The following is a 57,671-nucleotide window of genomic DNA, read 5'->3' on the forward strand; positions in this document are numbered from 1 at the left end:
AAAGCAGGGGTCCCCGAAAGCTGAAGGATGTGGGGAGCAGAGTCTCGGAGACGGTCCCGAAGTACTGCTCATAAGCGGCATCCAAGTTGGGAAGCTTGTATCGTTCGCGCAAGTCATCGAGACTCATAACTTCCGGTATCCGGCGAAGAAGCGCGTAGAGAAAATGCGACCCCCCGAGGTCGTCTAGTTGCGAAGGCGAAAGGCTGGCGAGTGTGGAGAGCCGCTCAGCGCGCGCCGGCGGCACTCCTGCCCTTTCGCACTCTTGACGTGCGATTTCCATGGCCATCGAGTAGGCAAACCGGTTGCGGGTGTAGTCGACCAATTGCATGCCGCTGATGGACCGCTTGGTGAAGGAGTTGATAACAAGGATGCGGACGTCATCTCCCAGCTTCGTGTAACTCGCGCGTCGAATTACCTCCGAAAACGGCGTCAATACAACATTGACCACGGAGTCTCTTTTGCCCAAGACTTCGGCGGCCTGATCGCTGCGCCCACATCGGGAGCCTGTGTACCATTCCGCGTCTTGCGCCATGACTATCAAGTCCTCAGCGGATACGCGTCTCCCGATATGGGACAGCGTCGCGGAGATGAGGGCCAGACATAATGCCGCAGACGAGCTCAGCGCGGCTCCGCTAGGAATGTCGCTTCCGACGACACCGTGGAATCCTTCGATGGACTCGCGCGGAAATTGGAGCGCCACTCGGAGCACAGCGCCCCGCACGTAGTTCGACCAATCGCCTCTACGAGTGGCCACCCGGTTCTCAACACCGGAAGAAGTGATGTAATCAAGCCACGTGGCATGCCCGGAGAACGAGGCATTCTCATCGTGGAGAGGAAAGACCGTATCCGCGAAGTCGGAGTCGATATTTGAGAATGTGACGCAGCCGTCTTGCGATGACGCTACCGTGACAACCACTTCACGATGGTGTGTCATGAGGTTTAGATAACCGCCGTGCGTGTCGACGTGCATACCGCGAAGGTTGATGCGGCCAGGGCTGCGGAATAGGCGCACGGGTTCATCGCCAAAGCGCTCGATGTGTGTCTGGAGCACGCGCCGCACCAATTTCATGCGTTCCGCGCATAGCGATTCGTCAGACCCATAGACTTCAGTAAGCGCTCTGAGAACCGCGGGAGCAGGCTCGGTAAGTGCCGCTAGAAGGAAACTCGCGCGCGTTGGACCCGGGCCGGAGCCGTCGTCAGTCATAGCTCGTGCGGATATTGTACTGCTTGGCGAGACTACGCAGTTCGGCAAGGAGTTCAGGCGTTTCACCCACGCGTGTCATCTCGCCGATAAGCCAATACACGCGTTGGAATGCCCAATTGCGGGCAATTTCTTGATCGCCACGCTTGGCCTCCGTCAGATCGGCTTGAAACACGACCTCCTTTTCGTCGGAGCCGGCTGTTCCCGTGAGACGCATGGCAAATAAGCGGTTGTTCGACGGATCGAAGCGGCCATAGATGGTAACGGCCTGTCCTTTGTAGAAGTCAGGGATCTGTTTGGGGAAGATGTTGTTACCGTCCAGCCCGCCGAAGTCCGCAACACAATTCACAAGGATGGGATCACTCAGTCGGCTGAAGAATCTCGGAAGCTCGCTGCCAATGGATTCGATTTGCGGTACAACCGAGGCTTCGCCTTTGTTTCGGTAGGCCAGAAGGTCCAGCAGTTTCTGGTCCACGGTCTTCCCGCCGCCAAATGCGAAGATGGTCTGGCGAAGCGCATTCTCGTCGGTGAGCGAATTAATGATGGTACGGCTGTCCTTGATTCCGGAAGTTGGCCGGCCGTCACTCATCACGAGGACAATCCCAGGCACACCTGGACGAGGCTGCTCTGTCACAACGGGAAGGATACCCTGGTAGACGTCGGTTTCGCCTTTCGACACGACACCGGTCAGGAACTGAGCGGCAGCTTTCTTCGTCTCATCCGAGGCAGGCACCAGACGCGCCTGAAACAAGGTCGGGGTATCGCGGAAGATGACGACATTGAAGCGGTCATCGGGACGCAGGTCCGCGACCATCTTCCGGACACCTTTGACAGTTTCATCCAGTTTGCGTTGTGTGATGCTATTCGAAGCATCAATGATGAAGGTGACATCCTTCGCGAGCGGGGCGATGTTTTGGCCGTCTTTGGGCGCAATTTGCAGGCGGAAGAAGCCTTCGCGCTCTCCCGGAGGAACAAAGGTCTGCAAATCCAGATTAACGACGTCATCCAGAGGCTTTCGCGTGTTCTTCTTCTGAATATCCGACACGACCGGCGCGCGCGCGATGACACGTTCAACCGGCAATTCGGGCAATGTTCTTTCTGCCGGACGGTGGGCCACATCCGCCATCACGCCTGGTTCACGCGCGGGAGCCTCTACGGGTAATGCGGCTCCGGCACCTTGCGACGGAGCGCCCGATGCAACCGCTCCACCGGCGCCGAGAGCACCTGTTCCTTGATCGGGATTAAAGACAATGACTTCGTCGGCAATGGCGGCGGTACTGCTACGCAGCGTGGGCAACTCGTCTTTTTCAAGAATGCGATCGGGACTCGGCGCAACTAGCCTGCGTTCAATCTGGATCTCGCGACGAGCGATGTCTTGCGAGATTTCCAAGATCTTGGCGTCCATCTGCTGCATTACCGCGTCAGCGGACTGCTGCTCTGACAAAGGCTGCATGGGCTCGCGGGCAAGGCGGTTGGCGAGATCGGGCACCTCGACGGGGGCGCTCTCTCCGCTATTCCCCGGCGAGAGACGCTCTGTCATGCGGTTCAACAACTCATCGATAGAGCCTGGCTCCGATCCAAGCGCGCCCGATCCATTTTCCAAGCGCGTGTCGGGACGTCGCGTGTCCGCATCCTGGACTAGGCGAACGCGAAATGGCTTCAGCACTGTCTCCGGGGGCAGGGCGCTAGCCATGATATGCAGATTCGGCGAAGCAGCAAGGAGAATTCCGTGGGCAACGAGCGATGCACTGGCGCTAATTGCCAAGATTGATCGCTTGCTTATCATTTCAGGAAGCCGCCTTACCGAGTTCTGCGAGCCGCGCTTTCGCTTTCGCCGCTTGCTCGCTGTCAGGATATTCCTTGATCACATCCTCAAACGCGCGTACCGCTTGGTCGGGGCTATTCATTTTCTCAAAACACTGCCCGGCGCGCCACAACGATTCCGGAGAGAGTTCCGCGTGCAAGAAGAGTATCGCCACGAGCATATAGCTCTTGGCGGCGGCTTCGTATTCCTTCTTCCCCTCCAAGAGTTCCGCAAGCCTGAAGCGGGCTCGAGCCGCGGTGTCGCCGGTATTTGTGTTTGCCGCTTCTTCGTACAATGCGAAGGCCTTGTCGCCTTGTTTCTTGGCCTCGTACAATTCTGCCATTCGGAACTTGGCGTCAATAGCGGTGCCGCTCAACGGAGCGGCCTTCACGACTTCATCGTACAGCTTGATTGCAGCGTCCTGATTGTTTGCCCGTTCGCTGCACTCTGCGATCTTGAAGCGGATACGTTCGGGGTTCGGATACTCGGGAATTGCCTTGAGCATGGCCTCAAACGCAGCCGCGGACTCCGCCCATTTCTCCTTATCGAAGAGATACTGCCCGACCCACGCATAGCTCATTTCACTCAAACGGACGTTGGGGAATTCACCGATAATTCGCGTGAAGACCTCGGCCGCCCCATCGAGGTCGTTGGTTGTATAGCGCGCAAGCGCAAGCCCTTCCAACGCACGGCCGGCGTACACGCCTTTGGGGTCGGCGTCATATGCGGCCTGGTAATTCTCAATCGCCTTTACGGGGTCCTTGGATTCACGCAGATAATTGTCCGCAATTCGGAGAAAAGCTTCAGGACGGTGCGCGCTCTGCGCAAACGTATCGACAATCTGCTTAAAGGTGTCGGCGCTTGCCTGATAATCCTGCATGTTGTGATAGGTGATCGCGAGGCGATACAGCGTGTTCTCTTGCGTGACGGGATCGGGATTGGTTTCAAGAATTCGCTTGTACTCGTCTACCGCATCCTTAAAGGCCGCGGTGAAGAATTTGGCATCGCCCACGCGGAGGATTGCCTCCTGCACGAGAGGGCTGGTCGGGTACTTTGCGGCGAATGCTTTAAAGACCGTGGCAGCTTCGTCATTTCTGCCAAGCTTGGCCAGCGTCTCTCCCATCTTGAACAGGGCTTCGGCGCTGAACTCGCTCGTCGTGTACTTCTCCGCGACCAGCCTGAACTCCTGGTACGCGTCGTTGTAGTTGCCTTCGCCGAACAAGATACAGCCTCTCAGAAATGCGGAATCGCCCTGAATGGCCGGGTCAACATCTTCACCCTGGAAGGCCGCAAGCTCTTGCTTGGCTTCTTCGGGTTTCCCTGCGAGATACAGCGTCCATGCGATCTTGTATTGTGCGCGTGCGGCAAACGGCGAGTCTGCATAGTCTTTGAGGATCTGACGGTATGCCGCAACCGCGTTGTCGTACTCTTTTCGCTGCTGCGTAATATTGGCCAGCAGGTACTTCATCGCCGCTGCGCCGGGAGCGCTGGGGTTCTTGTCCAGAAGGGCGCGCGCCGCGGCCTCGGCGTCATCCAGCTTGCCCGCATGGTACAGAGCCCATGTCTGGCCGTATGCGGCGCGTTCGGAATACTCGGAATCGGGGAATTCCTTCTGAAGATCCGAGTAAGCTTTCTCGGCAGCTTCGTACCAGCCTATCTGATCATAGGCCTCGGCAGCGCGGAAACGGCTTTCCAAACGATACTTTTCTTCCGCGGAACTGGATGCAACTCCCGAGAATTCTGTTGCGGCACCTTCGATGTTCCCTTGAGCGAGGTAGACCAGGGCCAACTGATACCGCGCGTACGGCGACAGGGGCGAATCGGGAATCTGCTCAATGATGGTCCGAAATGCGTTTGCGGCGGCTTCGTTGTTCTTGCGGTCGTATTCGAGCCTTCCCAGATTATACAGCGCGTCTGCGCGCACTTCGGCAGGCGCGTCGGGAACTGCCAAGGAGCCGAAGATGGATGCGGCCTCATCCACCTTCTTTTGCCGGTAGAGGATTTCGCCTTTGTGATTTAGCGCACGTTGACGGCGAACGCCTTCTTTTGTTGTATCTATGTACTTGTTAAAAGCGTCGAGTGCTTGATCGAACCGATTGAGGCTATATTCGGATTCGCCAAGCATGTACAAGGCATCCGCGGCGTTTGGGCTGCCGGGAAATTTCTCGATGTATTCACGATAGGATTGCGCGGCCATTTCGAAATAGCCGCGCGCGAACAATCCATTGGCCAACTCGAACTCGGCTTGTCCGGGTTCGTCAGCCGAGCTGACAAACGCCACACACACCGAAGCGAGCAGCACGGCAAGTTTCTTACAGCGAGACATAACGGTAACGGTTCGCGGCATTTCAGGGCGCTCCTCGACGGTCCTCCTTGATCGCGGCAAAGGAAACGTTCTGTATGTCCGCGTTGCGGCAACAATTCAGAATTGCAATGGACTGCCCCAACGCGGAATTCCCGTCACCGCGAATAATCACGGCGCCGCCGGGAAAGTTCTCGGCCACTTGATACAACACGTCTTGAAGTTCGGGGATGGTGAGGGTGCGGTTGTTCAGCACAATGGCGCCATCCGCCTTCACGTTGATAATGATCTCTCCACGCGTCCGCTCGATGGGCGAAGCGCTGTTAGCAGTCGGCAGCGAGACGTCGATTTCGCTTTCCAGCGCTCCATAGACGGTGGTCGTCATGAAGAAGACCAATGTCAGGAATACGATGTCGATCAGCGGCGCGAGTTGAATGCTCTCCGTTTGTTCCTCGAAACGCCTTGAGATTCTCATGATTCTCTGCTCCGCGTAAGCAGTTCGATAAACTCTGTCGCTTGCGCCTCAACCTCGGAGACAATGCGAATGACCCTACCTCTGAGGTAGTAGTAGATGAAAAGCGCGGGAATCGCGAGGAGCAGACCGGCCAGGGTTGTGATCATGGCTTTGGATACGTTGGTGGCCATGGCAATACTGCGTGCCTGGGAGTCCGCCATCGCGATGGTTCCGAAAGCTCCGATCATGCCCCAAACGGTACCCAGCAGACCAAGAAGCGGTGCGAGCGATCCGATGTTGTTTAAATAGGATATTCGCTGCCAGAGTGCGCTGGCGCCGCGCTCCCCTTCGCTCTCCATTGCCTCCTGGATAACGTACCGGTCGTGACCGTGCATCTTCAGACCCGCCCGCAACACGTTTGCGATGATCTCGTCGCGTTCTTCGCACATCTGGTACGCGCCACGGAGGTCACCGGCTTTCAATTGCGAATGCGCGCGCTTTACGAAAGTTGGCGGGACTTCGCGCCGGGGCGTAACGGTCGCAAGCAGGTAGATGGCCAGGAAGAGGGTAATGACACTCAGTATCATAATCACCCAGAGAATGGCGCCACCCCACTTAATCATGTTCCAGAGGGTAATCTGAGTCAGCTCGTCACTGGCCGATGCGCTATGAGCTACGTCTGCCCCGGGGTCTTGGGAGGCTGAGGTACCGGCAGCAGCCGGCTCAATCTGGATAGGGGCGGGAGTGGTGGCGGCTGGCGCGTCTGCGGGCGCAGCTTGGGGGGCTGGCTCCTGTCCATTGCTCGCAAATGTCAAAAGAAGGACTGCCACGATCAGGCATAACCCTGCCTGCCTCAATGACTTCATAAGGGTATCTCCTCCGTTGCTATCACGGCTGGCCGGAATGCGCTTACGACTCGGATTTGAGACTTGGGTTGCGAGAAAAGGGCAAAACCTGTCTCGACACCAACTGACCATGAGTATTATGCCCTTACAGTGCAGAAGGTTGCAACGAAAGACCCCTATAAGGAATACACCGACGACAGCGCAGACTACTAAATCAAAAGTCTCAAGTTTGAGACTCGGCGCTCGGTGCTGAGGTTATTTGTCGGCCTCGCCGAGGATTCCACCGCGCATCTGCCCGAGCTTGATGCCTTGGAGCATGAGATTGAGCTCAGCAGAGTTGTCCGAGACCTCCATGGCCGTTTCCAGGGTGATAAGCTTCCCTTTTATGAGCGAATAGAGGCTGTCATTGAATGACTGCATGCCGTCTTCGCGGCCTTGCTGAATGGCCATGGGGATCTTGTTGACTCGGTTTTCCTTGATCAGCTTCTGCACGGCGGGCGTATTGAACATGACCTCGCAAGCGGGGACGCGACCCACGCCGCTGGCTCGCGGCAGCAGCCGCTGGCACATGATGGCCTTGAGGTTTAGAGACAATTGCGAGCGAACCTGGTCCTGCTGATTTGAAGGGAAGAGGTCGACAATGCGGTCAATGGTCTGCATAACGTCGGCGGTATGCAGGGTGCTGAACACGAGGTGACCCGTTTCCGAGGCGCTGATAGCCGCCTGAAAGGTATCCAGGTCGCGCATTTCGCCCACGAGGATCACATCCGGGTCTTGGCGCATGGCCGCGCGCAGCGCTGTCGAGAAGCTCTCGGTATCGATACGGATTTCGCGCTGGTTCACCAAGGACATTTTGTCCTTGTGCGTGTATTCGATAGGGTCTTCGACCGTAACGATGTGACACTTGCGCGTTTCGTTGATGTGGTCGATTACGGCCGCAAGTGTGGTCGATTTTCCGCTGCCGGTCGTGCCCGTAATCAGGATAAGGCCGCGCGCAACACGCGCAAACCGCTCCACGGCGCTAGGCAAGTGGAGTTCTTCGAAGTTCGGAATTTCGCTCTTGATTCGCCGCATGACCACGGAAATCGTGCCACGTTGACGGAAGGCATTGACGCGAAAGCGCCCGAATTCCGGATCCTGGTGGGCAAGGTCGACTTCTCCACGCCTGCGCAGGGTGGCCTTCTGCGAATCGCTCAATATCTCCGAGAGTACGGCATCGACATCTTCGGAGGTCATGGTGCGTTTGCGAGGCACCATTTCCCCGTCAATGCGGAAACACGGAGGTCTGCCGGTCTTGATATGAATATCGGAGGCGTTCTTCTGAATGGCCCGTTGAAGCAATTGCTGCAAAAGCGTCAAGAGCGTTTCATCCTCTTCCGCATGAATGCGGGAATACCCATGTCCTCTTCCTGGTCCCTCGAGAAGTTGATGGTGACCACTTCGTGCGGTTCATCCATCGTAGCGGGATCTTCGTTGGGGAACAGGAATTCTTCTTGTTCGGCGGCAGCACCCTTCTTCTTTTTCGGCGCGGTCACGGAAGCCGGCATGGGTTCGGGATCCGGAAGAGGTTGCGGTAACACCGACTGATGGATGTCTTCCGCGACCTCCAGGGTCAGTGTAACGGCGTCTTCGTAGCGGTCTGTATCGGCCATAGCCTCAAAGGGGAAACCTGCCGCAATAACTGTCACCTGCATTTCGGGGCGAGGTTCGTCGTCGACGACCGCGCCGAAAATGATGTTTGCGTTAGGATGAGCCGCTTTCTGAACCGTAGTAACCGCTTCGAGCACTTCCTTCATGCCCATATCGCTTCCACCCTTGACGTTTACTATAACTCCCATAGCCCCGTCGATGGTAGATTTTTCGAGTAACGGACAGACAATGGCTTCCTGCGCGGCACGAAGTCCGCGCTTGTCGCCTTCCGCAGTGCCGATACCCATCAGTGCGCGTCCGCTGTCGCGCATGATCGTGCGCACGTCGGCGAAGTCGAGGTTGATCAGACCGGTGACTGTGATAAGTTCGGAGATGGCCCTCACGCCATTGTGCAGCACTTCGTCGGCCAGACAGAACGCGTTCAAGAAGGAGATGTTCTCGTGGCAGAGAAGTGCCAGCCGTTCGTTCGGAACGACAATAAGCGCATCGACTTTCTTCTGGAGGGCCTTTAAGCCTTTTATGGCGTTGTCCATTCGGCCTCGGCCTTCGAACTTGAAGGGCAGCGTGACGATGGCGACGGTCAGCGCGCCTGTTTCGCGGGCAATTTCGGCCACGATCGGCGTTGCGCCCGTGCCTGTGCCACCGCCGAGACCCGCAGTGAGGAAGATCATGTCAGCTCCCGCCAGGACCTCTCCAATGCGGTCGCGGTCATCGAGCGCTGCCTTCTCCCCCATCTCGGGTTTGGCGCCAGCGCCGAGGCCCACCTCGCCGATTTGAAGACGCGTTCCGGCGGGCGAATGCTTCAACGCCTGGGCATCCGTGTTGACCGTGATGAACTCGACGTCTCTGAGTCCGGCCTCGATCATGCGTCCGACGGCGTTACCACCACCGCCGCCGATACCGACAACCTTGATGATGGCTTGCTGATCAAAGCTTGTAAATTCGTCGCAGAATCCCATAGTCATTGGACGCTCTCCCAACAGTAAGGCCCGGTTCCGGCAAGCTCTTCCCTGCTTGCCGATTCGCGGCCGCTCCTTCCCTTTCCGGACAATTCGCTATCCATGCTTCCTTACTTATTTGCAGGCCAAGTCCCTGCCGAAGCGCACATCCAAGTACTCAAGGCAGGGCAGACATCCCTTCTTTTCCCGCCACAAAACGTCGAGCCGCTTCGCTTGAGACTCGTAGTCTCCACGACCCCAACGGATCTCGTACCGCAACTCGTCGCAATACATTCGAATATCGTTTGGGGCGTGGGCGGCCAGTTCCGAAACGGTCACTTCCTTAGACATTTGGGTGGCGCAGAAGGCTTTCCAGACTTCCATCGCCTCCATCAAGGCACGTTGCCTCACTATGCCGCCCACTTCTACGGTGCCCAACTCTGGGACTTCGGTGATCATCGGTCCGGGAACGATTGCGCCTGGTTCAAGCCGCTGCAGAACGATCCCTTCCGGGTCAATCGCATAGACGCGGTTGTGGGCCATTAGTGCCGCGGCGACCTTACGCTCCACAATCTTGATGGAAACCATGTCGGGAAAAATGCGAGCCACTCGACACTTTTCGATGTACGGTTCAGCGATGAGTCTGCCTCGGATAGACGACGTGCGAACGAAGAGGATGTTGTCTTCGTTTGTGAGGCCGGAAATCTCAACCACGCGCTCGGGCGTAAGAGTCTCCGTGCCTTCTACGCGAATTGTCTTTAGTTGCAGATAGTCCGAGTCTTGCACATTCAGAAATGCCAGATAGCCAACCATGCTTGCGAGGATGGCAACTACGAGTGTCAAAAAAATAGAGGTGGCGTTCCTGCGAATGGAACGCCCTGTTGCGCCGCGGCGCGGAGTTCGCATTGTCAATGCGCGCGTCGTCATGATTCGGGAATGGCCTCAAGCATGGGCCAAGCGATGCGGTTGATGGTGCCTGCCCCGAGAATCAAGACTACATCGCCGGGTTCAAGGTCGGGAGCCAGGACCGCTGGCACCGCGTTCATATCGTTGACAAGCTCTACATGCGTTGCGCCTCGCTTGCGCGCCGCATCGATAATCAGACCCGAATCCACTCCTGGCATAGGCTCTTCGCGCGAGGGATAGATGTCCGTAACGATGGCGCGGTCGAAACGGCTGAGGACCTTTGCGAAGTCTTCGTAGAAAAATTTCGTGCGGCTGAATAGGTGTGGCTGGAATACGCCAATGATCCGCTTCGGTTCCACCCATTGAACTGCTTCGAAAGTTGTCGCGATTTCGGTGGGATGGTGCGCGTAATCTTCGACCACGGTGATGCCGCGTTTCTCGCCGCACACTTGCAGGCGACGCTGGACACCGTCGTATAGTTTCAATCCGTCGGCGATTTGCGGGAACTTCATTCCCAAGCACAACCCCACGGCACAGGCTGCCAGGGCGTTTCGCGCGTTGTGCGCCCCGATTGCGTTGAATGTCAGAGTCCCCAGCTTGCCGGTCACCTGCAAGCGCGGGTCCAGGCTGGTGACGTCCATTCGCATGCACAGGCCCGCCAACTGGGAGGCCTTCGATTTTGCGGCATTCGTCGAGCACAAACCTACGTTTGAACCAATCAGGCCGGCGCCTTCTTCAAGACCAAACGTGACGCACACGCTTTGGATTTCGGGGAGGATGCTGCGCACATTGGGGTCGTCCCAACAGGCAATTACAAATCCGTAGAATGGCACCCCATTGCTGAACTCGACGAAAGCGCGCTTGATGTTGTCGAGCGTGCCGTAGTACTCGAGATGTTCCGCGTCGATATTCGTGACGACGCTGATCGTCGGATGCAATCGCAGGAACGAGCCGTCGTGCTCGTCGGACTCCGCGACAATGAAGTCACCAGTCCCCCAGCGCGCATTGGTGCCGCTGCGGTGCAAGATGCCGCCAATCACACTCGTCGCGCCGATATTTGCGTTGTCGAGAATCGCGCTGATCATGGACGTGGTCGTGGTCTTTCCGTGCGTGCCTCCGACAACCACTGCGTTGGGCTTCAGTCGGATCAAGTCCGCCAGCAAGTCACTCCGATGAATGACCGGCACATTGCGCTGGCGCGCGACCAGAACTTCAGGATTGTCTTGGGGGACCGCGGCGGAGATCACCACGATAGCTGCGTCGCCGACATTGGCTGCGGCGTGGCCCTCAGCGAACGTAAGACCTCGCTCGACGAGCCGTTGCGTAATCTCTGAGGATTTGAGGTCTGATCCCGAGACTTGATATCCGAGATTGAGCAAGATTTCGGCGAGGCCGCTCATTCCGATGCCGCCGACCCCGACGAAGTGGACTTTTCGCTTGAGACCGTTCACGAAGACACTCCAACCCTACATATTGTGGTGAGTCTCAGTATATCAGACAGTCCGCCGCAATTGGAAGTATTTTGTTGACAGAAGCGCCTATATATTGTAGGTCTGCGCCTATGACTTGTGTTATCGAAGAAGTATACATGTAAAGCCAATTACAGCAACGTGTTACGAAAGAAACAGACGCCAATTCGCTGTTCCCTCCAAGAGATTGAGATTCTATACTGACAAGGCTACCCACTCTTCTGCGCGGGCGGAGTTGTATCGACGACTAACAGGTGGGAAATGCACCGGAAGAAGCACATCGCACTAAGTGCATTATTCTATTTTTGCGTCGCCAACCCGAAGTGCCACTCGAACACGGTTTTGGGCCTGACGTTAACCAGGCTCACTTCCACACTCTCCCAACCGGTAACCGACCATGGCGAAAACGACTACCAACAAAGCGCAGCACGATGAATATGCACTATCGACCGCTGGAGTTCGGCAGTTTCAGTGCCGGTTTGCGAACCGTGCTCAAGGTAAGTACTCTCATCTCGCGAGGGAGTCACTCAACTCCCCGGCTGCAACCGAGCTGTCCAGAAGAGACTCCCTAAGCAGAGGAGGGATTCACCGTGCCTTACGCAGAGATCATCTACGAAGTCAGCGACAACATCGCCACGGTAACACTGAATCGCCCTGACAAACTCAATGCTTGGACCTTCAAGATGGAGTCCGAGTACAAGCAAGCGTTGGCAGAGGCTGAACGGGACGATGCGGTGCGTGTGATTGTCGTCACGGGAGCAGGCCGAGGTTTCTGCGCAGGCGCGGACATGGGATTGCTGAGCAGCGTGATGAGCGGAGAAGTCGACACATCCGAATTGGAAGCTGGCACAGTGTCGTTCGGCGGCGGACAGACCGTTCCGGAGGACTTTAGGAAGCAGTACTCATTTCCGCCGTCAGTAAGCAAGCCCATCATCGCGGCGGTAAACGGTCCCGCTGTAGGAATCGGGCTTGTCCACGCCCTCTATTGCGACATGCGATTCGCAAGCGATGTGGCGCGATTCGGAACGGCGTTCGCACAACGCGGGCTCATCGCTGAACACGGAATCTCATGGTTGCTACCGCGAATCGTCGGCATCGACAATGCACTTGATCTCCTGTATTCCGCGCGCATGATCGATGCGGAAGAGGCCTTGCGTATGCGCTTGGTAACCCGAGTGGTCCCTCACGATGACCTCCTCCCCACGGTGCGGGCCTATGCCACGCAACTTGCGACATTGTCGTCGCCGCGATCCATGCGAGTCATCAAGCGACAGGTTTGGGGGGCCATGCTTACGAATCTCGGCGATGCTGTCGATAGTGCGGTGAACGAGATGATGGAGAGTTTCGGGTCCGAGGATTTCCGCGAGGGGGTCCTCGCGTTTATGGAAAAACGCCCACCACAGTTTCCGGGAAAGTAGAAACAAACCTACACTACTTCGGAGCCATTCTAATCGCGCCATCGAGACGAATAGTCTCGCCGTTCAGCATGGGGTTCTCGATGATGTGTTTTGCGAGGGCTGCGAACTCTGACGGCTTTCCTAGTCTGCTCGGGAAGGGAATGGACTCGGCGAGCGATTGCCGCGCCGGTTCAGGCAGAAGAGCAAGCAGCGGGGTATCGAACAGGCCGGGCGCGATCGTCACCACGCGAATACCAGATTTAGAGAGATCGCGCGCGACGGGAAGTGTCATGCCGACGATGCCCGCCTTTGAAGCGGAGTATGCTGTTTGACCAATTTGGCCGTCGAACGCCGCAACTGACGCCGTATTGATGATGACACCGCGTTCGCCGCCGTCATTCGGCTCGTTCTTCATCATTGCGTGGGCTGCAAATCGGATTACGTTGAATGTCCCGACTAGATTGATATCGATCACGGTCTTGAAGACTTCGAGGCCGTGCGGGCCCCCTTTGCCGACAATCTTCATGGCCATGCCAACGCCCGCGCAACTAATCGCACCGTGAATTCCGCCAAACGTTTCTACCGCGGCTTCGACCGCTGCCTTAACCTGATCTTCTTTGGTTACGTCGGTGGAGACAAATCGGGCCCGATTTCCCAGTTCTCCTGCTACGCGAATTCCGTTCTCTTCGTTCATATCGGCTATTACGACCTGACCACCAGATTCAACCAGTAATCGCGCCGTCGCTTCCCCGAGGCCCGAGCCACCGCCCGAGATTACAAATGCCTTTCCGTTCACGTCCATGACACTGCCTCCCTGACTTAGAGAACACCAGCCGCCCAATTAAGGTGAGGAGTTGAGTATAAGTCACACGAGGGTCACTCTACCACACAGCTTCGAATGGCGTTGGCCCTCTATTCTTGCCAGACCCGGGCGAGTACGGTACAGTTTGCTGTCATCAACCGGATTCGGTTAATTGGTAATCTTGCAGTTAGCCAGCGCCGCGCTCATCGAGCGCTGCGCTACCGAGCGCATCCGAATTGTACGTCTGGGGGGAGAACACTATGCGACGTCGAGAGTTTTTGAAAGCCGTTGCTGCCACGACCGCAGCACTGTATGTGCCGGGGGTATCGTCAGGCCAGGAATCCGTTCCGAAGCCTAAGTCGATGGACGTGTTGTTGTGGTGCTGGGACGCGCGCATGACGTGGGACGATGAGCCGGAGCAAATTTCTACGAAGATGGCCGCGTCGGAAGTGCCCTTCCCCTACTTGAAGCGACCCGAATCGTATCTTGTGGGCTTCAAACGGCTCGTGGACTATTGCGCAACAATTGGCGTCAAGGGGATTATCGTCTGGGGATTTCTGCGTGACGCGCACGGTGGCGTCGATGCGGCAAAAGAACTCTGTACGTATGCGAAAGACCGCGGCGTTTCAATCCTGCCGGGCGTCGGACTCTGCTCGTATGGAGGTTACTATTTTGAAGGCGAACATCCGTTCAACCTCAACACTTACCTTAAGAAGTACCCGGAGCGAGTCAGCAAGGCATTTGAAGAAGGCGGCAAGCGTGAAGTGATGCCGGTCTTGGACCCTTCCTTGAAAGCCAATCAGACGTGGTGGAAGGACGGGTTGGAATGGATGCTGGAGACGTTTGCGATAGGCGGTGTCGATTACGAGATGGGCGACTTCATCGTTAATCCGTCGCCTGAGGCCGTCCAAGCGCGCGAGGCCCTTGGCGTCGACGCCGATGGCAATATTCTCGATACGATCGTCGCGACGAAGGACCTCATGGACTTTGCCTACGCGCAGAAACCCGACGGAATCTTCATCGATTGCACGTATCGCGGATTCGAGCGAATCAAGGGTTTCCCGGACATTCCTTACCTCGACGTCATCAACAAGAAGACCGTTTGGGAATACACGCTCACGGGCACGTCGCGCAGGGACGATTTCCCCGCCGCTTTTGCAGGCGTGAAACCACATCGGATGTACGGGTATCTACATTGGTTCAATCCATCGACGAAAACGATGGAGAAGGACTATGTGGCCGATGTTGCGCGCGTGTTCCCCGGAGCGGCCTCGCTGGGATTCGAATTCATCGGCACGTACGGCGAGGTATCGGCAGTCGAGAATCCCTTGGCCGACCGCAACTACCGTGCGCAGGTGGCGTGGGCTAAGGAGCCGGGACTGAAGGTCGCCGATTTCGCATGATCATCAACAAGCGCGATCCTCGGCAGATGCTGCCGGAAGTCTGACCTGAGTCCTGGGTGGCTTATGGTATACTGACCACAAGGACGGTGAATAGCCAACATGATCAAGACAGAAGATATTGTAGAACACATTCAGTCGTTGCCGATCGATAAGCGACTGCAATTGATTGACTCACTTCTCTGCCTGCTTAATCCCTCCGATGCTGCCATCGACCAGGAGTGGGCGCGTGTGGCGCATGATCGCATGAACGAGATTCGCAGTGGATCGGCAACACCCGTTCTCGCGACGGACGTTTTCGCCCGCATCGACAAACGACTCGCGACGTGAGAGTCCAATTCCACCCTGCTGCAGAAGCAGAATTGGAAAATGCCGTCGACTATTACGAATCTGCCGGGCAAGGACTAGGAAGAGACTTCGCACGAGAAGTCTTGTTTGCAGTAGAACGAGTGCTTGCCTACCCTCATGCTTGGCCCATCCTCGAAGGAGACATTCACCGGTGTTTGGTTCACAGGTTTCCTTACGGACTCCTGTATGTCACGAGCGAAGAGGCCATCTTGATTCTTGCTATCATGCACCTACGTCGCAGGCCCGGTTTGTGGAAAGAGCGCAATCGCTGATTCGCGTCATTCGGAATAAGGAAGCGTCGACTAGATTTGCACGTCGATGCTGTCGACCGGCATTACACCTTCACTCGATTGAACGCGGACGCCATGCAGTGTGCCCTGCTGGAACCTGTGGGTGAAGACTGGCGACGATGGCGTGGCCACTTCGCTGTGGAAGTCGACCGTGCCGACTGAAACGCCATCGACGAAGACTTCAGCCTTTCCATAGCCAGGTCCTTTTGGACCCCACAGTGTGAACTCGCTTCCTTCCACGTTCCATTTCACGTGGGCGTTTGGGTTCTTTGAAATGCACCCAATGCCATAGCGAAATTGGGCGTCGTCTTTCACCTCCCAATCATCGAGCTTCTGGGCTGCGTTCAAGAGGGCCTCGACATAATGGTACGAGACCTGCGCCGTTGAGGGCGGGGCGTCGACGACAAACTTCGATACGGAAGCGTGGCTATTCGCGCCGGCGAGGATAGCCACCGCTCCGGGACCGTTTGGCATCGGCCCAGACCACACATCCGCACCATTTATCTTCAGGCTTGCGACACCCGAATCGTCCCAGGGTAACGCGACGGATACCTCTTCTGTGTCTGTGCGCTTGCCTTCCGCAACGACGGACCGCTGGCCTTGCGCATCGACCGTCACGAGCACCCAAGCGCCTGGGGATAACTCCACGCCTGAATATCTTCTCACCGTAAGCGGGTGTAGCGTCGAGCCGGAAGTACTCTTGCTCGGTCCGAGTGGTCCCGAGTGGTCCCATACCAACGAGACTGTTCCGTGTGTACGTGCCTCCATTTCAATACGCGACAGCGGGCCGCCGCGTTTCAACAAGGCAAGCGAAAGACCTTCGTGTCCGCTGACGACAAAGCCGCGTTCGCGATAAGGGGCATCCCACCGGCGCTCGGCGAAGTTGATCGTCCCCATGCCGTTTCTGTCGCGCGAGGGGAACATCACGTGAAACACGCCATCCTTTCCAATGAAACCGGAAAAGGCTTGTCCCCAGATTCCGTGGTACTCATTTTCAACCGGGTCCGCGTGCCACACGCTACCGTGCATGACATACTCCCACGCATTCGGTTCGAGCATGTTTTCAATCGGCGCGCGAAAGACGCCCTGATAGTTGCGATTCAGCGCCACGGATGTCGCCGGAGAGTAGACGTACCCTTCGTGGACAAACGCAGGGAAGAACTCGAGCAACGGCGGATAGAAACGGTCCTGTTCGGGATGAAGCAACAACGCAGGCTTGGAGTAAGGCCCTTCGGGCTTGTCTGCCTTCATTCCTAGCAGCGCCCAACCAAAATACGGCCCCGAATCCGTAAGGGTGAGCACAACCCAGTCGTTCGCACGCCGAATAATCGACGATGCGTATAACCGCCGGTATTTACCCTGCAACAATTCCTGGTCGCGCGTTGTTGCCACGGGACGCGACGTGGGATGAAACGGGCCCTCGGGTTTGTCTGACCAGGCATAGCCAACGCCGTCGTTTGCTTCTTTCGGCGGATTCGCTGCGTTCTCCCAGGTGATGCCAAAGGTCGTGAAATCGAAGCTCATGTGGTAGCGGCCTTCGGCGTAGATTACGCATACGTCCGGGGCATGGTCGAGCGCAGCGACTTCACCTTCAAAGACGTGCGTACCACGTCCTTCGATAGCGGGGCCGACGCGTTCCCACGACTTACCTTTGTCCTTGGAGCGAAACACGACGCAACGCGTCGGCGCGTCTTCGACCATCGCATAGCCCTTGCAGTACTCGCCCACGTACGTGTACCAGTTGCCGCTCACCGGATCTTCGAAGAGAAAGCCGTTCACTGGCCATTCGTAGGGTGCGGCGCCCCGCACCATGGGATTTGACGCCGCATGCGTAAATGAATCGAAGGAAGCATCGCCCAGCACCGGGTGCCGCAACCACGCGTCGCGTTGGGACGACACGGCGTAGTCGATGGTTTCGCCGAATGCGTGAGACATGCATCCCATGGACAACGCAAACGATACAAGAACCCGAATGGTGCTTTTCATACACACTCCCTCAGTATCTGAGATTGTTTGATGGCGAGAATTCTCTGGCTATCACGAGAGTACGACACTCTGTCATGCTGAGCAAGGCGAAGAATCGGACACAAACATGACCGATGTCCTTATCGGTTTCTTCGGTTCGCTCTCAGTCAACAACTCCATCAGGACAACACTTGGATCTTACTTTTGTTTTTCATGCTGAGTCCGCCTACGGCGGACGTAGCATCTGGCATCAGAGAGAATCGTTCTTAAGCCAGATCCTTCGCTTCGCTCAGGATGACAATCAGACGCCTGAGAATGACAATTCCTCATGATTGTGGTTGGTCGAAATTGGTTTGCGTCCCTACAATGGCAACTTCAGGAATCCGCTGCCTCCCTTCAACCATCGCTCCATGGTCTTGGGATCGCCGGTGATCTGTTTGTAGGGTCCGTCAGCCTTTGGAAGCGTGTCGAGACTGCCCATTTCGCGGAAGAGTTCGCTCTTGGGACTGAACAGATTAAATGTGTAGATTCCGCTAACACCCGCTTCGAGCGCGGCGCGTGCTTCACCTCGCCATAGGGGTTTCGCGTCTTCTCGTCCACCTTCGGGATTTGACGGCGACACCACGCGCGAGCCACTGAGACACGCATATACAGGTGCGTCGTACTTCTTACCGATGGCGACCATGTTCTCCCACGGTTCGAGGTGGAAGTAGCCGCTGAGCGACACGATATCGACAAGGTCTTCTTTCAACCATCGCTCCCAATCCAGTCCAATACCCTGTGCATATCCCAGCGAGTCGGGAACACGAATCGAAATGAGCACGGGACGTCCGCGTTTCTTACCGACATCCTCGGTCATGACGCGGACGCGACGGATCAACTCGGTCATCATGTCGCAATGCTCTTGCGTGACAGGTTCGCCGGTCATTTGCGGTTTGAAGTAGACAGGGTGGCGGAAGAAATCAAGTTCAAGCCCGTCCACGTCGTAGCGGGTGCATACATCGGCCAGAATGCGAAACACTTTGTCGCGGACTTCTGGCAATCCATAGTTCACGGCCGACCAGCGGCCTCCCCCGTGGGGGAACTTGTCACCCTTCTTGCCCATCAGATAGTCGGGATGATCCTGCTTCCATTTGCAGAGCAGCGCGTTGTCCCCGGAGTCGTGCGTATCGTTCATCCGCATCGACCAGAAGGCTTCCATCTTGTTCGCATGCGCGAACTTGATAATTTCCGTGAGCGAGTCTGTTCCGAGTTTCGTTAATTCCCACGCCCAGTCGAGTGATTCCTTATCACCGTGGCCGCGCAGTTCTGTCTCGGTGCTCGGCTGTGTGTAGAGATTGAAGACGCCGGTACAGTAGAAAATCGCATCGACTTGCGAACCGGCCAACGGTGTCGAGCGATTCATCAGGAAGTTGTCGACCGTATGCTCCTGGTCCTTGGTGCGCGCGTCGTTGCCGTCATTATTCATGATGATGCGACGTTGTTTGTGTGCAGCCTCTTTACGCGCAGCACGATACTGTTCAATGGTCATCCCTTGAGGATCTTGTGCTTGAGCATGGGTGATCAAAGTTGTGAGCGCAAAGACGAGTGTAAGCGCGGTCGTGACGTTAATGAAACCGAAATTGCGTTTCATCGTTCTCCCCCTCACGTGTGATTCCTTGAATGGACTTAGTCTGCATACTTTTGGGGCGGATTGCCATTTATTGAAATTGGCAAGGTCGGATACCCGCTATCGCCCGTATGACGGGCGAGTGATTCTGGCAGGGGAATGCGCGTTTCAACGTTGGATATTGCGCCTTAGGCAAGGTCGGAACCACGTGCGCGAACCGGCATTGGTTCACTGGCATTGGTTCACCGTTGTATTCTTGACATCTCTGTGCTAGAATTCGATGGGGGCACGGCCCGACAGTAGGTTGCATCAAAGGGGGAATCTTCAATGTATACGCCAACTTGCCGAATCTCGTTCATCCTCATGTTTCTTGTTGCTCTTATCACCTGTGGATGTCCAAGCGACACTATCGTTCCTTGGGCCCAGATCTATGGCGGAGACAGCCTGGAAAGCGCAGAGACTGTCGTGCAAACTGCAGACGGAGGCTTCGCATTTGCAGGCAAGTCGTTTTCATACGTCGATGGTGGTTTCTACCTGGTGAAGACAGATGCCCAGGGCGAGCAGGAATGGACCGGTACCTATGCCCGAGACAATGGCGATATTCTAAAGGACATGATTCAGACTGCTGACGGTGGCTATGCGCTTGTCGGCAACACGTATTTCCCGGACACAACTTTCGTTGAGATGTATTTGGTGAAGACATACGCCGACGGTGATGTTGAATGGGCCAATTCATATGGCGCTGGCAGTCACAATGATCAAGCCAATTCCGTGATTCAATCCACCGACGGTGGATTCGTGATTGCTGGCGTCACGTACTCGTACGGCGCGGGCAATGGTGACATGTTCTTGGTGAAAATCGATTCGGGCGGCGAGCAAGAATGGGCAAAGACGTATGGAGGCACTGACCTTGACGAGGCGAATTGCGTGATCCGGACATCCGATGGCGGTTACGCGGTGGCAGGATACACGTATTCCTACGGCGAGGGCGGCAAGGACATGTACTTGGTTAAGACAGACTCCAAGGGCGACCAAGTTTGGGCCAGGACGTTTGGCGGCAGTGGACTGGAGCACGCAAACTCCGTGGTGCGAACCGGCGATGGAGGATTTGTACTTGCAGGAATATTCGATATTCTGGGAACAAGTAATGGCGATATGTATCTCGTAAAGACCAATTCCAACGGCAACCAAGAATGGTCCAGGACTTTCGGTGGCAGTGGCATTGATGAGGCATTCTCCGTCGCACGGACCTTAGGTGGATTTGCCCTTGCAGGCATCACGTATTCCTACGGCACCGGGAATAGTGACATGTACTTGGTGAAAACAAATGACAACGGCCACCAAGCCTGGGCCAAGACATATGGAGGTAATTCAGAGGAAGGGGCCAACTCAGTGGTTTCGGTTGCAGGCGGATACATCATGGCCGGGTTCACTACCTCCTACGGCTTGTTGGGCCTGTCTGATATGTATGCGGTACGCACCGATAGCGATGGCAATGCCCCCAATGCGCCGTCCAAATAGAATTGCCCAGGCTCTAGGTGCATATAGGACGGACCCGACGGAATAGTTGTATTCCCTTAAGAGTCCGGAATGTCATCGGTGTCAACACGCGCGGTGGAAAAGCCGCACGCCCACCTCCTATGATTTTCGGGGTCGGCAGAACATTGCTGGTGACGCAATCTTCTGCCAATGAGTCCAATCCGGGAGGAAGGGCATGTCCGAGCTTGAGCGATTGAGCTTCTCCATTGAGAAACCCTTGTCCACAAAGCTCGAAAAGCTGGTGCGGGCGGCGAAATACACGAATCGTTCTGAGTACATTCGGGATCTGATACGTTCGCGCCTGGTCGAGCAGGAATGGGAAACAGACAAGGAAGCCTTAGGGACGGTCACGCTATTATACGATCACCATACGCGCGGACTGAGCGACCGCCTCACCCGTCTCCAGCACGACTTCCACAGCCACATACTTGCCACGACGCACGTTCACCTCGATCATGATATTTGCGCGGAGGTCATCATGATTCGGGGAAAGGCAAATCTGATCCGGCAACTCGCGGCCGCAATGGGCCGGGAGAAGGGAGTCCTTCACGCGTCGCTCAGCCTCAGCAGTACGGGGAAACAACTCGCTTAGTACACTCGGGCCGAACCTTGCTCAATTCGAAGACGTTTGGCATGCGAGGCCGAACCATCACCGTATTTCAACCAATACCTCATTGCGTCGCATGAATGGAGGCGTCCAGGGGGGATTGTACTGAGCCAAGATGGGCTCACCGACGACTTCGAGGCCGTCGCGTTTTGCGTATTCGAGCAGTTGCTCTTTCTTAGCGCGCGATTTCTTCTCAGGCGCGTACCCGGAAAAACGCAAGACCGCGCATTTGCGTTCAGGTACCTCACGTATGTTGATTTCGGAGTTGTTGGGCTTGGGAAGGGTGTCCATTGTGTAAGAACTGGGCATCACAAAAGAGACGATGTGTTTGCCAGCCTGTCCTTGCTCAAGCACGGGAGCGGTCATGGCGATTTTCTCGGACGGGGCAGCCTGCTCCAATACAGGCGCCGTCATCGCGATCTTCTCCGACCCCTGTTGGGACCGCTTCGTATTGTTCCCAAAGATGTAGTCCGCGATCTTGCGGAACCCCCGATTCAGGGCTTCGTCTTGCGGGCCTTCGACGGTCACTTCCGCGACGATAAGCGGCTCGTACACGCGGATTTCGTAGCCGTCCCGTTTTTCAGCGACCTTGTACTTTGGTGTTTCAATGCCCGCCACGCTTGCGTACCCCACACCGATCCATGCGCCAAAAAGGAGAAGCACTAGCAGCACCAACACAACCGCTACTATACGAATTGGACGGAAACGCATCGTCCACCAGCTCCTCAATGTGATTTCAGAACACGTCAACTGCTTCGTCAAGAGTTGACTCGTCCGAGTACAGCCTCTATAACACTCGTAACTAACCGCGCTGAAGGAGCCCCTATTCCATGACTTCTACGCACCGCACGCTATTTGTATTTGTTGTCTCCCTCCTGGTCGCATGGACAGGGTTGTTACCTGGGTTGTCGGCTCAAGAGACTCCGCCAGACCTTCGGCTGAGCGTCTACTTGACTACCGATTCCGTTCATAAGATGGCCTCCGACGCTGAGGCTCGGGCCAAGGCGCTTTCTGTGCTCCAGCCCCTGCACATTTCGCGAGTCTTTCTGGAAATCTACCGCGGCGGCGACGTGGTGGACCGGAAGACGCTGGAGTCTGCGCGCGATTTCTTTCGTGAGAACGGATTCCAGGTAACGGGAGGCATCGCGACCGTGCCGGGCGGAGAGATTGGCGTGCGGCAGGAGGGCCCGCTCGGTTGGTTCAATTGGCAGAATCCAAAGACTCAGGAAGACATCCGGCGCATCATTGCCGATGCTGCGCCGGTGTTCGACGAGCTGATCGTGGACGACTTCTTCTGTACCGGAGACGTGAGTGCCGAATCGCAAGCTGCGAAAGGTGATCGCTCCTGGTCCGACTACCGCCGGGACCTCATGGTTGGGTTGGCCAAGACCGTCATCATCGATCCGGCCAAACAAGCGAATCCGGGAATACGGGTCATCATCAAGTTCCCCCAGTGGTATGACCGGTTCCATGAGTTTGGATACGACGTTCCCCGCGAATCGGCCCTGTTTGACGGCGTCTGGGTCGGAACAGAGACCCGAGGTGCGACGACCCAACGGTTCGGCTTCGTGCAGCCCTATGAGGGATTCGTGAACTTCCGGTGGGTCGCCAGCATCGCAGGCGATAAGACTCTGGGTGCATGGTTCGATCACGGCGATTGCGATGCGGACGATTTCATCGAGCAGGCTTACCAATCTGTCCTGGCTGGAGCCCCAGAACTGACCCTGTTCAGCTATGGAGCGTTTGAGGAAGGACACCCCGGCCATGAGAAGCTTGCCAAGGAGTTCGACTCTCTGAATGCCCTCTCAAAGGCCGTGCGCACGAATCCGATTCAGGGACTCCCTGCCTACAAACCCGCCAACAGCGATTCGGGCAGCGACATGTACATCATGGATTACATTGGGATGCTCGGCATTCCTCTTGTTCCAGTTTCGACTTTTCCCGATGACGCTCCTTGCGTGTTCTTGCCGACTCAGGCAGCCTCTGACAGCACGATCAGCGCGAAGATCGCGGACTTTGTTGCGTCACGTAAAACAATCATTCTTACAACCGGCTTCATCGTTAAGGCACAGAGCTCCACCCTAAACAATCTAGCAGGATTGCGCGGTCCTGTTGTCTCAATGCCCCTTGAAGCGAATGCAGTTCTGGTTAATGGCCAGTCAGTCCGTTTGTCAAGTAAACTTAACATCGGTTGTTCATTTACGCTGGGAGATGCTGCAGTTCTCGTCTACGCAATGGCAGGCGAGAAGAAGGTACCGCTTCTGACGCTCAACAATCTTCAAGGCGCCACTGTCATCGTGGTGAATACGTGTACATTCACGCAGGCAGATTTCGACGCAGTCGGGGAAGTGCTACTTGCTCCAAAGTGGCTGGGGATTTTAGACTTACCCCAACCATCGGTTGAAGTGCTGCGGCGGGCTTTGTCTGGTTCACTAGGAGCGAACTTGCTGGCACCCGTGCGGACAAGCCTACAGACGTTGTCAAATAACAATTACATTATTCAGAACTACAACGGAGATTCGGCGACGGTTTCGTTGTTGCTCTCGGCGACGGCAACGCCCGCATTTTCGGAGGCTTGGTCTACTTCGAAAATCCCGTCTACGTCCACGAGACTCGATTTGACGATTCCAGCACGTTCCAGAGTGTGGGTTACCCCGGACAAGTAGTTCGATTTAAGCGCCTATCCGGGATTACTCACGACATATCCGCAACGTCTTTCACGTGAACAATTTGCGTCGACGCTCAAACGCGCTGATGCAAATTACGGACTATGGCCCGGCGTTCAAGTTGACCGTCTCACCGCGACGTATGATTCGCTCTACGTTCTGGGTCACGTTGATGAGGGTGACTGCGCTGGGAGCGCGGTCAATTTTCGCGACGGTCCAGTCCTTATCCAGCAGGTCTCCGACTGCGGCGGTAACACGCTCTTCTGCGGCTCCTCCCCGGACTAGCTTCAAGACGGCCTTCTCCCCCATTGTTCCAACAAACGAAACGAGGAGTTGAGCAACCGGTGCAGGCGCCTGCTTCTGCGGCTGGGGCGGGGCAGGCGCGGAAACTGAGGTCTTCTGTGGTTTTGCTGCGACAGCGGGTCCGGGGTCGGCGGCGCGTGGTTCAACTTTTGCAGGGGGGGAAAGGTATGCAGCGCCTAAGTTGGTCTCAAATGGCATCAATTCGCGGGAATCGGAGTAGAACGTGAGGCGGATAGACTCCGCATTGGCGCCCAGCGCCGTGAGGCGCCGTAGGTCCAAGGTCAATTCCAACGACGATGCGGGGCTCACTCGGAAGGACCCCTCCCCTTCACCGGGCAACCCGGCGGTTGACCAGGCCGCCTCCGTGTTTGGAAGCATACGGTACTCACTGGTGCCGCGCTCCTTAACATAGACATCCACCCCAGCCTCGTGCCCCCCTCCACGCGACGCGGGCCGTGCCGACCACGAGGTGTAGACGTCAACGGCTTCTCCACCCTCGGATCGGCAAACCACGCGAATTGCGTCTTGGGCAGGCAGCACCAATGAGGCATCGAATGTTACGCGAGCCCCGCCGCTTGAGGCATAAATCGCTGCCATAACCCCCAATACAGCCAACGTCATCACTGCGGCGAAGGCGGCAACGGCCGCAAGCCTTCGCTTAAGGGCGATGGAGACATCGCCAACGCGCAGGCCACCCATCACGATGAACGCTACACCCACTGCGCAATAGAGAATGCTCCCCGGCCGGAATAGCTGTAGTAATTCGCTTGGAGCGAGGCCGAACAGACTTCCGCGGTTTGCAAGCGGACTGGGCAACATACCGGCGGTAGTTACCAAGACACCTAGAAACAGGATTCCCCACCCCACAAGTCCCTTCTTGCGAATTGCCACTATGGGAATGGATACAAAAGGCAGCACGAAGAGGGGTAGCCACAGCAAATGCAGGGAAGTGGGCAGACTTCCGCCAGCGAGTCCAACCAGAGATCGGTCTATGTCTTCAACCCGAACCCAAGGCAGAAAGATGGAGGCTGCTGCCACGATGGAGAGTAGCAACGCCAAAACCCATTCCATGGTGCCAACCGGTTTGGGCGTATACGGGACTTCCCCCTGGTACTTTTCAAACGGCAAGTCGATTCTTCCGCCGAGTTCTTCGGGGTGCTCAGCCGAGAGGCGCGCTTTGACGGCTGTTACCCCTTCCTGAAGGGCAGTAATTCTTCTTCGCAGACTTCGATTGGCGTCATTCGCACCACTCGCACTGATCGTTCCTCGCTTTACCGCGTTTGGCAGGTCTTCCTGCTCTTCACGTAGGAGACGAAGGTTTGCCTCCAGGCGAACGATACTGGCGCGCTCGGCATCGCGGAGTTTTCGGACCGTTGCCTCCGCGCGGGCCAGTTCGTGCTCCAACTCCGCGACCTGGAGGTCGTGCGAATTCTTGTCGAGACGGCCCGCCGCCAAATCCCGCTTGCACTGCGCCAGTCCCTCGCGGGCCTTCGCCCGATGGGACAGGGCAAGACGCAGCGCCAGATTTGGATCAGCCTTTTGCACGGGCGTTTCGATACTCTAGGGCAGCCTTCACGAAGTCACGAAACAGCGGCTGCGGCTTCAACGGAGTCGACGTGAATTCGGGATGGAACTGCGACGCACAGAACCAGGGGTGATCCTTCAATTCGATAATCTCCACCAATTCGTGGTCGCTGCGGGTATGAAGGCCACTGACTACAAGTCCGGCTTCTTTCTCAAGGCGTTCGCGGTACGAATTGTTGAATTCATACCGATGCCGGTGGCGTTCCGACACTGAGTCAGCGCCATACGCTTTGCGCGCCTTGGTCTTTTCCACCAGTTCGCACCGGTATGCGCCCAAGCGCATTGTGCCACCCAGTTCGCGAATACCGCGCTGCTCCGATAGCAGCGATATCACCGGATTCGCAGTCTCTGTATTGAACTCGGTGGAATTTGCATCCTTGAGACCAAGGCAGTTTCGCGTCATTTCGATTACGGCGATCTGCATGCCTAAACAGATTCCGAAGAAAGGTTTCTTGGCCTTGCGAACGTACTCTACCGCCTTAATTTTACCTTCGATGCCACGCGAACCGAAACCGGGACCCACCAAAACGCCATCGAATTGTGCAAGGGCTTCTTCGGGTACCGTGCCGTTTTCGAAGGTTTCGGAATCGACCCACTCCAGTTTCACGCGGCAATCGTTGGCGACGCCTGCGTGCACAAACGCCTCATTGATGCTCTTGTACGCATCGCCGTGGTGCGTGTATTTGCCGACAGCGGCAATACGAACTTCATGCTTGGGCTTGACGATGCGCTCGATGACGCCTTCCCACGCTGACAAGTTGATCTCACGTGTTTCCAGTCCGAGGCATCGAAGCACGATTTCGTCCAAGCGCTGCCGATGGAAATTCATCGGAATCGCGTACACGGGCTTGACGTCGGGGGCTCCAATAATGCACTCCTCGGTCACATTGCAGAACATCGCGATCTTCCGGCGCTGGTCCGGCCCAAGGTCCTGCGTTCCCGTGCGGCACACGATGACGTTGGGTTGAATACCAATATCGCGCAATGCCCGCACGCTGTGCTGCGTCGGCTTCGTCTTCAATTCTTCCGCGGCTTCAATGTAGGGTACCAAGGTAACATGGATGTTGCAGCACGGAGTAGGAGCTACGTCGAGATTGAACTGACGGATTGCCTCCAGGAACGGAAGGCTTTCGATGTCGCCTACCGTGCCCCCGATTTCAATCAGCGCCACATCCGCGTCGTCTTCCGGCTCGGCTGTCAATTCGCGGATTCTACGCTTGATTTCGTCGGTGATGTGGGGAATCACCTGCACGGTTTTACCGAGGTACTCGCCGCGTCGCTCCTTCTCAATGACAGAATGGTAGACACTACCGGTAGTCATATTGCTTTTCTGTGAGATTTTGGCGTTGGTGAAACGCTGGTAGTGTCCGAGATCCAGATCCGTTTCCGCTCCATCGTCGGTCACGAAGACTTCTCCGTGCTCGAATGGATTCATGGTTCCTGGGTCCACATTGATGTACGGGTCAAGCTTCATCATGGCGACTTTGTAGCCGCGAGCTTCCAGCAACAGCCCCAGACTTGCCGCGGCGATACCTTTACCAACCGACGAGACCACACCACCTGTTACAAACACGTACCTCGGCATTACATCCTTCCTTCCAACGCGCCCTCAAGCATTGCGCGTACCTGCTCCAAGTCTTCCGGCGTATCCACTCCGATGCTCTGGTACTTCGTATCGACAACCGCGATGGGATAACCGCGCTCCAAGACCCTCAACTGTTCCAACTTCTCCAACTTTTCCAGCGACGACGGAGCCCATCGCGAATAATCAAGCAAAAACTCGCGCCGATAGACATAAAGTCCAATATGCTGCCAATGGCACTTGGGCGCGGAAGCGCGGTCGGCGGCATCGCGAACGTACGGTATCGGATACCGCGAGAAATACAAGGCGCGGCCCCGGCTGTCGCAGACGACCTTCACGACATTGGGATTTTCAATGTCGTCCGGATCCGTAATCAGGCGTCTGGCCGTCGCCATCGGTAAACTCGGGTCGATTAGCAAAGGCCGGATTGCCTCGTCGATGGTGTGGGGATCGATTAGCGGCTCATCGCCCTGCACATTCACGATTAGATCGGCTTCCACTCCTTGGGCAACCTCCGCAATGCGATCCGTTCCCGAGGGGTGTTCAGGACGCGTCATCACCACGGGAATGCCCAGAGGCTCCAAGGCGCTTCGGACACAATCGTCGTCGGTGGCGACCAGAACGCGAGAAACCAGCGCAGCTTCGCAGGTTCGATAGTAGGTGTGTGCCACAAGAGGCTTTCCAGCCAGCGGCGCAATGACCTTCCCCGGGAACCTGGTGGAGGCGAAACGAGCGGGAATTACCGCCACAACTCCCCGGCTTCCAATAACTTGCATCACCAAGCCCCTTGCCCTGGCGGGCGATTTCCCTGCGTCGGAAATTGGCCAACGCGATATTCCCCAAAACGCACCAAAATACCGCGAAGGTTAGGAGATGTGTGGCGGAAGGCCCCGTGTCCTAACGGGATTTTATGTTAGCACAGGTGTGCTTCGATTTCAACGCAGAAAATCGCCAGAAACACAAATGATTGCGGTGGTTGGCAGAAAAAGGCCCTACATCTGGGACGTCAGACGCTCGGCACTTTGACGAGACGGTGGCGTGGGGGTAACGGTGTCCACCAAGCTCTTGCGGACACGGAAGCTGCGCCCTTGATACTCAATGTAGTAGTAGTCGTCCTCTTCGACAACCTTTTCGGCCTGCTGTACAGCGCCGCGTTTGAATTTGACTTGGAATTTCTGTTTTGGCTCTTCCTTCCGCACTACCGCGACCTGCTTGATGTCTTTCTCCGCGGAGGGGAGTTTGGCCTTCAAAAACGACCGATTCAGGTAGCTCGCATCGACCCCGTTCTTGGAGTACTGTTTCGAGAACCCAAGAACCTTCTTGACGTAATTTTGCGTTTCTTCAAAGGGAGGAATCCCGCCCCACTTCTTAACGTTTTCAGGGCCGGCGTTATAGCCCGCCAAGGCGTTGACCGGGTCGTTGTCGAACAACTCAAGCAGTTTGGCGATGTATTGAGTGCCGCCGGCGATATTTTCGGCGGGGTCGTGGATGTTCTTAACGCCCATATCTTCCGCTGTGGAAGGCATGAGCTGCATCAGACCACGCGCCCCTTTTGGAGACACTGCGTTCGGATTGCCGTTACTCTCGACTTTGATGATGGCGTAGATGAGCGATTCGTCGACGTTGTACTGGCCGGCATAGCGCCGCACGAGTTCGCCGATATCAGAGGTAGAGTAAGACTCAGGGGTAGCGCGGTTCCGGAAGCGTTCAGGAATTACAACAGGATCGTATTCCAGGGTGATTTCATTGTATCCGGCCCGATTGCGGTATTTTTCGGGGCGGTTGGTGAGGATCGTAACGCCCTTCTTGCTTTGAAAAGCACCAAACCCCTGCTTTCGCACTGAGGCCTCGCGCCGCTCTCGAAGCAATCGTTGGCGCAACTCTGATTGACGCGAAGCGCGCCGCTCTTCGCTGGCAGTGATGGTTGAGGTACTGAACGCCTGGGTGCCGGCAAAGGGCACCATAATGATGACACAAAGCACCACGGCAAGAATCCGCGGCTCCAGGCACAGACGACCAAACCTACCCCATCCGTGCGAGTGAGATCGGGTTTTCATGTCAAGAGTATACCGAAATGCCCTGCCTCTTGCAAGAGGCTGTTTCTTCCCCAACGAACGTTCGTCAACATGGGACCGGACGTTTCCCCCGGTCGACCCGAGTGCAAAAACACTCCATCTGCCGAAAAACTTCCTAGAAGGATTGGGGCACGTTATTGATGCACGTATTGCTGCTGGTGAAGTCCTGAATTGCACGGCCGCGCGCGTCTCGGCGTAGAATATCCGGCCTTGTATTCCTAACTTGATGGGCACGCAGCAGAGAATTTGACTCTGTCGCCGACAATAATTAACCTCTTTGCGGAATGTGCAAGGGCTACTGGGGTTGTTAGTAGGTGAGGCGGGAGGCGATCCCTATCCGCTCACAGACGACACACGTGCTTTTTATGCTATTCACTTTTCGTTTTTGGGGACGATTTCAAATCCCGTGTCCCCCTGGCAGAGTAGGCAGAACGCCACGAGTTTATCGTGTGCTGACTATATTTGGGAGAACGTGCTCGTGGCAATTGAACGCGTTGTGCTCGCGAATCCGAGAGGATTCTGCGCGGGAGTTGTACGGGCTGTCGACATAGTTGAGCAAGTACTGGACCTCGTGGACTCGCCCATTTATGTCTTTCACGAGATTGTTCATAACGTGCATGTTGTCGATAGATTGCGCGCGCGCGGGGCGGTGTTTGTCGAAAGTATCGCTGATATTCCCGAGGGGGCTGTCTGCGTTTTCAGCGCTCACGGCATCTCCCCCGAGGTTCGCAATGAAGCGAATGAGAAGGGGCTACGCGTAATCGACGCGACCTGTCCGCTCGTAACGAAAGTGCATCTGGAAGTTATTCGTTACGCAAAGGCAGGCTATTCCATCGTTCTGATTGGGCATGCGGGGCACGAAGAAGTTGAAGGTACGATGGGCGAAGCGCCCATGCATCTAGTAAGTACCGTTTCAGATGTGGAATCACTCGCCGTGGAGAATGCGGAGAAGCTTATTTACCTTACGCAGACGACGCTGAGTCTGGATGACACAGCTCGAATTGTGGAGGCACTGAGAGCGAAGTTCCCCTCGATACAGTCTCCGCCGAAGGACGATATATGTTACGCCACGCAGAACCGCCAGAATTCCGTGAAGGAGCTGGCGGCCAAAGTGGATGTTGTATTGGTTACCGGTTCGCAGAACAGTTCGAATTCGCAGCGGCTTTGTGAAGTGGCCGCGAGCGTTGGCGTGTCGGCGTACCTTATTAACGATGAAACTGAAATCCGGAGCGAGTGGTTTGAAGGCAAGCGCGTCGTTGGCGTGACGGCAGGCGCGTCGGCCCCGGAAGACTGTGTGCGCCGGATACTTGACCATCTCAAGACTTTGGGAGCAGCGGTAGTTGAAGAGCTGCGAACGGCCACCGAGAAGGTTCATTTCTCGATGCCTCGCGAATTTTTTGCACTCGTGGAGTCGTTGCGACACACGGCTCCCGGTACAACGCAGCAGAGCATGGTGCCGAGTCCCAGCGCAATGAATCAGTAACAAGCTGCGCCGGCACCGTTACGGCGGAAGAGGTAACGGCGGCGCGATAATTGCCGGGTAGGAAAGGTAGGAGAAATTGGCCGTAACAGCAGCGAATCAAATGGGCTCCGCGTTGCTCCCATTGGGAGACACAATTAACGCGGGCGTGAAAACGGCTATTGAGGCTACGCAGGCTTTTCTGTTGAGCCAACAGCATGCCGACGGTCACTGGTGCGCCGAACTTGAAGGCGACACGATCCTCGAATCCGAGTACATCCTGACGATGCACTACATCGGGCGCACCCAAGAAGACCGGGTGCGCAAGGCTGCCAATTATCTACGCAGGCAGGCGCTGCGTGAGGGAGGCTGGAGCATCTATCCGGACGGGCCTGCTGATGTCAGCGCTTCGGCCAAGGCGTATTTCACGTTAAAACTCCTCGGGGACAGCGAGAACGCGCCTCACATGGTGAAGGCGCGGGAGGTCATTCGGAAGCTTGGCGGACTCGATGCCACGAATAGTTTCACGCGGCTCTATCTGGCCATCTTCGGTCAATATCCGTGGGAGAAGTGCCCCGCCGTGCCTCCCGAGATTCTGCTTCTTCCATCCGTTGCACCGATCAATCTCTACGAGATGTCGTCATGGAGCCGTGGAATAGTCGTACCGCTGTCGGTGATCTGGGCCTACAAACCGTACTGTCCAGTTCCCGAGCACGCCAACATTCCCGAACTCATGGTCGAGAACCCGAATGAGCCGACTCGGCAGACGGGCATGTGGCCCGCATTCTTCATGGCCATTGACTCAACGCTCAAGGCCGTGGAAAGCTCGCGGATAACGCCTATGCGCGCCAAGGCCTTGCGCGCCTGTGAAAAGTGGATGATAGAACACTTCGAGCAGAGCGACGGCATTGGGGCGATTTTCCCGCCCATAATCAACAGCATTATTGCGCTGCGCTGCCTGGGATATCCGAATGAGCATCCGCTGACGCAGTCGCAGATTCGCGAATTGGAGAAACTGGAAATCGAGGAAGGCGAAACCCTTCGCGTGCAACCTTGTTTTTCTCCGGTGTGGGACACGGCCTACGTGCTTCATGCGTTCGTGGAATCCGGAATGGATCGAAGCCACCCGGAGTTGTTGAAGGCCTCCGATTGGCTACTTGCAAAAGAGGTTCGGAAACCGGGGGACTGGAAACTTAAGAACCCCAATGCGAAACCGGGCGGCTGGTACTTCGAGTATGCCAACGAGTTCTATCCCGATTTGGACGACACTTTCGAAGTGCTTACGACGCTTCGCCAAATCCACTATCCCGATTCGGCAAATGAACAGCGGAAGCAAGCGGCACTGAAGCGTGGCCTGGACTGGGCGCTCTCGATGCAGAACGTGGACGGCGGCTGGGGCGCATTCGATCGGGGCTGCGACAAGGAATACCTGACGCAAATTCCGTTTGCGGATCACAATGCGATGATCGATCCCAGCACAAGCGATATCACAGCGCGCGGAATCGAGGCGTTGGTTACCATGGGGTACTCCAGAAATCACCCTGTGATGCAGCGGGCATTGGAGTTTGTCCGAAACCAGCAGGAAGCGGATGGCACATGGTTTGGACGCTGGGGCGTCAACTACATTTACGGTACGTGGCTCGCTTTGTGCGGCTTGCGCGCGGCTGGCGAAGACATGACGAGCGCGAACATTCAACGCGCCGCAAAGTGGCTTCGGACGGTTCAGAACAGCGATGGCGGTTGGGGCGAGTCGCCTCGAAGCTACGACGACCCCTCGCAAAAAGGCAAGGGCGTCAGCACCGCCTCACAGACAGCCTGGGCGCTCATGGGACTCATGGCGACGGGCGACTACACGTCGCCGAGCGTGCTGAAAGGAATTACGTATCTTCTGGAGACTCAGAATGCCGATGGAACATGGCACGAGGATCAGTGGACCGGGACTGGATTTCCGCGGGTGTTTTACCTGCACTACCACTATTATGCAATCTACTTCCCGTTGATTGCGCTAGGTAAGTTCCGAAAATTTCATTCCTAGTCAGCAATTTGCAGGACTTTAAGGTTATGCCATGAGGATTTCTCGCGAACACGCTCTGTCTTTGGAGAGCAGCTTTGCTTTTCGCCACAAGTCTCGTAAGCACACTGGTTACGAGATAGGCTCAAGTGTGTTCGTGAGAAATCCGGGCTAGAGCGAGCGTTGAGAATTGAACGAGTAGTACTTCAAAGAGAACGGACTTTAAGAGAATCATGCGATTTCCACTACATATCACGATGGACTCCATCAAGCACCAGGTTCGAAACGCGCTCAAAGGCAATAAGCGCTATCCCATGGTGATGATGCTGGAACCACTGTACACGTGCAATTTGGCGTGTATCGGTTGTTCGACCGAACGGCATACTGGCAAGCTCAAGGACCGCGTCGCACTCGACTCATGTTTTCAGGCGCTGGATGATTGCGGCGCGCCTATCGTGTCGATCTGCGGGGGTGAACCGACTCTCTATCCAGAGTTGAAAGAGCTGATTGAGGGTATCGTGGCGCGCAAACGCCACATCTACTTGTGCACAAACGCAATCTGCCTCGCCGATAAGGTCTACGGGAAGATTGCGCCCCACAAGCGCCTTACCGTGAATATTCATCTTGACGGCATGCGCGAAACCCACGACATGGTGTGTGCGCGGAAGGGCGTATTCGACAACGCGATCGAGATGCTGAAGGAAGGTAAACGCCTCGGCTATCACATGTACACCAACACGACCGTCTACCGCGAAACGGAGATGGCTGAGGTGGAAGAGTTATGCCGGGTATGTACCGAGGCGGGCGTGGACGGCATGTTGATAGCGCCGGGCTATCATTACGAGACAGTCGAGAAGGATATCTTCCTCACACGCCGCGAAATCAACGAGAAGTTCGCCAAAGTGATGGAGCTTTCCAAGCGGTACCGGCTAAGTTCCACGCCCATGTACCTGGAATTCGCGGCAGGCATGCGCAGCTACAACTGTTCGCCGTGGAGTACGGTTACGTTCACCCCGAAAGGCTGGAAAGGCCCCTGCTACCTCTTGGGCAAGCAGTTCTTCGAGACGTGGCAGGAATTCTGGACTACAATGGATTGGGCCTATTGGGAATCGCGAGAAGACCGCGCCTGTCAGAACTGCATGATGCACAGCGGGTTCGAGGCCTCGGCGGTCTTCGAACTCAAGAACAGCCCGAAGGACATGCTGAGGATGGCAGCCTGGAATCTCCTCGGCTAACCGAGAGTAGATTTAACGTTGAGCAGTAACAAGGCGACAAGCGCCAAGACTTGGTGCATCGCCGCGGCGATGCCGGGCGAGATCGCAGCAGTACAGCGCCTTGCATTGCCCAACATTTCGTACCTGATTACGGGTGTGGGCACACGCAATGCCGAGCGCGCAGCGTTGCAGGCCATTTCTCAATCGTCGTTCGACGCGCTTCTCCACATCGGTTTTGCAGGGGCGTTATCCCCCGCGCTAGCCGTAGGTGACATTCTGTTCGCGAATGCCGTCGCAGGCCCGCACGAGGTCCGCATCGACTTAGGGTCGCCTCGAGTCGCGGAGAAGACACATATTGGCGGTGTGAACGTGCGAGTGGGTACGTTTGTGACTCGTGATCGCGTCCTCACGACGAGTCAGGATAAGCGTGAAGTCGCCGCGACATTGCGACAAGGTTCCTTGGGGTGCGCCGACATGGAGTCTGCGCCCGTCGCGCGCATATGTGCGGAACACGGTATTTCCTACATGGGCCTTCGGTGTATCACCGATACGCTCGACGAGGACTTGCCGCTCGACCTCAATGCCTGCCGGGATCAAAGCGGCAATATCGCCACGGGGCGGGTGATTTGGGCGCTTGCGCGCAAACCGACTGCGTTACCGGGACTCATGGAACTCCGTCGGCGAGCGCACAGTTGCGCAGCCATCCTGGCGCGCGTCATCTCAGAGTTGCTTAAGCCATTGCCGAGCGGAGAAACAGACCTGGGCAATCGAGCATAATGCGGCGCGTTCGGTGGGGCCGGTATTACTTGACCCGAGACGAAAGGAACGGAGAATGAGACGCCTCGAATCGTGGCAAGGTAAGGTTACAGTCATCACCGGCGCGTCCAGCGGAATCGGTCGACTTCTCGCCATCCACGCCGCCAAAGCGGGGGCGCTTGTCGTATTGGTGGCGCGCAATGAGGAGCGGCTGACTGCGGTTTCCAGCGAAATCCAAGCGACCGGAGGAAAGGCCGACGTGGTCATTTGCGACGTATCCGATCGCGATGCGGTCTTTCGGGCAGCGCAAGCCATTCTCGAACGACACGGCCGCGTTGATGTGCTGCTTAATAACGCCGGATATGGCCGCCATCTACGCTTTGCCGAATGGGACCTTAACGACATAGAGCGCATGGTCCAAGTGAATCTTCTGGGCGCCATCTTCTGGACCAAAGCGTTGCTTCCTCACATGCTTGATCGCGGTTCTGGGTGGCTGGTGTTTGTTGCCTCGGTCGCAGGCAAGCTTGGCGTGCCCGACGAAAGTGTCTATTGCGCGACCAAATTCGCGATGATCGGGATGGCCGAGTCGATATCGATCGAGGTTGAGGATGCAGGAATACACGTGCTGACGGTGTGTCCCGGCGCAATCGATACCGAGTTCTTCTCTGAAGAAATGCTCCGCCGAATGCCTCCTGTCGCGAAGAAGAACATGATCAGACCTGAGAGGCTGGTCGCTGAAATCATGAATGCGCTCGCAAAAGGCAAACGCGAAATCACCGTGCCACGCTCTATCGCCGCGGGCTATATCGCGCGCACGCTCTTCCCTCGATTCACGCGAGCAATGGTTAAGCGGGTGGCTCTCCGGCCGGTTGAATAAGCAGAATTAGTTGGAAAACAGGGACAGAATCGTCTCCGCTTCGCTGCGCTTGTGTCAGTCCCTGTTTTCCGCCGCTGCTGACTCTTCCTAGGGTCAACCAATATGTTGACTTAATTACGATTCACTACTCTAGCGGGCGCCTCCGCAGCACTTTTTGAATTTACGTCCGCTGCCACACGGACAAGGATCGTTTGGTCCCGCGCCTTGCTTGCCCGACATTTGCAGATCGCGCTGTGCGGCGAATCGGCGAACGTTAGCCGGAGGACGGCTCATCCGAAGTTCGTTTGCCATGAATTGCATATAGGGCGCGATGTGCGTGAAGAAGTGCTTGTAGCCGGCGCACAGATAGTTCAGCCCAGACTCACCGTCGGGGGTCTTGATGAACCGGTGTTTTGGGCACTCGCCGTGACACACAAACCGCACGTCGCAGGAACGGCAGTATTGCGGAAGGGCGTCGGCCTTGTCGTTACCGAACTGCTTCTGTTGTTCGGAGTCAACCAACGCGCGAATACCTTGCTCCATGATGTTCCCAAGGCGGTTTTCGGGGTAGACAAAGTGATCGCAAGAGTAGAGGTCGCCGTTGTGTTCCAATGCCATAGCCGTGCCGCACCGTTCGGCGAACACACATAGGCTTGGGTCATAGCCCACCCATGCCTCCAGGGCCACGTCGAAGATTTGCACGAACGTTTCACCTACGTCGTTGCGGACCCATTCGTCAAAGACAGCGGACAGGAACTTGCCGTATTGCAGGGGCTCTACCGACCATCGAGAGACCGTGGCCTTGTCAGGGTAATCGGGCGATACAAGAACGAGTTGATCCTCGTCGGTAACTTCTGCGATGCGTTCCACAATCGGAATGAACTGTATGAAACCGCTGCCGACACTTTTTAAGAATCGGTAGACTTCGAGCGGATGATACGAGTTCTTGCGGTTCACACACGTGAGGGTATTGAATTCGACTCGATGCTTCTTGAGCGTGTCAATTCCGCGCAGCACTTTGTCGAATGTCCCGCGTCCACCTTTGTCGCGCCGATACGCATCGTGCAATTCCTGCGGACCATCAATGGAAATACCCACAAGGAAACCGTTCTGTGCGAGAAACTCCCCCCAGCGATCATCGAGCAAGATGCCATTGGTCTGGAAGGCATTATTGATTCGTTTACCGTTTGCATATCGTTTCTGCAACTCGACGGCGCGCTCGAAGAAACCAACTCCCAGGATGGTCGGTTCACCACCCTGCCACGCAAACTGAATTTCGGGGACATCCTGAGCTTCAATGTACTGCTGGATATATGATTCGAGCGTATCGTCGGACATTGCCCATCCCGAATCATTGGGATAGAGCTTCTCCTTTTCGAGATAGAAGCAGTATGTGCAATCGAGATTACAGATCGGTCCCGTAGGCTTGGTCATCACGTGGAATGCGGATGAGACCCTTCTGGACTCTGCAGACATTGAGTTTCCTCACTCGTCGTTCTCCCTGGCATCCGGGAGTCTACCGTGCAGCATAGCAGAGAACTGCCCTCTATTGACGAGTGCATGGGAAGGGGCTAGACTGCTCCTGGACGTAATACTTGCCTAACGCGACTCGGCTGTTAGGGTATGGGGGACTGATGAGCTTGAGGTTCTTTGCCCGAATCGCAATTGTTGCGTTGTGTTTGGGTGTTCTTGGCTGCATCATTCCTGTCCCCATTCCGGGGAAAGAAAAGGTCTCAGACGAGCTTTTCGGACGAGTCATTGATGCCCAAACCAAGGCGCCGATTGAAGGGGTCAAGGTGCGGGTCGTGGGCTACTCAGACTCAGACTCTGAAGCTAGGAAGGCGCACCGTCCCGAGACTACCACTGACCGAGACGGAAAGTTCCATCTACCCGCCGATCAGCACTTCTACCTCGTGAGCTTCCATACGCCCTGCCCCATCTATCACTTTCCGCCCACGGGAGAACACTCGTCTACTCTACTTCTGACACATCCAGACTACGAGACTCGACGTGTCAGTTCATTTGAGTACGCGCCAAGCGGGCAAAGGGACTTCGACATAGAGCTTGCACCGGTGCAGTAAATGTGACCTGCCTGTTTCACGATATATCCAGAGGTGTTGCACCTTCAATGGTAACCGTATTTCTTGAGCACCTCGCGCGTAGCCGCATGATTTGTCACCGAGATGCTCAATGCTCCCCCCGGAAACGTTTTTTGTATCCGCCGGTATTATTCCACAGGTGAGTTCTGCTTTGAATAGCCTGAAGGTATTCTACCGCGCTGCTATGCCGAATTGCTCTGTCTTGCACGGACGTGGGAAAACAGGTGTAATATGCGCTCCTGATTTTAATTCTTGACTGTCTATGCGACTCTGCGGCCGGGTCAATCCGAGGGAATGCTGGGTGTGCATTTCCAGGCTGAGAGCTTTCGATTACTGCAACTTTCTTCCGAAGGGCCTTGCGGAATGACGCGGAAGGAATTGAGAATAGGATTCTCTCCATTGCCACGCCACAACGTGTGGATTGCTGCATCCATTTGCCTGGCATTCGCGCTGGGAGGTCGAGCGGATACGCCGGCCACTCAGGCGGCGAATAGCGGGCCCGCGCCCACCACGTCCGTGACCTCAATTATTGAACTCCAGCCCCATCGCGAAGTGCACACCTTGGCGAACGCGCGCGGCGACCAGGTATCGATCATCAACCTGAATACCCATATCGGCGCCTACTATCTACTTCAGGGCAGTATCGCAGGCGAAAAATTCTCGCTGCATCTCGAAGTCCCCGTTTCGACGCCGGGTAGAATTGAGCGGCCCGCGCTGACTTTGGTGAGTGAGGGTATCGTAGTCACAGAGCCCCGTGGAACGGTTCACTCGTACCTGCTTTGGCCCAATGCAATGACTCACACTTCCCCCTTTGTTCTTGAAGTGACGCCGGCAGGAACAGCCCCCAATCGTCTGTGCGACACACCCGTCATTGGCGACATATTGCGCGGCGCCCTTCGGGCAAGTTCGGCCTTCACTTCGATTTGCGATGGACACGTGCTGGTGCGTACGCAAAAGACGGGGTCTGCGACACTCCTGGAATCGACAACAGACTTCCTGCGGCAGGCTTCCATCGGCGATTGGCTCCTTGAACAAGCAAAGCCCTATCTCATCCCAGCTCCGGAGCTTGTAAGTGACCATGCGGCAGTTGCTCAACCGTTACCGACACGAGGCCCGCGGTCTGCGCTTGTGGACCCTTCTCATGCTGAGACGGCCTGTGTTGCCACATCTGTTGGCGTGGCAATAGATGCCGCCGAACATGGCATGGTCTACGGCAAATGGTATGCCGCTCAGCGGCATCCCGGTATCTTCGTGAGCGTGATCAAGGCGTCTGTCATCGATACGCAGATTCTCGAATCGTACAAGGATCGTGTTGCGCGTCTCGGGAGCCAGGATGCACGCGAGGCCGACGCGCTTGTCTATCTGCTTGCCTTTGACACGATGCAATACCGATTTGGTTTTTCGATGGGCGCGGAACATCCGGGATTGGGTTGGTCGCCGTATATCAAGACAGCACATGACACGCAGGGGCCCGATGGATTCTCGTCGCGGAAGCCGCTGGTAACGATTGGAGCCGTGCCCCCCTACGAGGAACCTTATGTGACCGCCACCTTCACTGGGGGATTCAAGCGCCAGCACGGGGCCTTCAAGTCGGGGGCGCTGTCCCAGGTGAACAATGGAAGCCATTTCGGATTCGTTGAGAAGGGGGTCATCTTCAGCCGCGTGATGCCGGGATTGGCGACGGCGGCCATCAAACAGGACGGTCAGATCGACCTCTATACGTGGCCACAGGATTCTTCGTTTCTCTCTCCGGTTCTTTACGACGTTCGGCAGAATTGCGTGGCTATCGTCGATGGTGTAGATGCCAACGGACTCACCATTCCCGGCGAGCTAGTGAATAAATGGGGCGAAGGTGCATGGTCGGGAAGTCAGACCGGCCAGTTCACAACAACGCGAACGGGGCTGGCGATTCAGGATTCGGAACACGCATCATTCATCCTCTTCGCCTACTTCACCGGTGCAACTCCGAATGCGATGGCGAGAGTGTTTCAGGCCTACCAGTGCCGGTACGCAATGCTGCTGGACATGAACAGCTTTTCGGCGTGCTTTGCGACTTTGTACGACCGCGACGCACAGCGTAATGTGACCGATGTCGAGTATCTGCACAAAGAGATGGCGTCGGTCGGCGGCAAACTTGGCAGGTTGCGCTTCCTTGAGACCGACGACACGCGGGACTTCTTCTATGTCATGCGCAAACCTGACCAAGGACGCGTGGCGAAACGTTGAGCACCACGTAGAATTCCTCAGATTCCTGCGGTATGCTCCGTGCCGTTTGGCGTCTGGAGACAACGACGCCTGAAGAGGGAACTGATGAAGATTCGCTCCAGTGCTTTGATCATTTCTGCCGCTATTGTGCTTCTGGCGGCTTGCCCATTGGGCTACGCACAAACCGATGAAGTCGGCAATGTACACACTGTCTTGCTTACGGAAGGCCGTGACCGGCTCGACAACGCCCACATCGTGTTTACGCAGGAGAAAAAAGGGCGGGTGGCATTCATTGGCGGATCCATCACAGCATCGCCTGGATGGCGCGACCTCACCTGCGAAATGCTCAAACAACGTTTCCCAGAAACTGAATTCGATTTCATCAACGCGGGTGTCGGAGGAACGAATTCCACGTTGGGAGCCATGCACCTAGAGAACGACGTGTTTTCGAAAGGACGCGTTGACCTTCTGTTTGTCGAGTTCGCGGTAAATGATGGCGACTCTCCATCCCGTGGCAGCCGGCTTGATCGCGCCATGGAGGGCATCGTACGGCACGCGCGCACTATCAATCCTAACATTGACATTGTCATTCAGTACTTCATGCAGCAGGGCATGCAGGAGGCGGTGAACCAAGGCAAGTTCCCCTCTTCTGTGGAATACCACGAGCGCGTTGCCGAGCACTACCGAATACCCGCGATCAACATGACCGCGGTGGTTACGAAGATGCTGAACGAGAAGAGCCTTGCCTGGGATGAATTCTCACGAGACTCCTGCCATCCTACCGAGACCGGGCACAAGTTATACGCGGAGCAAATCCATCAACTTTTCGATGTCATGTGGGATGCTCCGTTGCCTGTTGACGCAAGAGTTGCTTCGCACCCTATTCCCCAACCCTTGGACATGCAAAACTATGAGCATGGACGATTTGTCGAGGTGAACGAGGCGAAGATTTTGAATGGCTGGGAATTGGTCAAGGGTTGGGAAACGCAGAAGACCTGCAACTACAGCGGAGCAGTCGACGTTCTAACTGCCACCGAACCGGGCGCAGAGCTTGAACTGACCTTTGAGGGCACTCTGGTGGGAATCAACGCGATCGCCGGTATGGACGCAGGGACTCTTGAGTATGCCATCGATGACGGACCAGTGAATTCGCAGGATCTGTTTGACCACTATTGCGAGCAGTTTCACCGGCCCGTCTGCCACGTGTTGGCCGAGGATTTGCCTCCGGGAAAGCACATACTGCGTTTGAAGATGGCGGTGAAGGCCAACGAAAAGAGCGAAGGACACGCGGCACGGATACGCTGCTTTGTAGTGAATTGAGGGCAAGGACTCCAAGGACAGCAAAGACAACGGTCCATGCAAGTCGTAAAGAAACGATACGATACGGTAGCCTCGCCTATTTCTGCGGAGTCAGCGTTCCCTTGTAGTCTCCTCCAGTAAGGGTGACGGCGAGCCGACGGCCTTTACGAGAGATTTCGGAGGCGGGCGGTGCCCCGCCATTCAGAATAAGTTGTTCGTCGCCGGAAGCGACTGGCAACGAAAGTGAAGCTGTCGTGTTCTTGGGGATCGAAACCTCAAAGTGCAGCGAGCCACTCTCCTTGTCGCGTTTCCACATCACCGGCACGGGTCCAAATTCAGTAACCACGACACCTTTGGCTTCCGTCAAGTCACCCAGGCGAGGCTCGATCACGATGTGGCGGTTCTTGATGGGACCATCCACACGCACGCCGAGCACATAGCGACTGAGGAACAGTGTAGGCGCAGAGCCCATGTTGTGACAGTACTCGCCGGGGCCAAAGTTCTCCCAACCCGTACCCGTCTCGCTTTCGCTCATGGCTTTCCAACGCGTGCGAATCAGGTCAAGCACCAACTGGTCTGCCTTGTCGTTGTTCATGCGATAGAGGTCTTCGAATAGGAACACGTGCACATACGAACTGACCGATTCTTTTGATTCGTTCTCGAAAAGCCACTGCTCCAGACGCGCACGCGATTCCGCGGGCACCGCGTCGAAATACAAGGCAATGATTGCGGCGTGCACGGTCGGCGGAGTCTTGGAGCCATCATCCGCAATACTCCCGAAATACGCACCGATTTCCGGATTCCACAGTTGTGCGGTGAGTGCATTCCGGATCGAGTCCGCAGCGGACTTGTACGAATCCCGTTTCTCTACGTCGCCCAGGGCGTCCGCCAAGTAGGCCGCGTCATTCAACGCGCCAAAGATGTAAGCATTCAGAGACGCGCCTTCGCAGACCTTGTAGCAAAGCGGGTTTCCAGGAAAGACAAACTCCCGCGCCTTGACGAGGCCGCGTTCGGTGCGATGGTCCAAGAACCACTGCAATTGCTTTGTCACGTAGGGCCACACTTGCCGTACAAACGCAAGTCCCTCGTCGGGGTACTCCAAACCGTTGGTGCTGTCGTAGTACTCGCGAATCGAGTGAATCCAAAGGCACGAATAGTCTTCGATGTATCCGTGAATGTCCCACCGATCGGAAGGATGGTGGGCCTTCACGCGGCCGTCGGGTTGTTGGCTGATTGCGATGTGCCAGAGGGCGTTGTGAATGAGGCGCGGATCGGCGTAGCGAGGACCATTCACGCCGGGTCCTGAGAATACTGACCGCGTAATGGGGTACTCATCGACAGCGGCATCGCCCAGCCATTCGACGCGTTCGCGAGTCGCGCAATCCACGTAGCTGTCCTCACTGCAGGCGAGAACCGTGTTCACGCCAATTTGCCAGAGCTTGTCGAGCAAAGGATCGCTGGACGCGAACTGTCCGGCGACATCGAACGGATACAGGCGGTTAACAATCTCTACGTTCTGCAACTGTACACTTCCCGAAGTCACTCGCACGACGAGGTACTTGAAACCGTAGGTATCCGTGCTCATATAGGCCTGGCGTCCGCCACGGGCAATGTAGGTATTCACGTGTCCATTCGAATTGGCAGGATTGTTGCCAGAGGTAAAGTAGGTCTGAGCGTATTCAATCTCTAAGCGCGCTCCCTCCTCCGCCTCAAAACCGAGGATGGAATAGGCCTGCACAAACTGGTTTGCATCGACAACAGTACGTTCGCCCGCCTTCAAATCCATCGGCAGCGAATTGGCAACGAGTTTACGCTCTTTGGATTCGCCGCACTCAAGCACAGTCAGGTTACTGAGCTTGGCCTCACGCAGCAGCGGGATGTGCCTTGGGTGGAGATTTCCCCACTGCTTCCCATCAACCGGCGATGCGAGTTTCCACGAAGAATCATCAAACGATGTTAAAGTCCAATCCGCAGTCGCCTTCCGCGCATCCACATCGTCCATGGCGCCAGCCCAGTCGATACGACCGGGTAAGAACTGCGTGTCCGCGCTCACGCGCCAGGTTGTGTCGGTCAGCACTTCTGTCCGCTTTCCTTGAGCGTCCGTCGCGAGAAGCTGGGCGCTAAGCCCCGGAACATGTCGCATGGCACGGCCGTAGAAACCCTCGGGCGTCTCTTTGGGTTTCCCGTCATGGATGTGTTGTACCAAGACAACGATCGAGTTGGTTCCCGCAACGAGTTTCGAGGTGACATCGAGTTCATCGTATTCCGGAGCGAGCGGATCGAATCGACATGGCCCGCGGTCAACATATTGACCATTCACCCAGAGGATGTACCGGGTGTCGGCGAAGAGGCGGAGAACCGCAGTCGAAGGCGTTGAATCCAAGGGAAACGTCTTGCGGAACGCGACCCAAACCTGTTTTCCAGCCGGAGCGGAGTCCAGCCAGACCATCGAGTTTTGCAGCGTCATTGCGGCACTCGAAGACGTGGGTTCGCCTGCCGGCGCATAGGACGCCAGCAGCATTGTGATTAGCCAAAATGAACAGATTCGCTTCATTCTTCCCCCCAATACTCAATCCGACCTGAAGCAGGCAATGCCTCCGCCATGCTCAGGAATGAGTCCGTCTGACTATGCGTTGTTGAAGCTAGAGAATCAAGAATCCGGTTTGTGTTTTGCCTACTTAACTAACCTTGCCCGAGGCGCTGGCGGAGTGCTACCGTAGGCGCGTCACGTCAAGGCGCACCATCCCAGGAGAAGCTATGCCCGAATCGTTGCTTGAAAAACAGATTGGCGACCGTTTGACTCGCCGCAAGGAGACTGTCGCGTCGGCAGAATCCTGCTCCGGTGGCCTCATTGCCCACCGCATCACGAATGTGGCGGGGTCCTCCGCGTATTTTCAGGGCGGAGTCGTGACATACAGCAATCAAGCGAAGTGCGACCTTCTTGGCGTGAAGAAAGACTCAATTTTGGCAGAAGGCGCGGTCAGTGACACGGTGGCACGGCAGATGGCGGAGGGGGCGCGCGCGCGATTCTTGGCGGATTGGGGCGTGGGGGTAACCGGAATTGCCGGGCCCACCGGTGGCACGCCGGAAAAACCCGTTGGATTGGTCTACGTGGCCGTCTCCGGCAAAGCTGGAACAACCGTGCAACGTTGCATGTTCAACGGTAACAGGGAAGAGATTAAATCGCAGACCGCCAATACGGCGTTACAGATGATATTGGAGCAGTTGGCATGAGTGCTGGGTTTGTGCATCTCCACGTACACTCCGAATACAGCGTGCTCGACGGGGCAAGCAAAGTGTACGAATTGATGGAGCGATGCAAGGAATACGGAATGCGCGCATGCGCCCTGACCGACCATGGGGCGATGTTTGGAGCGCTTGACTTCTACACGGCCGCAAAGAAGGCGAATGTGAAGCCGATTATCGGGTGCGAACTTTACGTGGCCAGGGGCAGCCGCTTCGACAAGACGGGGCGTTCGGCGGGCGCGTCGAACAATCACTTCCTGCTGCTGTGCGAAAACGAAGTGGGCTACCACAATCTTTGCAGACTGAGCTCGCTGGGTTTCCTGGAAGGCTTTCATTACAAACCACGCGTCGACCTCGAGCTGCTGGCTCGGTATAAAGAAGGCCTTATCGCGAGCAGCGCGTGCTTGGCCGGAGAGATTCCCCAAGCATTGTTGGCAGGCGACATGGATGCGGCCAACGAGGCCATCCGGAAGTACGTTGCCGTCTACGGACGTGACAACTTCTTGATTGAGTTGATGGACCACGGCCTTCCTGAACAGAAGAAGGTCAATCCGCTGTTGGCGGAGTTGGCGGAACATCACGGGCTTATGGTCATTGCGACCAATGACAGCCATTACACGGACAAACGCGATTCGGAGCCGCATGATGCGTTGCTGGCGATTCAAACCGGCTCCACACTCGACAAGCCAGACCGCTTCCGCTTCGAAACGCCGGAATTCTATTTCTGCAGCCCCGATGAGATGCGCGAGCGATTTAAGGAGTATCCGAAGGCCATCGAGAACACGGAGCTGGTGGCCGCGCGCTGCAACGTGGAACTCAAGCTGCACAGCCACCTCATCCCCCACTTCGATCCGCCGGAGGGATTCACGCGCGAAACTTATTTGCGGGAATTGGTGAAGCTCGGACTGGAGGACCGCTACGATGGCGCGCCATCGCCTGACCATGTCGCGCGCGCGGATTACGAATTGTCCGTGATTGAGCAGATGGGTTTTGTCGACTACTTCCTTGTTGTGTGGGACCTCATCAACTTTGCGCGCAGCAAAGGCATTCCAGTGGGCCCAGGACGCGGTTCGGGCGCAGGCAGTCTCGTGGCGTTTGCGCTCAAGATCACCAACATCGACCCGATACGGTACGGTCTTCTGTTTGAGCGCTTCTTGAATCCTGAGCGTGTCTCCATGCCGGACTTCGACCTCGACTTCTGCTACAACCGCCGAGGCGAAGTGATTGAGTACGCGCGCGCAAAGTACGGTGAAGACAATGTCTGCCAGATCATCACGTTTGGCAGAATGAAGGCACGTCAGGCAATCCGCAACGTGGGTCGCGTGATGGGAATGCCCTACGGCGATGTGGACCGCATTGCAAAGCTGATACCGGACGATCCTGCCGCCAAGGTGACGCTTGAGAAGTCTCTGAACGCCGAACCCGAATTGCAGCGCCTTGTGAAGGAGGATGCGCAAGTAAAACGTCTATGGGAGCTGGCCACGCGACTTGAAGGAACCGTGGGCAACGTAGGTACACATGCCGCTGGCGTTGTGATTTGCGACCAACCCCTGACGGACCACGTGCCACTCTTTAAAGCCGCGGACAGCGACACCGTCGCCACGCAGTTCGAAATGAAAGGCGTCGAGGAAGTCGGACTGCTGAAGATGGACTTCCTGGGCTTGCGCACACTGACCGTGGTTCACGATGCGGTCAAGTTTGTGAAGCAGAACCGCGCAATCGATATCGATATCGACAACCTTGAGCCCAACGACAAGAAGACGTATGCGCTTCTTCGTTCCGGGAAGACCATGGGCGTGTTTCAGCTTGAAAGTTCGGGCATGCGGGATCTTGCCAAGCGCATCGGGCTCCAGAGTCTGGAAGAAGTCTGCGCCCTTATTGCCTTATACCGCCCCGGTCCGATGCAGTTGAAGGACCAATACATCGACAGTAAGCACCATCCCGACAAGGTTCAGTACGATCACCCTGTGCTCGAGTCTATTCTCAAGGAAACCTACGGGGTTGCACTGTACCAAGAACAAGTGATGCAGATCGTGCAGGCCGCCGCGAAATTTACGCTCGGACAAGCCGATATTCTCCGCCGAGCCATGGGTAAAAAGAAGGCCGACCTCATGGCTGAGCAGCGCGACAAGTTTGTCGAAGGCTGTAAAGGCAACAATATCAGCGAAGAACTCGCGGATATGCTGTTCGGAAAGATTGAACAATTCGCGGGATACGGCTTCAACAAGTCGCACAGCATGGCGTACGCGTTCGTGGCGTATCAGACCGCCTTTTTGAAAGCCAACTATCCCGTCGAATTCATGGCAGCATTGCTCACGTCCGAAGCCGGCAACCTCGACAAGGTCGGGATCTACGTCGAAGAATGTCGCCGTCTCGGAATTGAAGTGCTGCCTCCGGATGTGAACTCCAGCTACGCGGGTTTCACGGTGGAAGGCGACCGCATCCGTTTTGGCATGGGAGCGATCAAGAACGTCGGCGAGGGACACGTCGAGGCCATCGTGAAGGAGCGCGAATCGGAAGGCCCCTACAGGGACATATTTGACCTATGCCGCCGCGTGGACTCGCGCGTAATCAACCGTCGCGTGCTTGAAAGCCTGAACAAGGCGGGCGCATTCGCCAGCACGCAATGGAACCGCCGTCAGGTGGAAATGGTGCTCGATAGCGCCATCAGCGAAGGGCAGCTAAGCCAGAAGGAACGCGAGGCTGGGCAGACTTCGCTGCTTGACCTGATGGGTGGAGGCACTTCCGAGACGCAGATGCATCAGAAACCGGATATGCCCGAGTGGGCAGAAAGCGAGCTACTTGCTTTCGAAAAGGAAATGCTCGGACTCTACGTTTCAAGTCATCCGCTCGCGCGCTACGCAAAGACGCTCGACCGATATTCCTCGCACAGCCTTGCGCAATTGCAGGACTTGCGCGACGGCACGGAAGTCGTCGTAGGCGGAATGATCAGTATCATCAAAAACCACGTCACCGCGCGCGGCGGCAAGAAAATGGCCTTCATCACACTGGAAACGCTCGAAGGCCCATGCGAGGTCACCATCTTTCCCGATCTCTACGAGACGAAGGCCGGTTTGATCGTCGCGGATATGCCCCTTCTGATTCCCGCACGGGTCAGTTTCAGAAATGACGAAGCAGGGCTTATCGCCAGCGATGTGGTGCCGATGGAAGAAGCCGAAGAGAAGCTTACGACGGCGACCCACATCCGTTTGACGACCATCGGTCTTGACGATGACACGTTAACGAAGCTGGCTAACGTGCTTGGCGCGCGTCCGGGTAAATGCGACGTGTATCTGCATTGCGTAACTCCCGAGCACGATGACGTTACGATTCACGCGACGAGCGCGTGCAGAGTGGCCGCGACAAAGTCGCTCATTGAAGAGGTCGAGCGTCTCTTGGGTGAGGAATCGATTTGGTTCTCAGGCGGCAACGGACTACCCACGCACGAATAGCGACCGGAGTCCGTGTCTGCCCTAGTCATGGAGCAACGCCTGCATGAACAAGGATCGACCGCAGATCGTCGTCCTCTTCGACGGAGTGTGCGTGCTCTGCAATCGGACGGCCGATTTCATTCTCCGTCACGATCGAGACGGAGCGATTAAACTCGGAGCTCTGCAATCGCCTGCTGGGCAAGAGCGCCTGAGGCGCGCGGGACTTCCGACAGACTATGTAGAGTCTCTGGTAGTCATCGATGGCGAACGCGTGCTCACGAAGTCCTCGGCAGCAATCCGTATTGCACGCGAACTGGGATTTCCGTGGCACTTGGCATCTGCGCTGAGATGCGTTCCTGTATTCATTCGTGACGCCATTTACGATTGGATAGCCAAGAATCGATACCGCTGGTTCGGCAAACGCGAATCGTGCCGTTTGCCAACTGATTCCGAGCGGGACCGATTCTTGTCGTAGCAGGTATTATTCGGTCCTTGGATTGACCGTCATCTTCCCCAGGCAATAACGGCGATGTCCGTCTTCATCGTTCAGCGGCAGTGCGATCGTTGGGGTGCCGTCGCGTAACCCCACGGAAATATAGACATCATAGGTGCCGGGGCTCATGTTGGGGGCAAACCCATGTTCGGAATCGATGTGCTGCTCCGGAGCTTGATCCGGCGCGGCGACTTCGAGATTGCGCACGTCAAACGCTTCGTTCACAAAGACCGCAACAATGCCGCCGTTCGCATCTTTTAGCGTGTACGCCACGAATCCGCCGGGATAGCACGGCGCGACGCCGGCATTGGCCCAAACTGACGACAGCGTAATCCGCTCCGACAAGCTAACCGATTCTGGCCACGACGCCTCCCGCAATTGGATGCGGTAACCAAGGCGAAGATTTGCGCGCTGGATCAGCTCGCGCTCACTTGCCAAGAACTCGTGAGGCCACCAGTGAATACTCATGTAAGAAGCATGGTACTCTTCAATCGCGCGCATGAAGATATCGCGAATCCACGCCTTCTTGTTGACCGAAGACCCATAGTGTTCGTGCTCCAGCACCACGGGCAACTTCGGCCAGACTGCCTGCGCCAAGTCCGCGTGGAAATAGGAATTGGGCGGCGGTTGCACCAGGATACTGTCATCGCGCAAGGTCATGCCTTTTGAGAAGGCATAGGGGATGATATCGTCACCCTGAAACGCAAAATCGTCGTTCGCCGTGAGCAGGGTGCGTTTGAAATGTTTGGCGTACAGATCGATATGCATTTTGACAACTTCGGCAGGGACCTTGATGCCCGTGCTGGCAAATGTATGTCCTTCACCCCACACGCCGAATGACCCCACATCCACAAACGCGACATTCGGATTGCCGTCGTAGCGCGCGGCAGCCGCGGCAAGAAAATGGTCGAGCTTTTCCAGGAAGACCGGGTCTGCGTAGTCTGGCTCCCAGTAGGGGCCGCTCTCGTCCAGTTTGCCGGGGGTGAAGTTGTACCCTTTTGCGCCTGCCTCCTCGACCCACTTGGGCGTGGAGTAACGCATGAACGATTCGGAAGACGTAAAACGAAAGGCGACTTGAAGGCCCTTATCTATCCATCGCTGTGCGGGTGCATCTACAACTGACCAATCGAACTTCCCCTCGACAGGTTCAATATGTGACCACGGTAGACGCAAAAATACGCACGATAATCCAGGAAATTCATCAACGGTGTCGGATGGGGCGAGTTTGGAGCCATAGTTGGCGAGAAAGTCTGAATAGAAATGGAGGGTCCAGCCCATCATCGGGTTGACCAGCCCTTTCCCATTGTCAGACGGCTTTACAACGGTCCTCTGGGACTCAGCAAAAGCGGGCTGCAACTGCAGACAAAAAAGCGACACCAGCAACACTCCGCGACTGACTGACTGATACATGAATTGTCTCCCCCTTACGCCCGCTCTCGACTTATTGCCTCAGGGTATCGGCACGTCGATGCGGATAGCAAGCTCGCTCCGCACAAGCTGTTCGATTTGAGACGCCAAACGGAGTAGGATGGTTCTTTGCGTCGATTTGGCGCGACAAGATACGGTCTATTGTCAGCAAGCGAAAAGAGGGGGGCTAGACCCATGGCAGAGTCACCGACTCGACGAGAGTTTCTCAAAACAGCAGCAGTTGGCGCGGCGGCAGTCTCCATGTCTGCAAGCAGTTATGCGCGCGTGATTGGTGCGAACGATCGCATCTCGATTGGCATCATTGGATGCGGCAGCCGCGGCATTGACGCTCACATGAATGGGATCAACACGCACGCAAAGGCACAAAACGTTGAGATTAACGCCGTCTGCGATCCGTGGAGTGTACGTCGCGACATGGCCGCGGCCAAGTGCAAGGAGTGGTACAACGTCGACGCCCGCAAGTGCGTGTCGTATCGCGAACTCCTCGAACTGGACAACATCGATGCGGTGACTATCGCCTCGGTCGAGCATCAACACACCACGCATCTTAAAGCAGCGGCCGACGCCAAGAAAGATGTGTACTGCGAGAAGCCCCTTGGCAAGGATTTCGATGAACTGAAGAAGGCCGTGGATGCGGTCAAGAAGAACAACGTAGTTTGTCAGGTTGGCACGCAGTTGCGAAGCATGGCGAGCATGACCGGCGCAAAAGAGTTGTTCAAGACGGGTATCTTGGGCAAGTTGTCTCGTGTAGAACAGTGCCGCAACGGCTGGAGGCCGTACTGGTATTCGTATCTCAAACCGGCACGCAAGGAGGATGTGGACTGGAACGAATTCCTGATGCACCTGCCGAAACGTCCGTTTGACGCCAACTTCTTCACGGGTTGGTATGGTTATCGTGAGACATCCGACGGCACCGTCCCAAGCTTCGGGGCTCACTATCTCGATCTTGTCCACTACATCACCGGGGCTGAGTATCCGATTAGCGCCGTGTGTCTTGGGAATACCTACGTATGGAAGGACGACTACAAGTTCACATGCCCTGACCATGTCCAAGCGACCTGGAACTACCCGGACTTCACGGTACACTACTCGACGAATTTCGGAAGCGGCGCGGGAAACACCTTCAAGATTTTCGGCGATCGCGCGCACTTCGATCTTCAGAATTGGGACAAGCCCATGGTCGCCAGCGAGGGACTCGGCCCCGACAAGGCAGCCGTGAAGGAAGCGACCCCCATCGAGCATATCGAGAAACCGGACCACATGCTGGATTGGTTACAGTGTATCCGTTCGCGGCAAACGCCAAACGCGTCTATCGATGCGGGCTATCAGCATTCCGTGGCCGCAATCATGGCCATGAAAGCGTATGACACGGGCCATCGCATGATTTACGACCACAAGAATCGCGTTATACGAAAAGGTTAACGGATATGGCTGAAACATCCGGCATATCACGCAGGGAGTTTCTATCCCGCGCCGCAGCGGGAAGTGCCCTGGCAATCGTTGGCACTTCACGCTCGTCGGCGCAGAGTCAGGCAGGCGGTTGGCAAATCGGCTGCTACACGCGACCTTGGGACAAGCATGACTATCGAGTAGCCCTCGACGCGATCGCCGAAGCCGGCTTTGCATACGTGGGCCTGATGACCACGAAATCGGCAAACGGATTGGTCCTCTCCGTAGAGACAACCCCTGACGAAGCCAATGCGATCGGGGAAGAGTGCAAAAAACGCAATCTGAAGGTTCCCTCCGTTTACGGTGGAGGAATACCTTCTCATGAGTCCGTCGAGGCCGGTATTGCGGGTATGCGCAAGCTAATCGACCATTGTGTCGCGGCAGGGGTAGCAAACCTGATGATGGGAGGAGTTGGCGACGAAAAGGAGTCGGTCCCTTACTACAAGGCCATAGCTGAGAGCTGCTCGTACGCGGCCGAAAAGGGTATTGGCATCAGCGTTAAGCCGCACGGTGGCACGAATTCTACAGGGCCGCAGTGCCGCGCGCTCATAGAAGGCGTAAACAAGTCGCAATTTCGCTTGTGGTACGACCCCGGCAACATCTACTACTACTCTGACGGCAAACTCGATCCGGTGGATGACGCCGCAACTGTGGACGGTCTTGTCGTGGGGATGAGTATCAAGGACTTCAAGGACCCGAAAGAAGTTCTGCTCACTCCGGGAACTGGGCGCGTGGATTTTCCGAAAGTCATGGCGCGCCTGATTCAAGGGGGATTCACGTCGGGGCCACTCATCGTTGAATGCCTGACGCCAGGCGAATTGCCTCAACTCTTGGAAGAGGCAAAGAAGGCGCGCGCGTTTGTAGAATCGCTCGTAAAGAAATAGAGCCAAAACACCAGACGCATCACGGTGCATACTGCTACCGTGAGGCGTCTGAACATTATAAGGGAATCTATGCGGATGCGCCCAGCAACTTCCGCGCAAACTCCGCATTCTTTTTGAAATCAGCCACACGATCGGTCGACGGGCAACTCGTCTCGAGCACGACCCAACCGCTGTAGCGAATATCGCGCATGGCCTGGCCAACGGCTTTCATATCGACCTTGCCCTCGCCCAGATAGCTGGCGCCGTCCTTGAAATGGAACTGGCAGATTCGATCTCCAAGCATCCGGATTTCGGCAGGCACGTCGTATTTCTTGTGCGTGGAGTTGCCAACATCGTAATAGACCTTAACGGCATTACTCTGTATACGGTCCAGAATCGCGAGGTTGTCCTTGGCGGAGAGGTAATTCTCAAGCCCCAGGATTACCCCAGACTTTTCGGCAAGGGGAGCCGCGGCTTTAACGCGCTCGACCAGGATATCCACGTCTGCGGTCTTGAGCTTGTTCTCCTTCAAGAGGTCGCCCTTTCCAAAAAAGGCAAGGAGGATCACGCGCGCGCCCAAGTCCTGCGTGCCCGAAATAGTCTGTTCGAGCCACTGGGGCGCTTTCTCTTCCGAGACAAACGGATTGTCGTTGAGAAAGCCCATCGCCGTGGACGACACCACAATACCGGCGGCCTCGCACGCCTTCTTGTACTCGGCTCTGAGATTGGCATCCGCGATCGGCAAGGTGTCTCCCGGACCGCCGGAAGAGACCTCTACTCCATCGAGTCCGATAGACTTGCCGTACGCGATACTCTCAGGACCATTGACTCCCAACGACCAATCGCATGCGCTGAGCCGAATCTCCAGCCCCTTCTCCTCTGCCAGCGCGCGCTTGGTAAACACTAAGGCGCCCAAAACGGCCGAAGATCGTCCAATGAATTGCCTGCGGGTAGTCTGCATTGTTGCGCTCCTCCAGCGTGTCAAGTGACCCAGCCCCGATCTCTCACGAACACAATTGAACCTCTTTCGCAACCAGGGTGTTTGCGAAACTTGCGGCGAAGAACATAGCGGTTATCCGAGAACAAAGTGTGTTCGCGAGAGATCCTCATGGCATAACCTCAGCGTCTTACACGTGAGCAATTTGCGTCGGCGCTCAAGCGCGCCGGTGCAAACTGCGGACTACGCGTCATTATGCCAAGAATAGCACCAATTGGGGTAGGACTTGGCAATCCTCGGTCACAAGCACCCAGGTCAGTCTCTCAGAAGGGCATCGTAAACCTTGTTTGCAAGATTTGATTTACTAAAAGGCTTCTGAAGGAAGTTCACGTCGCTGTCGATTACACCATGATGAAGGACGATATTGGCCGTATAACCTGACATATAGAGGACCTTGATGTCCGGACAGATTGGCACGATTTCGTCTCGCAATTGCCTTCCATTCATGCCAGGCATCACAACGTCGGTTATGAGCAGGTCAACTCTATTACCAGGAACTTCGCACCAAGCCTTTGCCTCCTCCGGGGTGGTGCAACTCACGACCGTATAGCCAAGCGACTTTAGCATGGATTCTGTCATTCCACGAACCATGGAGTCGTCTTCCACCAGCAGGACGGATGCAGTCCCAGTCGGAGACGGAGGTTCCTCAATTAAGCTGGAATCATCGAACTCGCCTGCGAGACTGGGGAAATGAATCTTGAACGTGGTGCCGCGTCCAACTTCGCTGTAAACGTTTACAAAACCGCCGTTCTGTTTGAGAATTCCGTATATGGTGGCAAGACCCAATCCGGTCCCTTTTCCCACTTCTTTGGTCGTGAAGAACGGTTCAAACAAGTGGGACATCGTGTCGTCATCCATACCCGACCCATCATCGCTCACCTGCATCAAGACGTACTTTCCAGGCGTGACATCCATATGCTTTCGGCAGTACTCCTCATCGCAGTGTATGTTTGCCGTCTCGATCATCAGAGTGCCTCCGTTCGGCATCGCGTCGCGCGCGTTCACGGAGAGATTCACCAGAATCTGATCGATTTGAGACGCGTCGAACTTTATCTTCCACAGACTGTCGGCCAAGTGCAGTTGTAGTGCCACATCTTCGCCAATAAGGCGCAAGAGCGATTTCTCTGCCAAAACAATGGATGCGTTTAAGTCGATCGATGTTGGCACAATGAATTGCTTGCGAGAGAATGCGAGGAGTTGGCTGGTCACGTCGCGCGAGCGCACGGCAGCTTTCTCCACCTCCATCATGTACGACAACAGGTGGCTGCCCGGGTCCAGTTCATCTTTAATCAATTCCGAGTAGCCGAGAATTACCGTGAGCATGTTGTTGAAGTCATGCGCAACGCCGCCTGCGAGACGCCCTATCGACTCCATCTTTCGCGCATGATTCAGTTGAAGCTCAAGTCTGGCGTGCTCTTCTTCCGCGGCCTTAAGCGCAGTAATATCCGCGTGCGTGCCAATACACCGCAATGGCATACCGTCAACGTCCCATGCGATGACTCTTCCTTGCGACCGGAACCATTTCCAATCGCCTGTCTTCGTACGGAGCCTGTACTCGAGGTCGTATTCCGGAAGCTCTCCTCTCTGGCACGCGGTGTATATTTCCAGCGCATGGTCTGCATCGTCGGGGTGCAGCCAAGTGGCCCAAGTGTTGATGTCTATCTCAAACTCGTCTGGAGAATAGCCGAGCGATTCTCCGAATTCCGGGCTAGTCAAGCCCGAGCCCGTCTTTAAGTTGAGATCGTAGACTGCGAGTTTCGCCGCCGTAAGGGCCAAGCGCAAACGTTCCTCACTGAGTTTGAGGGCATCTTCCGAACGCTTGCGCTCTGAGATGTCGATTACACTGACTACATAGACCGTCTCTCCTTCCCCGTCCACAGAAAGCCGGGCCGCCAAAGAAGCGTGGAACGTTGTCCCGTCGCGCCGCTTAGCAACATACTCCATAGAGCATTCGCCATGCGCATGCAGAGCTTCGACAACCTGAAGCGGAAAGCTCGGATCCTCGCAATGGGAATCTGGAAGAGTCCCCAGAATCGCTTCCTGCGAATCGTGACCCCACATTCTCAGATACGCCTTGTTCGCATAGACAAAGCGCACGTCCTTATCGAGAATTGCAAAGCCGTTAGGACTAATATCCAGGCAGTCTCGTCTGAGAGTGAGGTCACGCTCAGAGCGTTTCCTATCGGTTATGTCGACGTTGAACGAGAAGACATACTCTTTGCCTTCGTATACGATTCGGCAGGTTGTTACCGCCACGGGGAAGCGAGTTCCGTCTTTTCGGGTGAACATCACCTCAAAGCGTCTCACACCGGTATGGCTCAGCGCGTTTCGATGCGTTGTCATCCATTCCGCAGTCACTTCCTCGCAAACGTCTGAAATGCTCATGGAGAGAAGTTCGTCGCGCGAGTAGCCGAGCATGCGGCAGAATTCTTCGTTCACTTCGATGAAGCGCCGATCACGTTCCACACGGCATATGCCAATGGCAGCCTTCTCGAAACAGAATTGAGTCAGGCGAAGCGCCTTTTCCACCCGCTTTCGCTCAGTAATGTCCCGCACAATCGCCCACATACTCGCGGGGTCCCCATGCGCGTCTCGCATTAGGAATACCCGGAGTTCCACCGGGACCACAGAGCCATCCTTACGCACATACTCCTTCTCATACACGTCTGTATGGTCGCGTACAAGGAGCTGGGAGGCCAGAATCTCGGCTTCGTACGGTCGCCAATGTTCAAGGGTCAAGTCAACATACGTGAGTGTCTTCAACTCGTCGAGCGAGTAGCCGACCAGCTCACAGAAGGCCTCGTTGGCGTCGATTAGATTCCCAGCCATGTCGCCGCGCGCATACGCATCGAACATGGTCTCATGCAGTTGACGATATTTTGCTTCACTTTGCAGTAGGGATTCTTCAGCTCGCTTGCGTTCGGAGATATCAAGCGAAAACGCATAGACAAACCGTTGGCCCTCGTGAACGATTCGGCTCACGGTAACTTGCACAGGGAATGTAGACCCGTCCTTACGCCGATGAACCGATTCGAAGGTGTGAACACCGGATTCGCGCAACGCCTCACCTTGTCTCAACAACCATTCGTCATTCACACTTTGGTCGATATCGGAGATCTTTAACCGCAGAACCTCTTCGCGTGTATACCCCAAGCACGTACAGAAGTACTCGTTGACTTCTTGAATACGCAGGTCCTTGCCAACTCGATGAATACCGATGGCGGCATTGTCAAAGCAGGCCTGCGTTAGAAGGAGTCGGTGCTCAGCTTTCTTCCTGTCCGAAATGTCGCGGACAATGGCCCACATACCTGTAGGCAGCCCGTTTGTGTCGCGTACCAACAGCACACGCAGTTCGACTGGAACAAGCGTGCCATCCTTCCGCAGGTACTCCTTCTCATAGACTTCAGAGTATCCACGGACCCAGGTCTGCTCCGCTTTAATCTTAAAGTCTGATTCCTTCCACCGCTCGGGGGTTATATCCAGGTATGACATCTGACGAAGCTCGTCTTCGGTATACCCCACAAGGTCGCAGAAGGCTTGGTTGGCTTCCACGATCATGCCGTTGACATCCGCGCGGGCAAAGGCATCCATCATGGAGGTGTGCAACTGACGGTACTTCGCCTCACTTGCTCGGAGTGCTTCCTCGGCCCGTTTACGTTCCGTAATATCCAGGACGATGCCGTCCCAGAGTATGTTGCCGTCTGATTGTCTCTCGGGACGAGAAATGCATTCGCACCATCGGATCTCGCCCTCTCGAGTGAATCTCCCTTCAAATCGAAAAGGACGGAGCGTTGTTGCGGATTCCTGAATGGCTTCGTTTAGCCGGCTGAGGTCTTCCGGTAGCAGCAGTGTCATGAGCAGATTGCCATCTCTCATGACCTCTTCCGCACGGATTCCAAACATCTCCTTACAATTCTTGCTCACATAAGGAAAGGATGTTCTTCCGTCAGGTCGCAGTTCGAAAACGTAAACCAAACCGGGTATGTTTGCTTTAAGACGCCGATACTTCTCGTTGGCGGAATCAAGCGCTTGCGCCAATTCCCTATTCTGGCGTTCAAGTTCGCGAATGCGGTCCGCGGCCTCTTTGACAAGGGTGGTAGTCTTAGAGGTACTTCTGGCCTCCCCAGCC

The 57,671-nt window shown here is 56.0% G+C and carries 42 protein-coding genes (1 of these 42 running past the window's edge); 20 read left to right on the plus strand and 22 right to left on the minus strand.

Annotated elements, in window-relative coordinates; genetic code table 11:
* The 9 genes from K1Y02_03060 to murC all read right to left on the minus strand — a co-directional run.
* Nucleotides 1-1,204: hypothetical protein (locus K1Y02_03060; protein MBX7255318.1), on the minus strand; the 1,204-nt coding region annotated here is incomplete at its 3' end.
* Complete coding sequence (locus tag K1Y02_03065) at nucleotides 1,197-2,987, minus strand: VWA domain-containing protein (GenBank protein MBX7255319.1); 1,791 nt, start codon at nucleotides 2,985-2,987, stop codon at nucleotides 1,197-1,199. The genes K1Y02_03065 and K1Y02_03060, both read right to left, overlap by 8 nt.
* A 1-nt stretch (nucleotide 2,988) precedes the next feature.
* Nucleotides 2,989-5,352 carry a tetratricopeptide repeat protein gene (locus K1Y02_03070; GenBank protein ID MBX7255320.1) on the minus strand — a complete coding sequence of 788 codons (2,364 nt, stop codon included), beginning with the start codon at nucleotides 5,350-5,352 and terminating at the stop codon, nucleotides 2,989-2,991.
* Nucleotide 5,353: 1 nt separating this feature from the next.
* On the minus strand, nucleotides 5,354-5,782 hold the full coding sequence (locus tag K1Y02_03075; protein ID MBX7255321.1) for a biopolymer transporter ExbD: 429 nt from the start codon (nucleotides 5,780-5,782) through the stop codon (nucleotides 5,354-5,356).
* Nucleotides 5,779-6,627: a MotA/TolQ/ExbB proton channel family protein gene (locus K1Y02_03080; protein MBX7255322.1), complete on the minus strand. Its 849-nt coding sequence runs from the start codon at nucleotides 6,625-6,627 to the stop codon at nucleotides 5,779-5,781. The genes K1Y02_03075 and K1Y02_03080 overlap by 4 nt, the downstream gene beginning before the upstream one ends.
* Before the next feature lie 234 nt (nucleotides 6,628-6,861).
* Complete coding sequence (locus K1Y02_03085) at nucleotides 6,862-7,965, minus strand: type IV pilus twitching motility protein PilT (GenBank protein MBX7255323.1); 1,104 nt, start codon at nucleotides 7,963-7,965, stop codon at nucleotides 6,862-6,864.
* Complete coding sequence (gene ftsZ / locus K1Y02_03090; protein ID MBX7255324.1) at nucleotides 7,962-9,215, minus strand: cell division protein FtsZ; 1,254 nt, start codon at nucleotides 9,213-9,215, stop codon at nucleotides 7,962-7,964. The genes K1Y02_03085 and ftsZ overlap by 4 nt, the downstream gene beginning before the upstream one ends.
* 114 nt (nucleotides 9,216-9,329) lie before the next feature.
* Nucleotides 9,330-10,037 (minus strand): FtsQ-type POTRA domain-containing protein, encoded by a 708-nt coding sequence (locus tag K1Y02_03095; GenBank protein ID MBX7255325.1) that lies wholly within the window; start codon nucleotides 10,035-10,037, stop codon nucleotides 9,330-9,332.
* An 80-nt stretch (nucleotides 10,038-10,117) separates the two neighbouring features.
* Nucleotides 10,118-11,551: a UDP-N-acetylmuramate--L-alanine ligase gene (murC, locus tag K1Y02_03100; protein MBX7255326.1), complete on the minus strand. Its 1,434-nt coding sequence runs from the start codon at nucleotides 11,549-11,551 to the stop codon at nucleotides 10,118-10,120.
* A 608-nt stretch (nucleotides 11,552-12,159) separates the two neighbouring features.
* Here murC and K1Y02_03105 point away from each other — a divergent pair.
* Nucleotides 12,160-12,987 carry an enoyl-CoA hydratase gene (locus tag K1Y02_03105; GenBank protein MBX7255327.1) on the plus strand — a complete coding sequence of 276 codons (828 nt, stop codon included), beginning with the start codon at nucleotides 12,160-12,162 and terminating at the stop codon, nucleotides 12,985-12,987.
* 13 nt (nucleotides 12,988-13,000) lie between these two features.
* On the opposite strand, the gene K1Y02_03110 is transcribed toward K1Y02_03105, so the two are convergent.
* Complete coding sequence (locus K1Y02_03110; protein MBX7255328.1) at nucleotides 13,001-13,768, minus strand: 3-hydroxyacyl-CoA dehydrogenase; 768 nt, start codon at nucleotides 13,766-13,768, stop codon at nucleotides 13,001-13,003.
* Nucleotides 13,769-14,028: 260 nt separating this feature from the next.
* Between K1Y02_03110 and K1Y02_03115 the strand changes: the two genes are divergently transcribed.
* From K1Y02_03115 to K1Y02_03125, 3 genes are all read left to right on the plus strand, one after another.
* Nucleotides 14,029-15,171: a hypothetical protein gene (locus K1Y02_03115; protein MBX7255329.1), complete on the plus strand. Its 1,143-nt coding sequence runs from the start codon at nucleotides 14,029-14,031 to the stop codon at nucleotides 15,169-15,171.
* 99 nt (nucleotides 15,172-15,270) lie between these two features.
* Nucleotides 15,271-15,498, plus strand: a complete 228-nt coding sequence (locus tag K1Y02_03120; GenBank protein ID MBX7255330.1) for an addiction module protein — start codon at nucleotides 15,271-15,273, stop codon at nucleotides 15,496-15,498.
* Nucleotides 15,495-15,788: a type II toxin-antitoxin system RelE/ParE family toxin gene (locus tag K1Y02_03125; GenBank protein MBX7255331.1), complete on the plus strand. Its 294-nt coding sequence runs from the start codon at nucleotides 15,495-15,497 to the stop codon at nucleotides 15,786-15,788. The genes K1Y02_03120 and K1Y02_03125 overlap by 4 nt, the downstream gene beginning before the upstream one ends.
* A gap of 30 nt (nucleotides 15,789-15,818) precedes the next feature.
* Here K1Y02_03125 and K1Y02_03130 read toward each other — a convergent pair whose 3' ends face one another.
* Together K1Y02_03130 and K1Y02_03135 are read right to left on the minus strand one after the other, a co-directional pair.
* The gene (locus K1Y02_03130; protein ID MBX7255332.1) at nucleotides 15,819-17,792 is read right to left on the minus strand and encodes a hypothetical protein; all 1,974 of its coding nucleotides are present in this window, start codon (nucleotides 17,790-17,792) and stop codon (nucleotides 15,819-15,821) included.
* A gap of 340 nt (nucleotides 17,793-18,132) precedes the next feature.
* Nucleotides 18,133-19,404, minus strand: a complete 1,272-nt coding sequence (locus K1Y02_03135) for a family 10 glycosylhydrolase (GenBank protein ID MBX7255333.1) — start codon at nucleotides 19,402-19,404, stop codon at nucleotides 18,133-18,135.
* Between the two features lie 303 nt (nucleotides 19,405-19,707).
* On the opposite strand from K1Y02_03135, the gene K1Y02_03140 reads away from it, so the two are divergent.
* Nucleotides 19,708-20,901 carry a hypothetical protein gene (locus K1Y02_03140; GenBank protein MBX7255334.1) on the plus strand — a complete coding sequence of 398 codons (1,194 nt, stop codon included), beginning with the start codon at nucleotides 19,708-19,710 and terminating at the stop codon, nucleotides 20,899-20,901.
* 193 nt (nucleotides 20,902-21,094) lie between these two features.
* A complete protein-coding gene (nikR, locus tag K1Y02_03145; protein MBX7255335.1) occupies nucleotides 21,095-21,511 on the plus strand; it encodes a nickel-responsive transcriptional regulator NikR in 417 nt (138 codons plus the stop codon).
* A 57-nt stretch (nucleotides 21,512-21,568) separates the two neighbouring features.
* Here the strand turns inward: nikR and K1Y02_03150 are convergent, their stop codons facing one another.
* Entirely contained in the window at nucleotides 21,569-22,237 is a 669-nt protein-coding gene (locus K1Y02_03150) for a heme-binding protein (GenBank protein ID MBX7255336.1), read from the minus strand.
* Between the two features lie 119 nt (nucleotides 22,238-22,356).
* Between K1Y02_03150 and K1Y02_03155 the strand changes: the two genes are divergently transcribed.
* Nucleotides 22,357-24,192, plus strand: a complete 1,836-nt coding sequence (locus K1Y02_03155) for a hypothetical protein (protein MBX7255337.1) — start codon at nucleotides 22,357-22,359, stop codon at nucleotides 24,190-24,192.
* Between the two features lie 102 nt (nucleotides 24,193-24,294).
* Here K1Y02_03155 and K1Y02_03160 read toward each other — a convergent pair whose 3' ends face one another.
* From K1Y02_03160 to K1Y02_03175, 4 genes are all read right to left on the minus strand, one after another.
* Nucleotides 24,295-26,040, minus strand: coding sequence for a hypothetical protein (locus K1Y02_03160; GenBank protein ID MBX7255338.1), 1,746 nt, complete (start codon nucleotides 26,038-26,040; stop codon nucleotides 24,295-24,297).
* Nucleotides 26,027-27,664: a CTP synthase gene (locus K1Y02_03165; protein ID MBX7255339.1), complete on the minus strand. Its 1,638-nt coding sequence runs from the start codon at nucleotides 27,662-27,664 to the stop codon at nucleotides 26,027-26,029. Before K1Y02_03165 ends, K1Y02_03160 begins: the two co-directional genes overlap by 14 nt.
* Nucleotides 27,664-28,437 (minus strand): 3-deoxy-manno-octulosonate cytidylyltransferase, encoded by a 774-nt coding sequence (gene kdsB / locus K1Y02_03170; protein MBX7255340.1) that lies wholly within the window; start codon nucleotides 28,435-28,437, stop codon nucleotides 27,664-27,666. The genes K1Y02_03165 and kdsB overlap by 1 nt, the downstream gene beginning before the upstream one ends.
* A gap of 216 nt (nucleotides 28,438-28,653) precedes the next feature.
* A complete protein-coding gene (locus K1Y02_03175; GenBank protein MBX7255341.1) occupies nucleotides 28,654-29,625 on the minus strand; it encodes a lytic transglycosylase domain-containing protein in 972 nt (323 codons plus the stop codon).
* Nucleotides 29,626-30,214: 589 nt separating this feature from the next.
* On the opposite strand from K1Y02_03175, the gene ispH reads away from it, so the two are divergent.
* The 5 genes from ispH (at nucleotide 30,215) to K1Y02_03200 (ending at nucleotide 36,053) form a co-directional block, all read left to right on the plus strand.
* Entirely contained in the window at nucleotides 30,215-31,219 is a 1,005-nt protein-coding gene (gene ispH, locus K1Y02_03180) for a 4-hydroxy-3-methylbut-2-enyl diphosphate reductase (protein ID MBX7255342.1), read from the plus strand.
* 76 nt (nucleotides 31,220-31,295) lie between these two features.
* Complete coding sequence (shc, locus tag K1Y02_03185) at nucleotides 31,296-33,230, plus strand: squalene--hopene cyclase (GenBank protein ID MBX7255343.1); 1,935 nt, start codon at nucleotides 31,296-31,298, stop codon at nucleotides 33,228-33,230.
* A gap of 209 nt (nucleotides 33,231-33,439) precedes the next feature.
* On the plus strand, nucleotides 33,440-34,441 hold the full coding sequence (hpnH, locus tag K1Y02_03190) for an adenosyl-hopene transferase HpnH (GenBank protein ID MBX7255344.1): 1,002 nt from the start codon (nucleotides 33,440-33,442) through the stop codon (nucleotides 34,439-34,441).
* Between the two features lie 18 nt (nucleotides 34,442-34,459).
* Nucleotides 34,460-35,197 (plus strand): hypothetical protein, encoded by a 738-nt coding sequence (locus K1Y02_03195; protein MBX7255345.1) that lies wholly within the window; start codon nucleotides 34,460-34,462, stop codon nucleotides 35,195-35,197.
* Between the two features lie 55 nt (nucleotides 35,198-35,252).
* Complete coding sequence (locus tag K1Y02_03200) at nucleotides 35,253-36,053, plus strand: SDR family NAD(P)-dependent oxidoreductase (protein MBX7255346.1); 801 nt, start codon at nucleotides 35,253-35,255, stop codon at nucleotides 36,051-36,053.
* Between the two features lie 129 nt (nucleotides 36,054-36,182).
* Here the strand turns inward: K1Y02_03200 and K1Y02_03205 are convergent, their stop codons facing one another.
* The gene (locus K1Y02_03205; protein MBX7255347.1) at nucleotides 36,183-37,508 is read right to left on the minus strand and encodes an anaerobic sulfatase-maturation protein; all 1,326 of its coding nucleotides are present in this window, start codon (nucleotides 37,506-37,508) and stop codon (nucleotides 36,183-36,185) included.
* A 158-nt stretch (nucleotides 37,509-37,666) separates the two neighbouring features.
* Between K1Y02_03205 and K1Y02_03210 the strand changes: the two genes are divergently transcribed.
* From K1Y02_03210 to K1Y02_03220, 3 genes are all read left to right on the plus strand, one after another.
* Nucleotides 37,667-38,113 (plus strand): carboxypeptidase-like regulatory domain-containing protein, encoded by a 447-nt coding sequence (locus tag K1Y02_03210; GenBank protein MBX7255348.1) that lies wholly within the window; start codon nucleotides 37,667-37,669, stop codon nucleotides 38,111-38,113.
* A gap of 417 nt (nucleotides 38,114-38,530) precedes the next feature.
* Entirely contained in the window at nucleotides 38,531-40,357 is a 1,827-nt protein-coding gene (locus tag K1Y02_03215) for a hypothetical protein (GenBank protein MBX7255349.1), read from the plus strand.
* Nucleotides 40,358-40,441: 84 nt separating this feature from the next.
* Nucleotides 40,442-41,656 carry an SGNH/GDSL hydrolase family protein gene (locus K1Y02_03220; GenBank protein ID MBX7255350.1) on the plus strand — a complete coding sequence of 405 codons (1,215 nt, stop codon included), beginning with the start codon at nucleotides 40,442-40,444 and terminating at the stop codon, nucleotides 41,654-41,656.
* Between the two features lie 76 nt (nucleotides 41,657-41,732).
* Here K1Y02_03220 and K1Y02_03225 read toward each other — a convergent pair whose 3' ends face one another.
* Nucleotides 41,733-44,189 carry an alpha-L-rhamnosidase N-terminal domain-containing protein gene (locus tag K1Y02_03225; protein ID MBX7255351.1) on the minus strand — a complete coding sequence of 819 codons (2,457 nt, stop codon included), beginning with the start codon at nucleotides 44,187-44,189 and terminating at the stop codon, nucleotides 41,733-41,735.
* Between the two features lie 203 nt (nucleotides 44,190-44,392).
* On the opposite strand from K1Y02_03225, the gene K1Y02_03230 reads away from it, so the two are divergent.
* Genes K1Y02_03230 through K1Y02_03240 form a run of 3 tightly spaced genes read left to right on the plus strand, consistent with a single transcriptional unit; the run spans nucleotide 44,393 to nucleotide 48,787 of the window.
* Nucleotides 44,393-44,869: a CinA family protein gene (locus tag K1Y02_03230; protein ID MBX7255352.1), complete on the plus strand. Its 477-nt coding sequence runs from the start codon at nucleotides 44,393-44,395 to the stop codon at nucleotides 44,867-44,869.
* Nucleotides 44,866-48,333 carry a DNA polymerase III subunit alpha gene (locus tag K1Y02_03235; GenBank protein ID MBX7255353.1) on the plus strand — a complete coding sequence of 1,156 codons (3,468 nt, stop codon included), beginning with the start codon at nucleotides 44,866-44,868 and terminating at the stop codon, nucleotides 48,331-48,333. The genes K1Y02_03230 and K1Y02_03235 overlap by 4 nt, the downstream gene beginning before the upstream one ends.
* Before the next feature lie 43 nt (nucleotides 48,334-48,376).
* A complete protein-coding gene (locus K1Y02_03240) occupies nucleotides 48,377-48,787 on the plus strand; it encodes a thiol-disulfide oxidoreductase DCC family protein (GenBank protein MBX7255354.1) in 411 nt (136 codons plus the stop codon).
* 6 nt (nucleotides 48,788-48,793) lie between these two features.
* Here K1Y02_03240 and K1Y02_03245 read toward each other — a convergent pair whose 3' ends face one another.
* Nucleotides 48,794-50,215: a DUF4832 domain-containing protein gene (locus K1Y02_03245; GenBank protein MBX7255355.1), complete on the minus strand. Its 1,422-nt coding sequence runs from the start codon at nucleotides 50,213-50,215 to the stop codon at nucleotides 48,794-48,796.
* A gap of 192 nt (nucleotides 50,216-50,407) precedes the next feature.
* Here K1Y02_03245 and K1Y02_03250 point away from each other — a divergent pair, with 192 nt between their 5' ends.
* Nucleotides 50,408-51,655, plus strand: a complete 1,248-nt coding sequence (locus K1Y02_03250) for a Gfo/Idh/MocA family oxidoreductase (protein MBX7255356.1) — start codon at nucleotides 50,408-50,410, stop codon at nucleotides 51,653-51,655.
* 5 nt (nucleotides 51,656-51,660) lie between these two features.
* On the plus strand, nucleotides 51,661-52,566 hold the full coding sequence (locus K1Y02_03255; GenBank protein ID MBX7255357.1) for a sugar phosphate isomerase/epimerase: 906 nt from the start codon (nucleotides 51,661-51,663) through the stop codon (nucleotides 52,564-52,566).
* Between the two features lie 67 nt (nucleotides 52,567-52,633).
* Here the strand turns inward: K1Y02_03255 and K1Y02_03260 are convergent, their stop codons facing one another.
* Entirely contained in the window at nucleotides 52,634-53,506 is an 873-nt protein-coding gene (locus K1Y02_03260; GenBank protein ID MBX7255358.1) for a sugar phosphate isomerase/epimerase, read from the minus strand.
* Nucleotides 53,507-53,797: 291 nt separating this feature from the next.
* Nucleotides 53,798-57,671, minus strand: partial view of a PAS domain S-box protein gene (locus K1Y02_03265; GenBank protein MBX7255359.1) — the 3' portion only. 86 nt of this gene lie beyond the right edge of the window; only the last 3,874 of its 3,960 coding nucleotides appear in the window; its start codon lies off the right edge, out of view; the stop codon is at nucleotides 53,798-53,800.

It is taken from the genome of Candidatus Hydrogenedentota bacterium (genome assembly GCA_019695095.1).
Classification (GTDB): Bacteria; Hydrogenedentota; Hydrogenedentia; order Hydrogenedentales; family SLHB01; genus JAIBAQ01.

Bases quoted from the DNA above. Each gene is read 5' to 3' on its own strand.
- K1Y02_03065 (MBX7255319.1), bottom strand. From the start codon at position 2,987: ATGATAAGCAAGCGATCAATCTTGGCAATTAGCGCCAGTGCATCGCTC.
- K1Y02_03070 (MBX7255320.1), bottom strand. From the start codon at position 5,352: ATGCCGCGAACCGTTACCGTTATGTCTCGCTGTAAGAAACTTGCCGTG.
- K1Y02_03075 (MBX7255321.1), bottom strand. From the start codon at position 5,782: ATGAGAATCTCAAGGCGTTTCGAGGAACAAACGGAGAGCATTCAACTC.
- K1Y02_03080 (MBX7255322.1), bottom strand. From the start codon at position 6,627: ATGAAGTCATTGAGGCAGGCAGGGTTATGCCTGATCGTGGCAGTCCTT.
- ftsZ (MBX7255324.1), bottom strand. From the start codon at position 9,215: ATGGGATTCTGCGACGAATTTACAAGCTTTGATCAGCAAGCCATCATC.
- K1Y02_03110 (MBX7255328.1), bottom strand. From the start codon at position 13,768: ATGGACGTGAACGGAAAGGCATTTGTAATCTCGGGCGGTGGCTCGGGC.
- K1Y02_03115 (MBX7255329.1), top strand. From the start codon at position 14,029: ATGCGACGTCGAGAGTTTTTGAAAGCCGTTGCTGCCACGACCGCAGCA.
- K1Y02_03120 (MBX7255330.1), top strand. From the start codon at position 15,271: ATGATCAAGACAGAAGATATTGTAGAACACATTCAGTCGTTGCCGATC.
- K1Y02_03130 (MBX7255332.1), bottom strand. From the start codon at position 17,792: ATGAAAAGCACCATTCGGGTTCTTGTATCGTTTGCGTTGTCCATGGGA.
- K1Y02_03135 (MBX7255333.1), bottom strand. From the start codon at position 19,404: ATGAAACGCAATTTCGGTTTCATTAACGTCACGACCGCGCTTACACTC.
- K1Y02_03140 (MBX7255334.1), top strand. From the start codon at position 19,708: ATGTATACGCCAACTTGCCGAATCTCGTTCATCCTCATGTTTCTTGTT.
- nikR (MBX7255335.1), top strand. From the start codon at position 21,095: ATGTCCGAGCTTGAGCGATTGAGCTTCTCCATTGAGAAACCCTTGTCC.
- K1Y02_03150 (MBX7255336.1), bottom strand. From the start codon at position 22,237: ATGCGTTTCCGTCCAATTCGTATAGTAGCGGTTGTGTTGGTGCTGCTA.
- K1Y02_03155 (MBX7255337.1), top strand. From the start codon at position 22,357: ATGACTTCTACGCACCGCACGCTATTTGTATTTGTTGTCTCCCTCCTG.
- K1Y02_03165 (MBX7255339.1), bottom strand. From the start codon at position 27,664: ATGCCGAGGTACGTGTTTGTAACAGGTGGTGTGGTCTCGTCGGTTGGT.
- kdsB (MBX7255340.1), bottom strand. From the start codon at position 28,437: ATGCAAGTTATTGGAAGCCGGGGAGTTGTGGCGGTAATTCCCGCTCGT.
- K1Y02_03175 (MBX7255341.1), bottom strand. From the start codon at position 29,625: ATGGTGCCCTTTGCCGGCACCCAGGCGTTCAGTACCTCAACCATCACT.
- hpnH (MBX7255344.1), top strand. From the start codon at position 33,440: ATGCGATTTCCACTACATATCACGATGGACTCCATCAAGCACCAGGTT.
- K1Y02_03200 (MBX7255346.1), top strand. From the start codon at position 35,253: ATGAGACGCCTCGAATCGTGGCAAGGTAAGGTTACAGTCATCACCGGC.
- K1Y02_03205 (MBX7255347.1), bottom strand. From the start codon at position 37,508: ATGTCTGCAGAGTCCAGAAGGGTCTCATCCGCATTCCACGTGATGACC.
- K1Y02_03210 (MBX7255348.1), top strand. From the start codon at position 37,667: ATGAGCTTGAGGTTCTTTGCCCGAATCGCAATTGTTGCGTTGTGTTTG.
- K1Y02_03220 (MBX7255350.1), top strand. From the start codon at position 40,442: ATGAAGATTCGCTCCAGTGCTTTGATCATTTCTGCCGCTATTGTGCTT.
- K1Y02_03225 (MBX7255351.1), bottom strand. From the start codon at position 44,189: ATGAAGCGAATCTGTTCATTTTGGCTAATCACAATGCTGCTGGCGTCC.
- K1Y02_03230 (MBX7255352.1), top strand. From the start codon at position 44,393: ATGCCCGAATCGTTGCTTGAAAAACAGATTGGCGACCGTTTGACTCGC.
- K1Y02_03235 (MBX7255353.1), top strand. From the start codon at position 44,866: ATGAGTGCTGGGTTTGTGCATCTCCACGTACACTCCGAATACAGCGTG.
- K1Y02_03240 (MBX7255354.1), top strand. From the start codon at position 48,377: ATGAACAAGGATCGACCGCAGATCGTCGTCCTCTTCGACGGAGTGTGC.
- K1Y02_03245 (MBX7255355.1), bottom strand. From the start codon at position 50,215: ATGTATCAGTCAGTCAGTCGCGGAGTGTTGCTGGTGTCGCTTTTTTGT.
- K1Y02_03250 (MBX7255356.1), top strand. From the start codon at position 50,408: ATGGCAGAGTCACCGACTCGACGAGAGTTTCTCAAAACAGCAGCAGTT.
- K1Y02_03255 (MBX7255357.1), top strand. From the start codon at position 51,661: ATGGCTGAAACATCCGGCATATCACGCAGGGAGTTTCTATCCCGCGCC.
- K1Y02_03260 (MBX7255358.1), bottom strand. From the start codon at position 53,506: ATGCAGACTACCCGCAGGCAATTCATTGGACGATCTTCGGCCGTTTTG.